Raw genomic sequence first — 57,671 nt, forward strand, 5'->3', positions numbered from 1 at the left:
CATATAGCACCCAGTAGTTCCAACCAGATGCAAAGCCCGCGAAATTACCCCAATATTTGTACGCAAAGTGGCTAAACGAACCGGCTACCGGCTCTTCGACCACCATTTCACCTAACTGGCGCATGATCAGAAACGCGATAAAACCGCCGATCGCATACCCCAGTAAAACTGAGGGTCCCGCCATTTTAATGGTTTGCGCGATACCCAGAAATAGCCCAGTACCAATTGCGCCACCTAAGGCGATTAGCTGAATGTGGCGGTTTTTAAGCCCCCGCTTTAGCTCCGCACCTTCCTGTTGAACACTCATCGTTGCATCCTCTGTCGTTGTGACTTCTAGCTGGCAACCCCGTGCCTTTTGCTATGCGTAAGTTTTTGATTACATTATTTGTATTATTTTGTTTACGGTTGCTTCATATGGGATTTGCTTATCTGGCTACCGTTAAACAGAGAATAGTGGTAGGCGAGAATTATTGCATCTGCTTTTTATTTTAACCGGCGAATATTTCGTCGAAATGCAAAGAAAAATGTTGATGCCTGATCAAGCGCTTGTTTTGCGGAGAAGCCAGTATGGGCAGTTTCAGTACAAAAAATAACCTAATAGCCATTTTTATCATGGTCATGCCAGTGCTCTGATAGGGGAGAAGGAGGGGCCAGATTTTTCTTGTTAGCGCGTGAATTAATATTCATAAATAATGAGTTAAAATTCATAAATAAAATCACTATATCGCTTCAGCTTGCCTAAATACCCGTTTCATAAAAGTTAAAACTCGCTTGTGTCAGGTAATGGTATTACCAACGGTACGTTATCACTTTGCATCACATTATTGATGAAGTTGTTAAAATGTGCTGGGTTTCATGATTTTGGTCAAGGTCCGTATGGACAGGTAGTGAATACTTTGTTACTTTATCGTCACGTTTTTTGAATTGGTATTACCAATTGACTCCGCGCTACTCGCAGAGACGATTCACTCAATACGGCTTACAGCGCGACTTACAGAAAATATGGCCTACAACAAAATCCGTCAGCCCAAATTATCAGATGTTATCGAGCAACAGCTCGAGCACCTGATCTTGGAAGGGACGCTACGACCGGGTGAGAAATTACCGCCCGAGCGTGAGTTGGCGAAGCAATTTGATGTTTCCCGACCCTCTCTGCGAGAAGCTATCCAGCGTTTAGAAGCGAAAGGTCTGCTGCTGCGTCGTCAGGGTGGTGGTACGTTTGTGCAAACCAATCTGTGGCAAAGTTTTAGCGATCCGCTGGCTGAACTGCTGGCCGACCATCCCGAAGCACAATTCGATCTGCTAGAAACCCGTCACGCCCTCGAAGGTGTTGCTGCCTATTATGCAGCCCTGCGCGGGACTGATGAAGACCTTCAACGTATCCGTGAGTGCCATACTGTTATTCAGCAAGCCCAAGACAGCGGCGATTTAGATGCTGAGGCCGATGCGGTTATGCAGTATCAAGTGGCGGTCACAGAGGCCGCGCATAATGTGGTTTTACTGCATTTACTGCGCTGCATGGGGCCAATGCTCGAACAAAACGTGAAACAAAACTTTGAATTGCTTTACTCGCGCCGCGAAATGCTGGCAACGGTGAGCAGTCACCGCGCCGGGATTTTTGAGGCGATTGTGGCACGCGAGCCAGAGAAGGCCCGCGAAGCTTCACACCGTCACTTGGCGTTTATTGAGGAAATCCTGTTGGATCTCAGTCGGGAGCACAGTCGCCGTGAGCGATCTTTGCGTCGGCTCCAACAGCGCAAGGATTAGAAACGAATCATTCGGGTTGCGCCTTAGCAAGACCCCAATAATTTTTTCTGAATTCTCATTTGAGAATCATTAGCGGCAACTATAACCCAAAATAATTCGAGTTGTAGGTAGGCGGCAAGGGAATGCATCCCCAGGAGCTTACTTGAGTAAGTGACTGGGGGGAGAGAGTGCAGCCAGCGCCCCTACAGCTTGAAGTATGACGGGGATAAACTGATGGGCCTATCTTCCGGTGTTTTCACCAGGGCACGTGCTTTAGCCTTGAGTTAAAGCACAGGAAGATAGGCTCCAAATAAACCATTAGAAACAGATAAGGAATACCACCATGTCAGAACGTTTAAATAATGACGTGGATCCGATCGAAACTCGCGACTGGTTACAGGCGATTGAATCGGTTATCCGTGAAGAGGGTGTTGAGCGTGCTCAGTATCTGATTGATCAGGTGTTGGGCGAAGCCCGTAAAGGTGGTGTGAGTGTTGCAGCTGGTTCCGCTAGCCGTGATTACATCAACACAATTCCAGTAGAAGAAGAACCGGCTTACCCTGGCAACCTGGAACTGGAGCGCAGTATTCGCTCTGCTATCCGTTGGAATGCCGTGATGACCGTGTTGCGCGCGTCGAAGAAAGATCTGGATTTAGGCGGCCACATGGCATCCTTCCAATCTTCCGCTACCTTCTACGAAGTGTGCTTCAACCACTTCTTCCGCGCTCGTACCCAAAAAGATGGCGGCGATCTGGTCTACTTCCAGGGCCACATCTCTCCAGGCGTTTACGCCCGTGCCTTCCTTGAAGGCCGCTTGACTCAAGAACAGATGGATAACTTCCGCCAGGAAGTTCACGGTAAAGGTCTCTCTTCTTACCCGCACCCGAAACTGATGCCTGAATTCTGGCAGTTCCCAACCGTTTCGATGGGTCTTGGCCCAATCAGTGCCATCTATCAAGCTAAATTCCTGAAATATCTCTCTCACCGTGGTCTGAAAGACACTTCAGCACAGACCGTGTACGCCTTCTTGGGCGACGGCGAGATGGATGAGCCAGAATCTAAAGGTGCGATTACCATCGCCACCCGTGAAAAACTGGATAATCTGGTCTTCGTTATCAACTGTAACTTGCAGCGCCTTGATGGCCCAGTTACCGGTAACGGCAAAATCATTAATGAGCTGGAAGGTATCTTCAGTGGTGCTGGCTGGCAAGTTCTGAAAGTGATTTGGGGTGGTCGTTGGGATGAGCTGCTGCGTAAAGATACCAGCGGTAAACTGATCCAACTGATGAACGAAACACTGGATGGTGACTACCAGACCTTCAAATCCAAAGATGGCGCTTATGTGCGCGAACACTTCTTTGGTCGCTTCCCAGAAACGGCTGCATTAGTGAAAGACATGAGCGACGAAGAGATCTGGTCTCTGAACCGTGGCGGTCATGATCCTAAGAAAGTCTTTGCTGCACTGAAAAAAGCACAAGAAACCACTGGCAAGCCGACTGTTATCCTAGCCCACACCATCAAAGGTTACGGCATGGGCGAGACAGCTGAAGGCAAAAACATTGCCCATCAGGTGAAGAAAATGAACATGGAAGGGGTTCACCACTTCCGCGATCGTTTCAATGTGCCGGTTGCTGATGCTGATATCGAAAAACTGCCATACATCACCTTCGATAAAGAGTCAGAAGAGTACAAATATCTGCACGAACGTCGTCAGGCGCTGGAAGGTTATGTACCAACCCGTATGCCTAAGTTCACCGAGAAGCTGGAAATCCCTGCCTTGTCAGATTTCAGCTCCTTGCTGGAAGAGCAGAACAAAGAGATCTCTACCACTATCGCCTTCGTGCGTGTGCTGAACGTGATGCTGAAGAACAAGTCGATCAAAGATCGCATTGTTCCAATCATCGCCGATGAAGCCCGTACCTTCGGTATGGAAGGTCTGTTCCGTCAGATTGGTATTTACAGCCCGAATGGTCAGCAGTACACCCCGCAAGACCGCGAACAGGTTGCTTACTACAAAGAAGACGAAAAAGGCCAGATCCTGCAAGAAGGGATCAACGAACTGGGTGCGGCTTCTTCATGGCTGGCGGCGGCGACTTCTTACAGCACCAACGATCTGCCAATGATCCCGTTCTACATCTACTACTCCATGTTCGGCTTCCAACGTATCGGCGATCTGTGCTGGGCGGCAGGTGACCAACAGGCGCGTGGCTTCTTGGTAGGCGGTACTTCAGGCCGTACCACCCTGAACGGCGAAGGTCTACAACATGAAGATGGTCACAGCCATATTCAGTCACTGACTATCCCGAACTGTATCTCTTACGATCCCGCTTACGCTTACGAAGTTGCTGTCATCATGCATGATGGTCTGGAACGTATGTACGGCGAAGCGCAGGAAAACGTCTATTACTACCTGACCACGCTGAACGAAAACTACCATATGCCAGCCATGCCGCAGGGCGCAGAAGAGGGTATCCGTAAAGGTATCTACAAACTGGAAACTGTTGTAGGTAGCAAAGGCAAAGTGCAGTTGATGAGTTCGGGTGCCATCTTGCGCCACGTTCGTGAAGCTGCTCAGATTCTGGCTAACGACTACGGCGTCGGTTCTGATGTTTATAGCGTCACCTCCTTCACTGAACTGGCCCGCGATGGTCAGGATTGTGAGCGTTGGAACATGCTGCACCCAACAGAAACCCCACGTGTTCCTTATGTGGCTCAGGTGATGAACGATGCACCAGCAGTGGCTTCTACTGACTACATGAAGCTGTTTGCTGAACAAATTCGTAACTTTATTCCTGCCAGCGAGTTCCGCGTTCTGGGTACCGATGGTTTCGGCCGCTCTGACAGCCGTGAGAACCTGCGTCACCACTTTGAAGTTGATGCTTCTTACGTTGTGGTTGCAGCACTGGGTGAATTGGCTAAACGCGGTGACATCGACACCAGCGTAGTTGCAGAAGCAATTACTAAATTTGGTATCGACGCCGATAAAGTTAACCCGCGTCTGGCATAAGAGGTAAAGAACACATGTCTATCGAAATCAATGTACCGGACATCGGTGCGGACGAAGTTGAAGTCACCGAAATCATGGTGAAAGTGGGCGATACCGTTGAAGCGGAACAGTCGCTGATCACCGTTGAAGGCGACAAAGCTTCTATGGAAGTCCCCTCACCGCAGGCGGGTGTGGTTAAAGAGATCAAAATTGCGGTGGGCGACACAGTAGCCACCGGCAAACTGATGATGATCTTTGAAGCAGCAGGTGCCTCAGCGGCACCGGCTAAAGCAGAAGAGTCAGCGGCAGCACCAGCACCGGCGGCAGCACCAGCACCGGCGGCAGCGCCTGCTGCGCCAGCGGCATCGGCGGCGAAGAATGTTGAAGTCCCAGACATCGGTGACGACGAAGTTGAAGTGACCGAAGTGATGGTGAAAGTCGGCGATAAAGTTGAAGCTGAACAATCACTGATCACCGTTGAAGGCGACAAGGCTTCCATGGAAGTGCCTGCGCCTTTCGCCGGTATCGTGAAAGAGATTAAAATCAACACCGGCGACAAAGTGAAAACCGGCTCTCTGATCATGGTCTTCGAAGTGGAAGGCGCAGCCCCTGCGGCAGCTTCGGCTCCAGCACCACAAGCAGCGGCTCCGACAGCACCAGCGGCGGCTCCAGCAGCAGCCCCTGCGGCGAAAGCAGAGAGCAAAGGCGAATTTACCGAGAACGATGCTTACGTGCATGCGACTCCGGTTATCCGTCGCTTGGCTCGTGAGTTCGGCGTTAACCTAGCGAAAGTCAAAGGCACCGGTCGTAAAGGCCGTATCCTGCGCGAAGACGTTCAGGCTTACGTGAAAGATGCGGTGAAACGCGCTGAATCTGCTCCGGCAGTCTCAGGCGGTGGCTTGCCGGGCATGTTGCCTTGGCCGAAAGTCGATTTCAGCAAATTTGGTGAAATCGAAGAGGTCGAGTTGGGCCGTATCCAGAAAATCTCTGGTGCGAACCTGAGCCGCAACTGGGTCATGATCCCTCATGTGACACACTTCGACAAAACCGATATCACCGATCTGGAAGCGTTCCGTAAGCTGCAGAATGACGAAGCTGCCAAGCGTAAGCTGGACGTGAAGTTCACCCCGGTGGTGTTCATCATGAAAGCTGTTGCTGCTGCTCTCGAGCAGATGCCACGTTTCAACAGCTCACTGTCAGAAGATGGTCAGAAGCTGACGCTGAAAAAGTACATCAACATCGGTGTCGCGGTAGATACGCCAAATGGTCTGGTAGTTCCGGTATTCAAGGATGTGAACAAGAAAAGCATCACTGAACTGTCCCGTGAACTGATGGCTATCTCCAAGAAAGCTCGTGATGGCAAGCTGACCGCTGGCGAAATGCAGGGCGGTTGCTTCACCATCTCCAGCTTGGGCGGTATCGGGACAACTCACTTCGCGCCGATTGTTAATGCGCCGGAAGTGGCTATCTTGGGTGTCTCCAAGTCTGCGATAGAGCCAGTCTGGAACGGTAAAGAGTTCCAGCCGCGTCTGATGATGCCGATGTCACTCTCCTTCGACCACCGTGTGATTGACGGTGCTGATGGTGCGCGATTTATCACCATCATCAATAACATGCTGGCCGATATTCGCCGTCTGGTGATGTAATCGCTAAGGCCGGCCTCGCGCCGGCCTTGTTTTTACATAAGTCGACAAGGTTGTTGAGACCCTCGTCACGTGATGCGGCTTTTCAGGTTATTAACAATTCTGTAAACTGCACGCGGTGCAAGCGTCACGGTGGATGCGGGCGTTATGCAATTAATTAGCCTAAAAAATGGTGTCTGATCCGCCGGACAAACAATTAAGAGGTCATGATGAGTACTGAAATTAAAACTCAGGTCGTGGTACTTGGGGCAGGTCCAGCAGGGTACTCTGCTGCTTTTCGTTGCGCGGATTTAGGTTTAGAAACCATTCTGGTTGAGCGTTACTCTACGCTCGGTGGCGTTTGCCTGAATGTGGGTTGTATCCCTTCCAAGGCGTTGTTGCACGTCGCTAAAGTGATTGAAGAAGCCAAAGCACTGGCTGAACACGGTATCGTTTTTGGCGAGCCTAAAACTGATATTGATAAAGTCCGTGTTTGGAAAGAGAAAGTGATCAATCAGTTAACTGGTGGTTTGGCAGGTATGGCTAAAGGCCGTAAAGTCAAAGTGGTTAACGGTTTTGGTAAATTTACCGGCGCGAACACCTTAGTGGTTGAAGGCGAAAATGGCCCAACCACGATCACCTTCGATAACGCGATTATTGCTGCTGGTTCTCGTCCAATCCAACTGCCATTCATTCCTCATGAAGACCCACGTGTTTGGGACTCAACTGACGCATTGGCACTGAAAACTGTTCCTGAGCGTCTGTTGGTGATGGGCGGCGGGATCATCGGTCTGGAAATGGGCACTGTTTATCACGCGCTCGGCTCTAAAATTGATGTCGTCGAAATGGCGGATCAGGTTATCCCAGCGGCTGATAAAGACGTGGTGAAAGTCTTCACCAAACGTATCAGCAAGCAGTTCAACCTGATGCTGGAAACCAAAGTGACTGCGGTAGAAGCCAAAGAAGATGGTATCTACGTCACGATGGAAGGCAAAAAAGCCCCGGCAGAACCACAACGCTATGATGCGGTTCTGGTGGCTATCGGCCGCGTACCGAATGGTAAGTTGCTGGATGCGGGCCAAGCGGGCGTTGAAGTTGACGAACGTGGCTTTATCCACGTGGATAAGCAACTGCGCAGTAACGTGCCACACATCTTTGCTATCGGTGACATCGTGGGTCAGCCAATGCTGGCACACAAAGGTGTTCACGAAGGCCATGTTGCCGCTGAAGTTATCGCGGGCATGAAACATTACTTCGATCCGAAAGTGATTCCATCCATTGCGTACACTGAACCTGAAGTCGCATGGGTAGGCTTGACTGAGAAAGAAGCGAAAGAGAAAGGCATCAGCTACGAAACCTCCACCTTCCCGTGGGCGGCATCGGGCCGTGCTATCGCCTCTGATTGTGCAGATGGTATGACTAAACTGATCTTCGACAAAGAGACTCACCGTATCATCGGTGGTGCTATTGTCGGGACTAACGGCGGCGAGCTGTTAGGTGAAATCGGTCTGGCAATCGAGATGGGTTGTGATGCGGAAGATATCGCGTTGACCATCCATGCTCACCCAACACTGCATGAATCTGTGGGTCTGGCGGCGGAAATCTACGAAGGTAGCATTACCGACTTGCCGAATCCGAAAGCGAAAAAGAAATAAGCTCTTTTTGCTGAAGCAGAGTTTTTAAGTGTAAAAATTGAAGCGGCTCCTTTGCAGGGGCCGTTTTTTTGGCTTAAAAGCGAGTGTTCAGGCGGTTTTACAGATCAAGGTAGTGCCCCGTTCGTAACTGGCTGGGGGAGATATTAAAGGTGCGACGTAGCGCTGTGGCGAAATTAGCCGGGCTGGTATATCCCGCAATGGTCGCCGCTTGATCAATACTGACCCCCTCTTTTTTCAACGCCAGCATGGCGCGCTTCAATCGGCAATGGCGTAAATACTCAAATACCGTGATGTGATAACTCTCACGAAAACGCCGCTGCAAGGTGCTTGGGCTCATATTGATGGATTGAGCCAACTGACTCATGGATAGATGGTCAGCCTCACCACTCTCCAGCCAGTCACGGACTTGTTGAATCCGATTTAGCCCCCGCAAGACCACTCTATTCCGTTGCTGGACTTGTTGCTCCAGTGAACTAAAAGCTTCAATAATCAAGCCGATGCATTGCGTTTCACAGCGCAAACGCGCCAGCGGGGTGTTGTAAGGGGGGGCGCTGGCAATTTGCTGGGCGATAGCCCGCGCCTGCACCGAGGGCTGCCATAAATGGATCGCCAGATGCTGCTGAGTAAAGTTGTAGAGTGTGTCCCACGCGCCATCCTGTGGCAGCAAATCGCCATACAGCCACTCGCGGTCAAAAGTCAGTGTTAGGGTGCGCTCGTGACTGTTATTTTTGCCGTGGCGGGTAAAGAGGGTGCTTTCGGTGAGTGATACCAGCGAGGCATCGCCTTTTTCCTGCAAATGCAGTTGCTTACCCCCAAAGGAGATATGTGCGCTGCCATTGACTACAATCGCCAGTTTTAGCGCCGGATTGAGCTGATTTTGTGTCTTGATGTCATAGAGATTGGTGACATTAGCGGTATGTAAAATGAGATGTGGATTGAGGCGCAATACCTGAAAATCGCCAAATAACACCGGGTCAGTGGGCAATGACTTCGCCCCGCTCAACTGATAGTCGCTGGCGACCAAATTCGATTGCTGCATAATTTGGTCACGATAAATCGGTTTGGATGAGGGGGAGACATTGCGTAACTTATTTTTCTTCACTGCCGGCATGATGGCTCTCCACTGACATTGACATGATGACTCGATTGACCTGATGGCAACATTGACTTTACAACAAACAGCTTTGCCGTTTAAACAAACCTTTTCTTTGATTGCAAATGTAACAATTGGCAGCATGAATTGATAATGAAAATAATTATCAATCTTGTTCGTTTTTGCTGCCCCATGAATAGATTGGTAGAGATTTTCCTCTGCTGACATTTGCTGTGGGCTTTTGCATCGGGGAAAGTTTAATGAACGTAAAATGGCAAGGGCGCTCGCTAACGACCTTAGCGAGTCTGATCAGCATTTGTCTCTCAACACCACTCTGGGCGCAAACTCAAGTCACCAGCCAAACGGCATCTGACACCGCGCCAGCTCAATCGTCACCCACGGCAGCGCCGCAGGAAACCGACTCTGCGACAACAACGACGGCCGCTGATAATAAGGCCACCACGGGCGATACGCTAGTGGTGACCGCTCAGCAGCAAGTCCGTCAAGCACTGGGTGCCTCGACGATCACCGCAGAAGATATTCGCAAACGCCCTCCGGCGAATGATCTGTCGGAAATTATCCGCACCATGCCCGGCGTGAATCTCTCAGGTAACTCTGCCAGCGGCCAGCGCGGCAATAATCGCCAAATTGATATTCGTGGCATGGGGCCGGAAAACACCCTGATTATGGTCGATGGGATGCCGATTTCGAGCCGAAATGCGGTGCGCTATGGCTGGCGTGGCGAACGTGATACCCGTGGTGATACCAACTGGGTTCCGGCGAATATGGTTGAAAAAATCGAAGTGCTACGTGGGCCGGCAGCCGCGCGTTACGGCAACGGGGCGGCGGGTGGCGTGGTGAACATTATCACTAAACAGCCGGACAAAGAGCTGCACGGTAGCTGGAATGCTTACATGAATAAGCCACAGCACAGCGAAGAGGGGGCGACTCGTCGTACCGACTTCAGCTTGATGGGACCGCTAAGTGATTCCGTCAGTTTCCGCTTATACGGCGGCTACAATAAAACGGATGCCGATGACTGGGATATCAACTTAGGCCATGAATCAGCCCGAACCGGTAATCAGGTGGGCACCTTGCCAGCGGGCCGTGAAGGGGTACGCAATAAAGATATCAATGGCTTATTGCGTTGGGACTTCGCCAAGGGCCAATCACTGGAGTTTGAGGCGGGTTATAGCCGTCAGGGCAACATTTATGCCGGTGATACACAAAACACCAACAGTAACGCCATTGTTCGCAGCCTATACGGCGCTGAAACTAACCGCATGTACCGCGAAAACTTCTCGGTAACCCACCGTGGTTTTTGGGATAACGGCGTGAGTTCAACCTCTTATATCCAGTATGAAGAGACCCGCAACTCGCGGATCAATGAAGGACTGGCGGGCGGGACGGAGGGCATATTCTCCAATAACAATTTCAGCACCATCACACTGGATAATTATCTGGCTCACTCCGAAGTTAACGTGCCATTTGAATGGGGCGTCAATCAGGTACTGACGGTGGGCGCGGAGTGGAATGATCAGAAAATGAATGATCCCACCTCCAACACCCAAACCACCACCGAGGGCGGCAATGTGAGCGGCCTGACCGGAACCGGGCGCGATACCCGCACTTCGGCGCAAATCGCCTCGCTGTTTGTCGAAGATAACATCGAGCTGACTGATACCACGATGCTCACCCCAGCACTGCGTTTTGATCATCACAGTACCGCAGGCAGCAACTGGAGCCCTGGGCTGAACTTGTCGCAGGAACTGGGTGATTACTTCACCATGAAAATGGGGATTGCCCGCTCCTATAAAGCGCCCAACCTCTACCAAACTAACCCTAACTACTTGTTATATAGCCGTGGTCAGGGCTGCTATGGCGGTGGCGGTAGCTGCTACCTGATGGGGAATGACTCACTGTCAACGGAAACCAGTGTCAACAAAGAGATTGGTTTTGAGTTCCATAACAATGACGGCATTATTGCCGGTGTCACTTATTTCCGTAATGACTACCGCAATAAAATTGAGCCGGGTCTGGTCTCTTTGGGCACCGCCAGCGGTGGGAGCGGCGCGTATGCTAACTCCGATATTTTCCAGTGGGAAAACGTGCCTAAGGCGTTGGTTGAAGGGCTAGAAGGTAACCTGACTGTGCCTGTGACCGAAACGGTACAGTGGAGCAGCAATCTGACCTATATGCTTGAATCGAAGAATAAAACCACTGGCGATTACTTATCGATCACCCCAGAGTTTACCTTGAACAGCTCAGTGAGCTGGCAGGCCACGGAAGATTTCTCACTGCTCTCAACCGTGACGTGGTATGGCCGCCAGAAACCGAAGAAATATGACTATCAGGGGCTGCCAGTCACAGGCACGGCGCTTAATGAAGTCAGCCCGTATGCCATCTTTGGCTTGAGTGGCAGCTACACCGTGACCAAGAATGTCAGCGTGACCACTGGGATTGAAAACCTGTTCGACAAACGCCAGTTCCGTGCGGGGAATGCCCAGAGTGTCGCGGGTATCGCCGGCGCTGGGGCGGCAACCTACAATGAGCCGGGGCGGACATTCTTTGTGAGCTTGAATACCCAATTCTAAATCCCCTGCATACTTGGGGCCGCAGGGGGGTTAGTGCCTACCTGCAACCCCAATTATTTTGGGCATTGGGTTTTCGTCAAAACAGAAACAGTCATTATCGGCTGTTTCTGTTTCATTTATCGCCATAATATCTTCTATTCGTCACTCCTCGCCCTAAAAGTCCAACCGAAAGCACGAGATACTGAGAGAGAGATGGTATCCATTCATTAGCTATGGTTATTATGTGGATCCGTTTTGCTGATAAAACACTGTTGCGACGGGCGAGTTGAGAGCGGTTATCAATAGTTCAGGTGAATGCTCTGCGCACAACGATTCAGCAAAAATTTAATGTTGCTTTTATGTGAACGAATTAACACTGAGTTCAAATACTGGTATGCTGGCTGAGCGAAACTGGGCGTCTTACCCTACACTTACTGCCTCAGTGATGATGGCTGGTGGCAACAGATAGCCTGGCAAAATATATGATAATTAAAGCGAGGAGAGAGTCGTGCTAGAAGAATACCGTAAGCACGTAGCCGAGCGTGCTGCTGAGGGTATCGTCCCCAAGCCATTAGATGCATCACAAATGGCCGCGCTGGTTGAATCATTAAAAAATCCGCCTGCGGGCGAAGAAGAATTTCTACTCGATCTGCTGATCAACCGTGTACCACCCGGTGTTGATGAAGCAGCCTACGTAAAAGCCGGTTTTCTAGCGGCCATCGCCAAGGGCGAAGCCCACTCACCACTGATTAATGCTGAAAAAGCGATTGAACTGCTTGGCACCATGCAGGGCGGCTATAATATTCATCCGCTGATTGATGCATTGGATAATGAAAAGCTGGCTCCGATTGCGGGCAAAGCGCTGTCTCACACTTTGCTGATGTTTGATAACTTCTACGACGTGGAGGAGAAAGCCAAAGCAGGTAACCCCCATGCCAAGAAAGTGATGCAATCTTGGGCCGATGCCGAATGGTATCTCTCCCGCCCTGCACTGGCAGAGAAAATCACGGTTACCGTCTTTAAAGTGACCGGTGAGACCAACACCGATGACTTGTCTCCGGCTCCTGATGCTTGGTCGCGCCCTGATATCCCACTGCATGCGCTGGCGATGCTGAAAAATGCCCGTGAAGGCATTCACCCTGATAAGCCGGGCAGTGTTGGTCCAATCAAACAGATTGAAGAGCTGAACAAAATTGGCTTCCCGCTGGCTTATGTCGGTGACGTGGTCGGCACCGGCTCCTCCCGTAAGTCTGCCACCAACTCCGTGCTGTGGTTTATGGGCGACGACATCCCTTACGTGCCGAATAAGCGCGGCGGCGGTGTGGTACTGGGCAGCAAAATTGCGCCTATCTTCTTTAACACCATGGAAGATGCGGGTGCACTGCCGATCGAAGTGGATGTTGCTAACCTGAATATGGGCGACGTGATTGATATCTTCCCGTATCTGGGGGAAGTTCGCCGCCATGATACCGGGGAGATTTTAGCCACCTTCGAGCTGAAAACTGACGTGCTGCTGGATGAAGTCCGTGCCGGTGGTCGTATTCCGCTGATCGTGGGTCGTGGCTTGACCACCAAAGCCCGCGAATCACTGGGTCTGCCCGTGAGCGAAGTGTTCCGCGTGGCGAAGCCGGTTGCCAAAAGCAACAAAGGCTTCTCATTGGCACAGAAAATGGTCGGTCGCGCTTGCGGCGTCACTGGCGTGCGTCCGGGTGAGTATTGCGAACCTAAAATGACCTCGGTCGGTTCACAAGATACCACTGGCCCGATGACCCGTGATGAGCTGAAAGACTTGGCGTGTCTGGGCTTCTCGGCTGATTTGGTGATGCAGTCATTCTGTCATACGGCGGCCTATCCTAAGCCAGTTGACGTGACCACCCATCACACACTGCCTGACTTCATTATGAACCGTGGCGGTGTATCGCTGCGTCCGGGCGATGGCATCATCCACTCATGGCTGAACCGTATGCTGTTGCCGGATACTGTTGGTACTGGCGGTGACTCCCATACCCGCTTCCCGATTGGTATCTCCTTCCCGGCGGGTTCTGGCTTGGTGGCCTTTGCGGCCGCAACAGGTGTGATGCCTCTAGACATGCCTGAGTCCGTGCTGGTGCGCTTTAAAGGTGAAATGCAACCGGGTATCACCCTGCGTGATCTGGTTCATGCCATCCCTTACTACGCCATTCAGGAAGGTTTGCTGACGGTTGAGAAGCAGGGCAAGAAGAATATCTTCTCTGGCCGAATTCTGGAGATCGAAGGTCTGCCAGAGCTGAAAGTTGAGCAAGCATTCGAGCTGGCGGATGCCTCCGCAGAACGTTCTGCGGCCGGTTGTACCATCAAACTGGATAAAGCGCCGATTACCGAATACCTGCAATCCAACGTGGTGCTGCTGAAGTGGATGATTGCTGAAGGCTACGGCGATCGCCGGACACTGGAGCGCCGCATCAATGGCATGGAGAGCTGGCTGGCGAACCCGAATCTGCTGGAAGGTGATGCCGACGCCGAGTACGCCGCCGTGATCGAAATCGATCTGGCTGATATCACTCAACCGATCCTGTGTGCGCCAAACGATCCTGATGATGCTCGCCTGTTATCTGATGTTGCCAACAGCAAAATTGATGAAGTCTTTATCGGCTCTTGCATGACCAACATTGGTCACTTCCGTGCGGCAGGTAAGCTGCTGAATCAGCATAAAGGTCAGTTGCCAACCCGCTTGTGGGTGGCACCGCCGACTAAAATGGATGCCGCGCAACTGACCGAAGAGGGCTACTACAGCATCTTTGGCAACAGTGGTGCGCGCATTGAGATCCCCGGCTGTTCACTCTGCATGGGTAACCAAGCGCGAGTGGCTGACGGTGCGACGGTGGTTTCTACCTCCACCCGTAACTTCCCGAACCGCTTGGGAACGGGGGCAAATGTTTATCTCGCTTCGGCTGAACTGGCCGCGATAGCCTCGCTGCTTGGGCGTCTGCCGACACCTGATGAATACCAAACTTATATGGCTCAGGTTGATAAGACCGCTGAGGATACTTATCGCTACCTGAACTTTGATCAGTTGAGCCAATATACTGAAAAAGCTGACGGCGTTATCTTCCAAACCGCCGTGTAAAAATATATATTCCGCACCAGCTAAACAAACGGGAGGCCAGTGGCCTCCCGTTTCTATTTTAAAACCACGATCGATTGAAATTTTGCAGCTATTTACCGGCTTTGCGAGTTTGCGCCAAGTGAGGCTGCTAATAACGTTTAAACTAATAATATGCCCTTCTGACTTGAGGCCGCTGCGGTGTTAGCGCCCCAATGACTTTGGGTATATTGATATCAGGAGGGCGTGCTATGGACTATGAATTCTTGCGTGATTTGACCGGGCAAGTGCTCGTCAGATTCTCGATGGGGCATGAAGTGATCGGCCATTGGCTCAATGAAGAGATCAAAGGCGATCTGGCAAAACTGGATCAAATTGAAGCTGCCGCCACTGAAGTGAAAGGCAGTGAGCGCCAGTGGCAACTGACGGGTCATGAATACACACTGTGGTTGGATGGTGAAGAGGTGATGGTGCGGGCCAACCAACTGGATCTTGACGGCGATGAGATGGAAGAGGGCATGAATTACTACGATGAAGAGAGCCTTTGCCTGTGCGGCCTAGAGGATTTTCTGCTGGTACTCAAAGGCTACCGAGCTTTCATCTTGCACTCATAGACGATGATTTAAGGTTGATTGCGGCTGGCAGACCAGCATAACAGTGAACCGACCACCACCATGGCAACCCCCGGCCAGAACGCGGCTGACGGTAGGGTATTGAGCCACAAACTGGCGATCAGTATCGATAATAGCGGTGTGAAGTAAGAGAGGGCAGCAACCAGAGTGGCGTTGCCTTTTTTCATGGCAATATCCCAGCACACATAGGCCAACGCGGTATTGGCTCCCATCAGCAGCAGCTCAAAAATGGCGCGCTGAGTAAAATGCAACTTGCCGGGTGTCAGCATAAAGAACATCAACCACAAACAGAGGGCGCTGGCGAGTAAAAACAGTGGCAGCGCTCCCGGCCCTCGGCTGTACAAACGCACTAAATTGGAATAGGCCGCCCAAGTCAATGCGGCGATCAGTGCCAAACTATAGGCCAGTGGGTTACTGCGGACATTGGTGCTCAATGTGTTGATATCCAGCCCATTTCCGCCACTCACCACCCAGATGACGCCGAAGAGCGCAAGAGCCGCCCCCAACCAGAGCCACCAACGCGCGCGCAGTTTGAGCAACGGAACCGCTAAGAGCAGTGTCAAGCTGGGCCATAAATAGTTAATCAGGCCAATCTCAAGGGTCTGCTGACGATCATTGGCCATGCCAATCGCCAGTGCGAAGGCCACCATATAGACCATAAACAGCGCCCCACAACCATACAGATAAGCGGGATGTTGCCCGCGCAAAGTTGGCTTACCCGCCACCAGCCACACCAACACCCCGCTGACCGTATAAATGGCCGCTCCCGCGCCAAATGGCCCCAGAGTTTCAGCTAGCCCGCGCGTCAAGGCAACGCTCATGCTCCAGAGCAAAATCGCAATAATGCCATACAGAGTAGGGAGGCGGTTCATGGGCAGGCATCATCCTTGTGCAGTGTCAGGCAGAAAAATTGGATCTCCTTATACCTCGTCAATCAGGATGATGGGAATAGCCAGAGATCAATTATTAGCACGTTAACCCTGTGACCTCGGTCTTTCTACAGGGAGATTGATATTTTTTAGTTGGGCGCTAATCATAAATAGTCGAAATAATAAGCGTTTGAGATAACTAATCAGCCAATCCACGATAAAAAATCCACCTTGAATTGCGTAGGCTCGTCAGTGAGTTGTTCTCTCTGGCTAATGTGTTATTTGCCTGTCAGATAACACATTAGCCGATACCCCGGCGCAGCACCAGGAAGGTGATTTTATGGAAGGATTTGCTTATCGAACCCGACGTATAGCCAGTTGGCTACTGATTTATCTTACCGCACTGCAACCCCTACATCCGGCTATCGCCGCTAGCCCAACATCAGCGTCTCCGCCAGTGATTTCTATCTACGCGCCTAATGCGAATGGCGTTTCCTATACTCCCTATAGCGAACTGAATATCGGCGCTGACGGTTTAGTACTCAATAATGCCACCCAGGCGGGGCAGTCAGTGTTAGCAGGTCAGTTACCCGCCAATCCCCATTTTAATGGCAAAAGTGCCACATTAATTATCAATGAGGTTATCAGCAACAAGCCCACGACGCTGGCAGGCAAGTTGGAGATCTTTGGTCAGAAAGCCGATGTGATTATCGCCAACCCCAACGGTTTGAATTGCAATGGCTGTCGTTTTATCAACGCCAGTGGCATCACCTTAACCACTGGCACCCCGGTATTGAACTCACAGGGTGATTTAGAACGGTTCAATGTGATGGGTGGAATCATCACCGTGGGGGATAAAGGGTTCGATGGTCAGTCACAAGATTACAGTCAATTGATCAGTCGCTCTCTGGCGCTGGAGGGGGAAGTTCGAGCTAATCAGCTTGATGTTATTTTGGGGGTGAATCAGGTCGATTATCAACATGGCCGTATTCAACCACAAACCGCCACGGGGGTAGCCCCAGTACTGGCAGTGGACACCAAAAATCTGGGCGGCATGTATGCCAACCGCATCCGACTGGTCATCACGGAAAAAGAGGTTGCAGCCAATCTCAATAATATCGTCAGCCAGCAAGGGGATATTTCGATTGATGCGGCGGGTGATCTCACCTTAGGCCATATCACGGCGAAAAAAGATCTTAATGTGATTGGCAAAAATACCGTCGTTACTGTGGGCAGCAAATTACGCAGTGGCCGCGACATTACCTTGGCAAATACCAAACTTTATAATTATGGTGAGGTGAAAGCCGAACGCGATATGCGCCTGTTCAGTGATCAGGTTCGTAATACCGGACCCTCGGCTAAACTGCACGCTAATAACCAGATGTGGATACAGAAAGATGCCGAAGGGAATAAAAACTCGTTAGTTTTCAATAGCTCTGGCAGTATTAGAACTGGTGTCGGTGATTTAATTATTCGCACTGATAAATTGGAGAATACTCGCCAGTTCTTTAATGCAGATTGGGAGGAATTAACGCCAGACTCGACCAGTGCTAACGTTTATGACAATGAGGATTATCGTTATCACCCAGTCATAAAAACAGTCAACTTGTCTGAAGATCAACTCCCCTATGACTTCCCGAGAAAATGGTTTGGTACGACAGACTTTAGAGTTATTCATAAATTAGCACAATGGAGCTTGTATAAAGTTAATACCGAGAAAAGCCTGTATCAAGTCACTGCCGATGCACCCGCTGCCACCCTCTATTCAGGAGGGAACCTGTATATTAATGCCAACCAGCTAACCAATAAAGTAAGCAATATCGGTGCAGACAAAGATATCTTCCTTACTGGAGATAACTTCTTAAATAGCAGCCACAGCAGTTGGATAAAGGATGAGTTTATTGATTATGAGGTGCAAGGAGGCATGCATAATCGAGATAGGGCCATGGAGCATGAATGGTATACCGTATGGACTGAAGCTGAGAAATACCCTGCAGCTATCACTGCTCAGGGGAATGTCGTGCTGGATTTTAATAACCAGATCCATTTAGATGCGGGTTGGCCGAAAAACGAAGAAGACTCTGATATCAGCTTTTGGTTAAAACAACAGACACAACCTATCTTGCACGGTAATAATATCCTGCTACATGGTAATCGTATCATCAGTAATGACCTGATACATGCACGGGGTGATCTCACCTTTATTGCTGAGGATACGATTGATTTAAATAGCAGTACGCTGCGAGGTAGAGATATCTCTCTTACCGCACTTAATGATATTAATGCGATAAACAGTGAGGTTGCCGGGCGAGATATTTTGGTATCTAGTCGACAAGGTCATATTGAGTTCAAGCCGATAGATGATATCCCGCACTATTTTCAACCTGATTACCAGCGGGTCATTAGCCAGATTAATGCCCGCGGTGATTTTACCGCGATTGCCGGTAAAAATATTAATCTAACAGATACCTTACTGCATCCCGCCCGTAATATTAGCCTGTTGGCCAATCAGGATATCAATATAGCTCACACTGATAGCCTGATAACATTAGCTCTTTTAAGTAAGATTTTTACCCGAGCAGAAAATATAGAGCTGTTTAATCAATTATTCTCTTTGCCCGGCCAGTTAAAAAGTCACGGAAATATGACTTTTAATGCCGGCAATAACCTGTCGCTGCGAGGCGTCACTCTGGATGCGGGGCAAGATGTTAATCTTCATGCTGCCCGCGACATTAATCTGTCACCACGCAATATCCCGTGGATGGCTACATTACTATCAGAGAAACACAAGACAATAGATAGTATATTCTACCCACATGATGATATTTCCTTGGCTTTCTCCGTTTCACATATACCTGAACTGAATGCTCAGATTAATGCCAACGGCAATATCTTAATCAATGCGGGCCGCGATATTTTGGCTCAAGCCAGCACTATCACGGCGGATAACAATATCACTTTGCTGGCCGGTCAGAACATCCAACTGCCCGCCTTACCTTATCCGGCGGTGACGCCACGTCAGGATCGCCAGATGGTCACCCGCGTACAGGCAGGGGAAAACCTTAGCGCAGCAGCCAATAGCCAGCTCCTTGGCTACGGCGCAGAACTCTTCTCTGGCGGTGACATGACGCTCACGTCGGGCGGCAATATGCGCTTTGAGTCACTGCTCAACGAAGAGCATCATGGCGGCGGCGATAATTTCAGCTATCGAAAGCTCCAGCAACCGACGCAACTGAACAGCGGCGGTGTGCTGACACTGATTTCAAACGGCAGTATTCTGTTTCAGGCCACCCAACTGGCCGCTAAAAGCCTGATGGATATCGCCGCTGAAGGGGGCTACTTATTTGCTCAGGCAATGGAAGAGACCAGCCATGCCGAAGAGCGCTGGACCACCCGTAAATGGTATGGGCGGAAAAAGTCGCATCATAATGTCAGCCACTCCAGCATCAATAAAGTCACCGAATTCACTGCTGACGGAGATATCAGCCTGCTAAGCCGTGATGACAGCACCTATCAAGCCAGTAAAATCGCGGCAGGGCAGAATGCCAAACTCACCAGCACTCACGGCAAAGTGATTTTCGAAGCGGTTAAAGATAGCGCGTTTGAACAAAAAACCACGCTGGCAAAGGGTTTTTACATCAAGCAGACCGACAGCGGCTATCAGCAGGGCAAGTGGGTGCTGCCCACGATTCATACCGGCGGTGAATTAACGGTCAATGCCACGCAGGGTATCAGTGCCGACGTCAAGGCAAAAAATAGCCAATCTATTCAGGCGGCGATTAGCGCACTGGCAGTGATCCCCGGTAATGAATGGTTGAAAGACCTGCATCTGCGGGATGATGTGCAGTGGCAAAAAGTGATGGATGCCTATCACGCTTGGGATCACCAAAGTGAGCGGCTGAATCCGGTGGTGGCCGCAGTGATAGGCATTGGCGTGGCCGTCGCCACTGCGGGATCGGGGCTGGTTGCCACCGCCAACAGTGCGGTGGGCGGCGGTGTCGCGGGCGGCGCAGTGACCGGGGGGATCTCCGCACTGGCATCGCAGGCGGCGGTCTCTCTGGTGGATAATCAGGGGGATATCTCCAAAACCTTCAAAGATTTGGGCAGCAAATCCTCAGTGAAATCATTGGTCACCTCAATGGCCATTGGGGGCGCATTGAGCGGGTTTGATGTGTTGATGGGCTGGGAGAGCGCCGCCGAGGGGGCGAGTGCGGCTAAATTGCCGCGCCTGAGTCATGGCGACTGGAGCAAGGTCGCACAGCGGGTCGCGGGTCAATCTCTCCTCAGTTCCAGCCTCAATACCGGTATTAATGGCGGCAGTTTTAAAGATAATCTGACCCTCGCGCTCCTTGCCAACCTTGGCGGCCAGTTACATGCTGAAGGGGCCAATCTGATTGGTAATAATGGCGCAGTTTTGGGCGCACCCGGCAAAGCGATCAGCCACGCCATTATAGCGGGTATTGCCGCTGAAATCGGCGGCGGCAGTGCCAAAGGTGCTGCGGCAGGCGCACTGGCCGCGGAGCTGGCCGGGGTGGTTATGGGGGATAACTTTATTGGTGCGCAGGAGTGGCAGGCGAAATCTGAGCGGCAGGCTCAGCTAGCCCGCTTCTTCGGTGGTGTCGCAGGGGCGGTATTTACAGGCAAATCTGAAGGTGCCTACAGTGGTGCCCATGCGGCCGAAACCACATTTCGTTATAACTACCTCAGTCACCACCAACAAAAACTGATGAAAGCCGAGATGGATGCTGCCAGCACATTGGCAGAGAAGGGCAAAGTTTTCATTGATTGGGGGCTGACCAGTGCGACACAAGATGGCGCTTTTGCGGCAGGGATTGTCGCCAGTGTGCCGGAGGGACTCTACGACAGTGCCGTGGAATTGTTGGGGATGCTAAAAGAGCCTCAGCAAGCAATCACCGCATTGAGGGAACTGGCTAACAGTGGTGATATCATTGGTACTGTGGCGTAAAGTGTCAAACAGGAGTGGCTGGCCCGGATTAATCGAATGGAGGCGCACTATCAGCGGGCTGGCGCCAGTGCTGCCTATGAATCAGGTGTTGAAGCCGGTAAGCTGCTGTTTGAATTTGGCGGCTACGCTGTTGGTGTTGGCGGGCTAGCGAAAGGCGGCGTACGCTTTGCCAGCAAGCAGGTTGATAAGTTTAGAGTTAAAGGGACGACCGTTGTTATTGCTGAATATGGCCCATTGAATAAAGGGCCTCTGACAGAACAAATTGCAGGAACATTCAGAAGTGGTAGTTACAAAGAAAATATTACTACTGAGCCTACAACATTATATCGAGTGTATGGTGGAAACTCTGGGGAATTGGGAGCCTATTGGACTAGAGTTAAGCCTACAGGACCAGTCCAATCAGTTATTGATAGTGCTTTAGATCCGAAGTGGGGAAATACAGCAACTAAAGTTGTTGAAATAAAAATGCCTGCTGGAGTTAAATTTTATGAGGGAACGGCTGCACAACAATCAGGTCTGGTTGGTGGAGGTAATCAAGTTTATATTTCTGGAAAGGTGGATCCATCATGGATAGTAAAATAATGTCTTCCTATATATGGGAAGAAATTAATTCGTTCCAGTCTATCGGTGAATTTAATCGATTCCAAGATTGGCTCAACCTCCAACTCAATGACGGGGTTATAACAGAAATTCCAGTAACAGCATATTATGCTAGTGAGAATTTTCATGAGCGTTGGTTTAAAAAACACTCTGGTGAAATTTGGCGTTTAGTTGACCCCGATTTTCCTTTTCTTGGCTATTGGGGGCCAGTTAGATAAAAGGATACTTCACCTATTATCCAGTAATGCCTGGCTTTGCCGGGCATTATCTTAACGGTGAGGAACTAAGTTCTGGGGGATCTACAGCCGGAGTAGCGAAAGGTATTTGGTCGCTGGGACGGTAAAAAATCATTCTGACCTTATCTCTACATTCAGCTCTTCTAGCTTGGTGTTAAACAAAAAACGCCTTAAGCTCAAAACCTTCAAAGATTTGGGCAGCAAATCCTCAGTGAAATCATTGGTCACCTCAATGGCCATTGGGGGCGCATTGAGCGGGTTTGATGTGTTGATGGGCTGGGAGAGCGCCGCCGAAGGGGCGAGCGCGGCTAAATTGCCGCGCCTGAGTCACGGCGACTGGAGCAAAGTTGCCCAGCGAGTCGCGGGCCAATCTCTGCTCAGTTCCAGCCTCAATACCGGTATTAATGGCGGCAGTTTTAAAGATAATCTGACCCTCGCGCTCCTCGCCAACCTCGGCGGCCAGTTACATGCCGAAGGGGCCAATTTGATTGGTAATAATGGCGCAGTTTTGGGCGCACCCGGCAAAGCGGTTAGCCATGCCATTATAGCGGGTATTGCCGCTGAAATCGGCGGTGGCAGTGCCAAAGGTGCCGCGGCAGGCGCACTGGCAGCAGAGCTGGCCGGGGTGGTTATGGGGGATAACTTTATTGGTGCGCAGGAGTGGCAGGCGAAATCTGAGCGGCAGGCTCAGCTATCCCGCTTCTTCGGTGGTGTAGCAGGGGCGGTATTTACAGGCAAATCTGAAGGTGCCTACAGTGGTGCCCATGCGGCCGAAACCACTTTTCGTTATAACTACCTCAGTCACCACCAACAAAACCTGATGAAAGCCGAGATGGATGCTGCCAGCACATTGGCAGAGAAGGGCAAAGTTTTCATTGGTTGGGGGCTGACCAGCGCGACACAAGATGGCGCTTTTGCGGCAGGGATTGTCGCCAGTGTGCCGGAGGGACTCTACGACAGTGCCGTGGAATTGTTGGGGATGCTAAAAGAGCCTCAGCAAGCAATCACCGCATTGAGGGAACTGGCTAACAGTGGTGATATCATTGGTACTGTGGCGCAAAGTGTTAAGCAGGAGTGGCTGGCACGAATTAATAGAATGGAGGCGCACTATCAGCAGGCTGGTGCCAGTGGTGCCTATGATTCAGGTGTTGAAGCCGGTAAGCTGCTGTTTGAGTTTGGTGGTTATGCTGTTGGTGTTGGCGGGTTAGCGAAAGGGGGCGTGCGCTTTGCCAGCGGGCGGGCTGAGAAGTTTAGAGTTAAAGGCTCATCCTCTTCTATCCTTGATGATGTTTCTGCAAAAACACCAACAGGAGCAAAAGGTAATCCATTGGTTGTTCCCGATGGGCTTAATAAGCCAACGACTATTGGTGGTCGATATTTCTCAGGGCACGCGCTTGATCGTATGCAAAAGCAAGGAATTACACCGAGCGTTGTAGAGAATGCCATTAGCCCACAAAATGCAGTAAAAGGGAAAATACCGGGAACAACTGCATATCACGATAAAAAAAACAATGTCACAGTTATCACTAATACTGAGACTGGACGAGTAGTGACAGTAGACTTTGGGATAATAAAGCAATGAGTAAGAATATAAAAAATACGTTATCTGATTATGACATAAGGCAATTATCTTTGATGAAAAATATTATTGTTAGCTATGAGTCAAATAAAATATCTTTAGCGGACCTCATAGACAAGCTCAGAGGACTGCTCGATTGCTTGCAGTCTGTAGATGCATCATGGGTGCAATCTTTTCATGATAGTTGGTTCACCTTGGAGCAAGTATATGCTGTGGCTTTAGATCAAGGTGACACACTAGATAATTATTCTGAGTATATTGATGAGTCTATATTAAATTTAAAGATATTATTAAATATGTAAACATATTCCGAGCCTCTTTACCCGCACCCTAAAAGTTGAACCCAACTGATTAAGGTGCGGTTTTTTATGGTTATGGGGTTGAAAGATAATCTACGGCTCCTTCTCTCCTCAGTTCCAGCCTCAACGGTGGCAGTTTTAAAGATAATCTGACCCTCGCGCTCCTTGCCAACCTTGGCGGCCAGTTACATGCTGAAGGGGCCAATCTGATTGGTAATAATGGCGCAGTTTTGGGCGCACCCGGCAAAGCGATCAGCCACGCCATTATAGCGGGTATTGCCGCTGAAATCGGCGGCGGCAGTGCCAACGGTGCCGCAGCAGGGGCACTGGCAGCGGAGCTGGCCGGGGTGGTGATGGGGGATAACTTTATTGGTGCGCAGGAGTGGCAGGCGAAATCTGAGCGGCAGGCTCAGCTAGCCCGCTTCTTCGGTGGTGTAGCAGGGGCGGTATTTACAGGCAAATCTGAAGGTGCCTACAGTGGTGCCAATGCTGCCGAAACCACTTTTCGTTATAACTACCTCAGCCACCACCAACAAAAACTGATGAAAGCCGAGATGGATGCTGCCAGCACATTGGCAGAGAAGGGCAAAGTTTTCATTGGTTGGGGGCTGACCAGCGCGACACAAGATGGCGCTTTTGCGGCAGGGATTGTCGCCAGTGTGCCGGAAGGACTCTACGACAGCACCGTCGAATTGTTGGGGATGCTAGAAGAGCCTCAACAAGCGATCAGCGCATTGAGAGAACTGGCTAACAGTGATGATATCATTGGCACCGTGGCGCAAAGTGTTAAGCAGGAGTGGCTGGCACGAATTAATAGAATGGAGGCGTGGTGCCAGTGGTGCCTATGAATCAGGTGTTGAAGCCGGTAAGCTGCTGTTTGAGTTTGGGGGTTATGCTGTTGGTGTTGGCGGGCTAGCGAAAGGCGGCGTACGCTTTGCCAGCGGGCAGGCGAAGTGGTTTGAGACTAAAGGGACCACAGGTGGTAAATCTATAGCATTTGATGGTGAGTTCTATTCAGTTGATGGGCTGAAATTCAGCAAAAATTATTATGATCGTTTGTGGAGTCAGGGGCGCCCAGCTCCATTTTTACAAGCTAAAGAGGTTTTAAATAGCAATCCAAAGATAATACCAGACCCTAAGGGGGCACCAGGGTATTTCAAATATGAAGGAGCTGGGTTAGAAATGATCTACAATCCAACAACTGGGCAAGTCGGCCATATTCAACCCATAAAAATTAAGTGAGGATTCTATGGACCTTTGGCCTATTCTCGAAGATGAGCTTGAGCGTTATAGGACATGTATGTCATCTATTCGTCAATGCTTAATAAAATATGAAAATTTATGTGCCGAATTAATAGTGCGAATTGCTAGCAAAGAGTTTGATAGTTGCCAAAGTGATTTTGATGAGTTGTTTGATATTCAAGGTAAGTTAGCAACGGCAAAGTATAAATATGAATTCCAGCTCAGCACGAAACTCCAGGATTTTGTTTATTATATGGATCGTGATGACTTATATTCACGTAGGTTTTGGCACAAAAAATTTCAAGAGGGCCAAACATGGCCTAAAGAATAAACTCGTAGTCCCTGCTTTATCTGAGTACCTCGATTGGACATAATCTGTGCATCAAACGGCCCAAGTGGGCCGTTTATATCGTGATTCTAATAAATCGCTTAGCCAAACCACATCACATTTCTGGCACGTTACGGCCATAGTAGATTTCCTGCATCTCTTTGTATAACAGGCGGGTAATGCGCTCTCGCTCTTCTGTGCTCAGCTCTTCTGGCTTGGCATTAAACAGATAATGCTTCAAATCGAAATCTTTCAGCATCATCTTGGTATGGAAGATATTTTCCTGATAAACATTCACATCCATCATGTGATACAGCGACTTCATATCGTCAGACATAAAGTTCTGAATCGAGTTTATTTTATGATCGATAAAGTGCTTAACCCCATTGATATCACGCGTAAAACCGCGCACTCGGTAATCCATGGTAACGATGTCGGACTCTAGCTGATGAATAAGGTAATTCAGAGCTTTCAGCGGTGAAATCACCCCGCAGGTAGAGACTTCGATATCTGCACGGAAAGTGCATAGCCCTGCTTCAGGGTGGCTTTCTGGATAGGTGTGGACACAGATATGGCTCTTGTCCAGATGGGCGACCACCGCATTGGGCAGCGGGCCGGGGTGTTCGGAGGTATCAACGTCGCGCGGATCGACAGGTTCTTCGCTGACCAGAATAGTGACACTGGCCCCCTGTGGATCGTAATCCTGCCGCGCAATATTCAATATATTGGCACCAATGATCGAGCAGGTTTCGCTCAAGATCTCGGTCAAGCGGTTGGCGTTGTACTGTTCGTCAATGTAGGCGATATAGCCATCGCGATCGTCTGCGGTCTTGGCATAACAAATATCGTAAATACAAAAACTCAGGCTTTTCGTCAGGTTGTTGAAGCCGTGTAGTTTAAGCTTGGACAATTTAGTTCACCCCCTTATGGATTATCAACGTTTGATCGCCAAGGCGTCCAACAGATACTGCGGCAATGCAAAGCTGCCAACATGAATGGCTGGATTATAGTAGCGGCAGGTGAGGTCCGCGTCGGCAAAACGCTGTTGCAGTGTGGTCAGATCTAACTGACGTAGCGATGGATTCTGAGTCGCCCAAGCGAAAGTCATAATGCCACCGTAATAGGTGGGAATGGCGGCCTGATAAAAACTGACATCGCTGAAATAGTGACTAAGCTTATTGTGGCTGTCGACCGCTTCATCTTGTTGCAGGAAGCAAACGCCGTTTTGTGCCACAAAAATACCGCCGTCGTTTAGACTACGGGCGCACCCTTGGTAGAAAGCCGAGGTAAACAAACTTTCGCCGGGGCCGATGGGGTCGGTACAGTCAGAGATGATGACATCGAATTTTTCCGTGGTCTGGTTAACGAAGTTAACACCATCATCGATCACTAACTTGAAGCGGGGATCGTCATAAGCACCGGCACTGTGGTTTGGCAAGTACTGGCGGCAGAACTCGACGACACCGGCGTCAATTTCCACCATGGTAATTTGGTCGATATCTTTATGGCGGCTGACTTCACGTAGCATCGCGCCATCACCGCCGCCGATGATCAATACCTTCTTCGCCTGACCGTGGGCCAGCAAAGGGACGTGAGTCATCATTTCGTGATAGATAAACTCATCACGCTCGGTGGTTTGCACCACGCCATCTAACGCCATGACTCGGCCCAGCACTGGGTTCTCAAAAATCACCAGATCCTGATGCTCGGTTTTCTCGCGGTACAGCACATTTTCGACTGAAAAGTACTGACCGAAATTGGCATGTAATGTCTCATACCATAGTTCTTTCTGTGACATGTTCGGGGCTTCTCCTTCGCAGTAACAGCCATGAAAAATGGGGGGCAACATCATAGCCAACTCTGCCTGAGGTTGCACGGCGGAATTCCAGACTGAAAGGATAAAGGTGGGATCGCTAGTTAGCGTAGGCCAATAAACTTAAAGAGTCACGGGCCAGAGATTTGCATTTAATCGGAACTGGAATAGAGATGCCGCGCAGATCGCGATAGCTATCTTCACCTAAGGCTTTCATATTAAAGCTATTGTAGTTCCGTAAATCCCAGCGATTTTGTTGGGCAAAATAGACGATGGCGCGTTTGATTTCATTATTGGGCAGTTCGTTGTACCCGCAATCATTTTTCAGATAGACGAATACCGCAGTCAGATCGGCAAGATCTTCTGCTTCAGATTCACTTAATGCAGAACTGGCAGATGAGAATCCGCACAGAGTAAGCAGCAGCATAACTAACGTTGTTCTTTTCATCGCGGAAATAGGCTTGTTCATTGTTAACAGACGTTATCACACTGTGATGCGACAACGTAAACAATATTACATCGGGGATGATTCACCGGCTGATTGATTACACCTTGACCTTCCCGTTAGGGGAGGGTTTATGCTCGCCCATAATGCTGTTTTTGTGCCACTTAGGCACTCACCCGCGATAAATACTGACTTTTCATCAGCATTTATCGGCTATCACGAATGGAGACGACCATGCATCGCCGTGATTTTATTAAGTTAACGGCAGCTCTCGGAGCCGCCACTTCACTGCCTTTATGGAGCCGCGCGGCCTTGGCCGCAGATTTTTCACCCCTCCCTATCCCGCCACTGCTCCAACCGGACGCTGCGGGCAATATTGATCTGAATATCCAGACTGGCACTATGACTTGGCTACCTTCTGCCACCACCCAAACGTGGGGCTACAACGGCAATTTGCTGGGACCCGCCATTCGTTTGCAACGAGGTAAGCCGGTCACCATCAATATCACCAACTCCCTGCCGGAAGCGACGACGGTGCATTGGCACGGTCTGGAGATCCCCGGTGAAGTCGATGGTGGCCCGCAAGCACTGATTCCGCCCGGCACCAAACGTCAGATCGCCTTTACCGTCGAACAACCGGCCGCCACCTGTTGGTTCCACCCGCATACTCACGGTAAAACCGGCCATCAGGTGGCGATGGGGCTAGGCGGCTTGGTGCTGATTGATGACAGTGAAAGCGGAAAATTGCCCCTGCCAAAACAGTGGGGCGTGGATGATATTCCGGTGATTTTGCAGGATAAATTGCTGAGTAAAGCGGGGCAGATTGACTATCAGTTGGATGTCATGACTGCTGCCGTGGGTTGGTTTGGTGACCGGATGTTCACCAATGGCGCACGTTATCCGCAGCAAATTACCCCACGCGGTTGGGTGCGATTAAGGTTACTCAATGGCTGCAACGCCCGCTCACTGAATCTGGCGCTCAGCGATGGCCGCCCAATGTATGTGATTGGCAGTGATGGCGGATTACTGGCAGAGCCCGTCGCGGTACGGGAATTACCTATTTTGATGGGTGAGCGCTTCGAAGTGTTGGTGGATACCTCAGATGGCAAATCCCTCGATCTGGTCACGTTACCCGTGAAACAGATGGGCATGACATTAGCGCCGTTTGATCAACCACTCCCCGTGTTACGCATTCAACCCTCACTGGCGGCAGGGAGCAAAGTGCTGCCGGATGCGCTGGTCGTCATCCCTGCGCTAGCCGATGTTGCCGGTTTGCAGGAGCGCTGGTTCCAACTGATGATGGACCCGAAACTGGATATGCTGGGAATGCAGGCGCTGATGAGCCGCTATGGCATGCAAGCGATGGCGGGCATGAGCATGGATCACGGTGCCATGACGGACAGTGGCAGCATGGCGGGTATGGATCACGGCAATATGAAAGGCATGGATCATGGCGCGATGAAAGCCGCCCCCGCGTTTGATTTCAGCCACGCCAATATGATTAACGGCAAAGCATTTTCAATGAGCGAAGCGGCGTTTGATGCTAAACAGGGCAAATACGAGAAGTGGACGATTTCGGGTGAAGGCGACATGATGCTGCATCCATTCCATGTTCATGGTACGCAGTTCCGTATTTTGACAGAAAATGGCAAGCCGCCAGCGGAGCATCGCCGTGGCTGGAAAGATACTGTCCGAGTGGATGGAGCGCGCAGTGAAATATTAGTGCGCTTTAATCACTTGGCACCCGCCAGTACACCTTATATGGCGCACTGCCACCTGCTAGAACATGAAGATACCGGCATGATGCTGGGCTTTACTGTCAGTGCTTGAGTCAATCCCCGGTAAGGTTGCCGGGGATATTTATTGGTCAGTTGCGCCTCTTTTATAGCGCGAGGAGTTCAGCTAATGCGGGCTGAAGAATCTGATTTCCGCTCTTTTTATCTTGCTTGATGATGTAAGCCTGATAGTAGCTAAAGCCCTCTCTTGGAACCTCTTCAAACAACCATTCTGAACGTCGCAGCGCAAGCAACACCTTCACCGTCAACCATACTTTGTGGGTGAAAATGCAGATAATCACCACGCCTATGACCCTGAGTGCCAATAACCAATCAGGATCAACCTCGGATGTAAGATGGAGGGTTTGCTGTAGCGCTAAATAGATGAGTGCCGCCTGCATCACTATCTTGATGATCAGAAAACGCAAGAAGAAGGACGTTAAACGCGCCACACTGATAAAACAAGGATTCTTTAGCGATGAGCGGGTTTCCTGCACCGGTATACCCTGTACGTAAACCATCCATTGTGTTTTTTCAGCAATCAGATAGGCAGAGCCGGTTTCTGCTAAACGATGCAAAGATAAAGAGACCCATACACTCAAAACCAACCCCACGATCAGCAGGTAAAAAATGGGGGCGTTGAGGCCAAAAAATGCAATACACAGGCTTATACCCACTATGATTGTAAGGCTTACAGAGTAAAGCAGCAGATTGGTCGATTGATAGTTCATGAAACATTCCTTGTAAAAACGTGAGTCCGTTGAGGAGTGGGCTTCAGTTGCTTCGCCCTTAATAAGAGAGTGCAACAGTCATCGGCGTGAAAGCAATATTCTTGATTGAAAATAGTTAATTGAGTCGCCGCCAGTAGCACAAATCAATTTTATAAGGCCGCTATTAATACATCCGTCAGCGCATTTTTGCTATACTCTGCGCCCCCTGCCGCTGCGGGATATTTCCTGATTTGTGTTAAGCTATGGGCATTACTCTGTATCCATGGGGCGATTTTTTTAAGCTCATCATAGATATAAAATCAATTAATTCAAATAGGTATGTTGGCTGTGAAACATATTGTAGAAGTCATGATTTCCGAACAGGAAGTAAAAACCCGAATTGCCGAATTAGGCCGCCAAATTTCTGAACACTATCGCGATAGCGGCAGTGAAATGGTGTTGGTGGGGTTACTCCGTGGTTCATTTATGTTTATGGCAGATTTATGTCGTGCCATCGATGTTTCTCATGAAGTCGATTTTATGACCGCCTCTAGCTATGGCAACGGCATGAGCACCACTCGCGATGTGAAAATCCTGAAAGATCTGGATGAAGATATTCGTGGCAAAGACGTGCTGATTGTCGAAGACATTATCGACTCCGGCAATACGCTGAGTAAAGTCCGCGAGATTCTGCAACTGCGTGGCCCAAAATCATTGGCTATCTGCACCCTGCTGGACAAACCACAGCGCCGCGAAGTCCAAGTTCCGGTTGAGTGGGTCGGTTTCACCATTCCTGATGAGTTTGTGGTGGGTTACGGTATCGATTATGCGCAACGATACAGACACCTGCCGTATGTCGGCAAAGTTGTGATGTTAGACGAGTAATCGGCTACGACGAACTTAGGCCACAGATTTAGCAGGATTTATTGATGGGAGAGGGCGCGTATGAACGTACCCTCCCATAGACTAACTGATTAGTCTTCTTTGTTATTTTGCTGTAACAACTCGGCCATGGCTTTACGGTACACCATTTCAAGACTGCCCAGGCTGGTGGCGGATACTTCTAAATCACGCAGCAGGCCATCTTCAATACCATATACCCAGCCGTGAATCATGGCTTTTTGCCCACGTTTCCACGCCGAACGGACAATGGTCGAATGACCCAGGTTATACACTTGCTCTACCACGTTAATTTGGCACAACACATTGCTGCGCTCTTCTTGGGGCAGTTCACCCAGCAGTGAGCTGTGCTTATACCAAAGGTCGCGGATGTGCAGTAACCAGTTGTCAATCAGCCCCATCTCTTCGCCTTTGATTGCGGCTTCAACACCACCACAGCCAAGGTGACCACAAATAATAATGTGTTCCACTTGCAGTACATCGATGGCGTATTGAACCACAGACAGACAGTTAAGATCGGTATGGATAACCAGATTGGCAACATTTCGGTGAACGAATAACTCGCCAGATTTCAAGCCGGTAAGCTGCTCGGCTGGAACACGACTGTCTGAACAGCCAATCCACAGAAAACGGGGTTTTTGGGCTTGTGCCAGGTGCTCAAAAAAATCAGGATTGTCTTTACTGATGGTGTTTGACCATGTCCGATTATTCGCGATGAGCTTTTCTATTTCTTTCATGAATGTAAATAGCCTGTAATGAACGGATTGCGATAGGATAATATACGGCAAGGATTAGGATTTTGAAATCGGAACTGTGGTTCCTTTGATTGCGCAATGTTATCAGCGTAACATCTTCTCGGTGTCTGTTTGGCTCCCTTCTGCCACCTGTGACCTACCTCAACCAAGGTGGGTTAAGCAAGCCATGGATGTGCGGCGACACCCGAGATACCCATTGAATAAGGCTCTTTTTTACTTATGACATATGCACTGGAAATATCGCAACTGACCAAAACCTATGCAGGTGGCGTTCAGGCACTGCGTGGCATTGATCTGAGCGTAGAAGCTGGCGATTTTTATGCGCTGCTTGGGCCTAATGGTGCGGGTAAATCCACCACCATCGGCATTATCAGTTCATTAGTGAACAAAACATCGGGCAAAGTGACGGTCTTTGGCTACGACATCGATCAAGATATCGTGAATGCCAAACGCCAGCTCGGATTAGTGCCGCAGGAGTTCAACTTCAACCCGTTCGAAACGGTATTGCAGATTGTGATTACCCAAGCGGGCTATTACGGTGTGACGCGACGTGAAGCTCTGCAACGCGCTGAAAAGTATCTCAGCCAGTTAGATTTGTGGGGCAAACGTAATGAGCGTGCTATCCGTTTGTCTGGCGGGATGAAGCGCCGCTTGATGATAGCGCGCGCCTTGATGCATGAACCTAAATTGCTAATCCTCGATGAGCCGACGGCGGGGGTGGATATAGAGTTACGCCGCTCGATGTGGGGCTTCCTGAAAGAGTTGAATGCGCAGGGGACCACCATCATTCTGACCACGCACTATCTGGAAGAAGCTGAAATGCTGTGCCGCAATATCGGCATCATTCAGAATGGTGAGCTGGTCGAAAATACCACGATGAAACAGTTGCTTGGCAAGCTCGAATCCGAAACCTTTATTTTTGATCTGGCGATTAAAAGCCCGCTACCTAAGCTGGAAGGCTATGGCTATCGTCTGACGGATACCTCGACGCTGGAAGTGGATGTCAAGCGTGAGCAGGGGCTAAATGGGTTATTCAGCCAACTGAACGCGCAGGGAATTCAGGTACAAAGTATGCGCAACAAGGCTAACCGTCTGGAAGAGCTATTTGTCACCTTGGTTAATGGCAACGGGGGAGAGAAAGCATGACCCGCCTGTATTGGGTAGCATTACAGAGTATTTGGATCAAAGAGATCACGCGTTTTGCCCGTATCTGGATTCAAACATTGGTGCCGCCAGTGATTACCATGTCGCTCTATTTCGTTATTTTCGGCAACCTGATTGGTTCCCGAATTGGTGATATGGGGGGCTTTGATTATATGCAGTTTATCGTGCCCGGCCTGATTATGATGGCGGTAATCACCAACTCTTATGCCAACGTGGCGGCCTCCTTCTTTGGTGCCAAATTCCAACGCAGCATTGAAGAGCTGCTGGTGGCTCCGGTGCCAACCCATATTGTGATTATCGGTTATGTCGGTGGCGGGGTGGCGCGTGGGATCTGTGTGGGCATTCTGGTTACGATCATCTCACTGTTCTTTGTGCCACTGCATGTTCACTCTTGGTCAATGATTGCGCTGACCTTAATGCTGACGGCTATCGTCTTCTCCCTTGGCGGATTGTTAAATGCAGTATTTGCCAAAACATTTGATGATATCAGTCTGGTACCGACCTTTGTGCTGACGCCATTGACCTATTTAGGCGGGGTATTTTACTCGCTATCGCTCCTGCCACCTTTCTGGCTGGCGGTATCGAAGCTTAACCCTATCGTCTATATGATCAGCGGGTTCCGTTATGGCTTCCTCGGCATTACCGATGTGCCACTGACATTGACCATTGGTGTGCTGGTGGTGTTTATTGCGGTATTTTATGCATGGGCTTGGTATTTGATTGAGCGGGGTCGCGGTCTGCGGACCTAAATACCCTTCGTCCTTGGCGCTACAGCGGTGTTGGCTGCGTTCACTTACCCGAATCACTGACTGATGTCGGTGATTCGGGATACATTTATTTGCCGCCTTGCTGTAACGTCAAATATAGTTTGGATGTTGTTCGTGAATTAATCGTGAGCTAATTGTTGTGAATGCTGGAATTTAATCGTAATAAATAATGTCCCCGTCTAATATCGCCTTTCTCAACTCTAAGTGTCTCGTGCTATGCTGGCGCACCAGATTTTTCCCTTTTCAATTCAGCGCCGAATGCGCATAAGTAGAACGATAATGTGGCATAAAAACAGAATAGCTATTGGGATGCTACTCGGTGTTGTCATGTCGGTAATGATACCGGCAACCCATGCAGATCTCTTGCCTGATGAATCGGCACTTGTCCCTAAATATATGGTTGCGCAACGTGATAGCGAAATATATTCGCTGGTCGGTGAGCGTGTCATTCCCGTCGGCGAGATAAAAGAAGATCAGCTTATTCAGGTTTCCCCTGCGGCGGCAGAATACTACGAATTTAAATTTGGTAACGGCATTGGCTTTATTGATAAAGACGACTTACACGATATCACTAAGGCACGAAAAACCAACGATATTTTGGGTGACTTGAATAAGCCGTTACCGAATCAAAATATCCTGATCAAGCGGGAAACTGCGGTTTATCTCGCGCCAGATGTCGACAGCGAACAATTTGCGACGCTGGTCGATAACCTGCGCTACCCGATTGTCGGTAAATTGAAAGACCGTTTAGGTAATACTTGGTATCAGGTCAATATTGGCGATCGCTTGGGATATGTCAGCAGTGTTGATGCTGAAATAGATAACGGTATTCCTATCCTGACCTATCACCACATGTTGAAAAATGAAGAAAATAAACGTTTTCTGAATACCTCAACCACCACCTCTGATGCTGCCTTCAGTAATCAGATGACCTATCTCAAACAGACAGGTTACGACACCATTTCGCTCTATCAACTTGAAGGTTATATTAATAACAAGATTAACCTACCGGCAAAAGTGGTGGTGCTGACCTTTGATGATGGCCTTAAATCAGTCCATCGCTATGCTTATCCGATTTTGAAAGAGAATGGTTTCCGCGCCACGGCGTTTATTATTTCATCGCGTATTAAGCGCCACCCGCAGAAATGGAATCCCGACTCACTACAGTTTATGAGTATTGCTGAACTGAAAGAGACTCAGGATGTATTTGATATTCAGTCTCATACCCACTTTTTGCACCGGACAGACAATAAACGTAACCCTATTTTATTGAGCCGCTCTTACCACAATATTGTTTTTGATTTTGAACACTCACGCCGTGCATTATCGCAATTTAATCCGCATGTGATTTTTCTCTCATATCCCTTTGGCGGTTTTAACCAAACGGCAATTGATGCAGCGAAAAATGCCGGTTTCCATTTAGCGGTCACCACCATGCAGGGCAAGGTCAAACCGGGCGATAACCCGTTTACATTGAAACGGCTCTATATTTTGCGTACTGACTCAATCCCGACCATGGCGGAACGCATTGCCAATGAACCCAGTCAGCCGCCCACCCCCGCACCCGCAGTGATGGAGTCGGATTAGTCGCTCGAGAGTGAGATGGTGAAATGAAAAATGGCGCTCGAATGAGACGCCATTTTTTTATCTTATAAAATCAGTGAGTCAGGTGGGTGAACGTCGCTCACCCCCCTGCGACTTCAAGTAAGAAGGGGGGTTACGCAACCTGAACGGGCACGGCCTTCGCCTTGCGCTGTAACTGATTCTCACCTTCAAAATAGGCCACTTTTGGGTGATGCAGACGGGCATTGGCATCAGACATCTGCACATAAGAGCAGATAATCAGTTTGTCACCGACACAAGCACAGCGTGCAGCAGCCCCATTCACGGAGATAATTCGTGAGCCGCGCTCGGCGGCAATCGCATAAGTAGAGAAACGCTGACCATTATCAACGTTATAAATATCAATGGCTTCATATTCCAGAATGCCAGCAGCTTCCAGAAAATCCTGATCAATAGCGCAGGAACCTTCATAGTGCAAATCAGCTTGAGTGACTTTGACCCGATGCAGTTTGCCTTGCAACATAGTGCGTATCATAACTCTTACCTTTGACCCCGATTAGCCTGGTACCAGATTCCATCGTCAACTGATCCCGAGAGAAGCGCCCAGTTTTGCTGATTTTATATCACTTGTCTATGATGATGCGATAGAGATGGTGGGGTTATTTATTTGAAAAATAATCGGCAAATAATTAACCTATAAACTAGCCTTATGTAAGATGATTATCTGGCGTAATAATAGCAATACAATGTTTAAGCATTGTTGGTGAAATGTTTATTTATTGTATTGATATTAATGACTGCAATTCAGGAAAAATCACTTAAGGACTGCCGAAGGGCTATTTTCATGAAAAGACCGTACTTACCCTGCTGGGGTCGGGCTTCTATTCTTGCATTCAGCTGCCTGATATTACTCAGTGGTTGCACTCTATCTCCCTCTCTCAACGTACTTGGCGCTTATTTCCCTGACTGGATGTTCTGCATTGTTGCGGGCGTTATTTTGACGCTAATTGTTCGTGGTGTGTTGATTCACTATAAGCATGAGTCGTGGCTCAGCCCGTTAATGATCAGTTGGCCGACGTTAACCATACTGTTTTCAGTTTTGGCGTGGATTATGTTCTTTAACCACTAATGCCAGGAGGAAACCATGGCAAATAAGCCGGAAAAAACATCTCACCGGCGTGGGATAGTGATCATTTTAGTCTTGCTAACGTTGATATTAGGCATCTACGTCATTTTGCGTATGGATACCTCCCCCACCACTGATGATGCTTACGCCTATACCGATACCATTTCTGTCACGCCAGAAGTCAGCGGACGCATTGTTGCGATGAATGTGCGAGATAATCAGGCAGTAAAACAGGGGGATATTTTGTTCCGCATTGATGAGCGCAGCTATCAGGATAATCTGGCCAAAGCAGAAGGGGCGTTGGCCGCATTGGAAGAGGAGATCGTCCTGAAGCAGCGCGGTGTGACCGAACAGAGCTACGATGCGCAAGCGGCGGAAGATACCGTGCGCAAGGCGGAAGCGGCGCAAAGATTAGCGGCGCAAACCTTAAACCGCCAACAGGCACTTTTTGCTCGCGGCTTTATTTCGGCACAAGCCGTTGATAATGCACGGGACAATTTGCAAAGTGCCAATGATGCCTTGGCATCGGCTCGCGCCCAGGCGAAAGGGGAGTCCGTCGGTGTTGGCAGTATTGCTGCGCTGGTGGCGAAGAAAAAGGTGATGGCTGCTGATCTGGCCCTAGCCAAATTAGATGTGGAGCACACCTTGGTTCGTGCGCCCTTTGATGGCCGGGTGATTGGGCTATCCACCACCGTGGGGCAATTTGTCTCGGCGGGCCAACAGGTCTTTACACTGGCGGATAATAAAAACTGGTTTGTGGTGGCTAACTTCCGCGAATCACAGCTCGAACAACTGCAACCGGGCCAGAAAGCCAAAGTCTATTTGATGGCAAATACCCGGCGTGTCTTTGATGCACAAGTTGAATCAGTTGGCTATGGCGTGGTGCCAACCGAAGGGGGGATCTCATCAGATGGCGGATTGCCGCAGGTTGAGCGCTCACTGAACTGGGTTCGGGTCGCGCAACGTTTTCCTGTGCGCATCAAAGTGACGGATCCTGATGGGGAGCTGTTCCGTATTGGGGCGTCGGCGGTTGCCGTGGTGCTGCCAGAGAGTCAAACGGAGCAGTCAACTGATGGAGTCAAACCGTGAATACGTCGGCCACTCGAGGCCATTCACTCCAGCGATTATGGGCCTTCTGGCGGGCTGAGCTGGCTCCTTACCCTTATCGCAGCAATTTAGTGCTGCGCTTGCTGCTCACCAGCTCATTGGTGCTGGTCACGACCATGAGTCTGCGCATTCCCATGGCGGATATCGCGCTGTTTTCAGTGTTTATTGCCACCAAAGAGAACTCGGTACTCAGCCGTCAGACCAGCTTGGGCGCATTGGTGGCGCTGGTGTTAATGGCAGTGCTGGCCTTACTGCTGATGAAGTTCACTATCGATATGCCATTGGTGCGGATCGTCTGCGCTTCATTGCTCTGTTTTGGTGGCTTATGGCTAATGCGCGTATTTCGCTTTGGGGCGCTATTTAACCTGATCGCCATGCTGATTCTCTTTATCCAGAGCTGGGCCGATAGCAACGTCAGCCCGGAGTACCTGACCCACACGATTTTGTGGATCTGGGCAGTAATGAGCTATGGCGTGGTGGTTTCTCTGACGGTGAATACGCTGCTGTTGCCGCGTGAACCCGAGCAGGCACTGCTAGAGCAGGTTGATGTGTTACTGACATCAACCCGCGAGCAGCTTGCGGCGCTACTCGATAGCCACCACAAAGTCCCGAGGTTGGAGAACGAAGCGGTTGAGCGAGCGATTCTGGTGCTCTATGAAATGCTGCGTTTTGCCTCGTTCAAAGATAACTCATTTCAACAAAAAGAGATTAACCATCAGCAGCGCTTAAGTGCGGTTGGCCGCCTGTTTGCGGCAGCGAGTCAGTTGAGCCGAGTCTCACATTTGCCCCTTAGCGCGGCAGGGCGGGAGCTAGTCGCGAAGCTAGACATTGAAATCGCCTCATTTGCGCAGGCAATGCAACAGCATCAGCCGTACAAATTATCCGATGCTCCTTTCGACTTCAGTGTCATTCCCTTAGCGGAGCGCAGTGCATTGTTGGATATGCACCATGCGCTGGTGACGCTGAGCTGGGATCGGGAGTTACTGCCCGCAGAAGCCGTGGAGCCGGAGCCGCCGCTATTCGCCCCTGATACTTTCACCAATCCGGTTTATGTCCGTTTTGCGCTGAAAACCGTGTTGGCCTCGCTCATCTGTTATATCACTCTGACCACGTTACAGTGGTCGAGCATCCACACCGCCATGCTGACGACCATGTTAATTGCCCTGCCCAGTCTGGGGGCATCGACCCACAAAGGGTTGCTGCGGGTGTTGGGAGCACTGGTGGGCAGTTTGCTGGCGCTGCTGGCGATGGTTTTTGTGATGCCTCATATCACTGGCATCATTGGGCTACTGATGATGACCCTGCCAGTGATCGCGGTCGGGGCCTGGATCATGGCGGGATCGGAGCGGACCAGCTATGCCGGAATGCAGTTGATCTTCACCTATGCAATCGCGCTGTTGGCGGATTTCGGCCCCACCACTGATCTGATGGAGATCCGCAACCGACTGATCGGTATCCTATTTGGGGTGATCGTCACCACCTTGATCCATACCCTGATTTGGCCGGAGCGGGCGGGCAATAGCTTGCGCCAGAGCAGTGTAGGCGTGTTAAGAGGCATGGCGGACCTGTTTAGTGTGCCGCGCGATATCCCGGTACAGCAGCAGTTGAGCCAGTTGGAAGTCAGGCAATTGAAGGTCTGGCTGGCGATCAGTCAGAGCCAGAATATCCTGTCTGACTTGCTACTGGAGCCGGGTTGGCATCGCGGGAAACGTGAGTTACTCGGCTTCCATGCTCAGATGATGCTCGATCAACTGCGTGAACTCTTTATTGCCATCAATCACTTGCAAGCAGTCTTCCTGCATAAGCAGCACACTCTCACCCCTGAGCAGGCTCAGGCTGTTGACCATTATGGTCAGCAGATTGCGGCGATACTGAATCAACGGGCGCAGCGGCTGACCTCTAGCGAGTCAATTGAGGAGCCACCACTGGCGCTACCCAATATTGCACCGCTACTGGCGCTCTATTCACAAGGTGGCAAAACCCAGCATGATGTATTGGTTATGGCTATACAACAGGTACAAAGCAGCTTACAGGCGCTCGCGCAGTGGGAGGGAGATATCGACAGTGTCGCGAATAGCCCTGTGGCAATACAGCTTGAGAAAGGGATATCGGAGGGATAAAGCGGGCTGCGGTGAAGACGGTACACTACCGGCATTCACCGCAATTAAGGTTAGTTGCGCAGGTCAACCTGTTGGTTATCGATCAAGCGGGCTTTACCCAGCCAAGCCGCCATCAGAATTACCGCTTGCTTGCTGTCCACCGTCAGGGGTTGCAAGGTGTCGGCATCGCGGATAAACAGCTCATCCGGCGTAAAACCGGCGCTGCGTAACTGCTCTGCGGCGTCGGCCAGCAAATCATCAATCTGCCGTTCACCTAAGGTCAACTTCTCGGCCAGTGCCTGCATGATCTTATGGAGCTGCGGCGCAATCTTGCGCTCTTCCGCCGTCAGATAACCATTGCGGGAACTCAGTGCTAGCCCATCTTTAGCACGGACAATCGGCACGCCAACAATATTGATGTCATAGCCCATATCCGCCACCATTTTGCGGATCAACGCCAACTGCTGATAATCTTTTTCGCCAAAACAGGCCACATCCGGCTGAACCAAATTGAACAATTTGCTCACGATGGTGGAGACGCCACGGAAATGACCGGGGCGGCTGGCACCTTCCAAAATGGTCGACAGCGCAGGAACCTCAACATAGGTCTGGCTTTCCAACCCAGCGGGATAGATATCATTCGCTGCGGGGGCGAACACCAAATCAACGCCGTGGCGGGTCAACTTCTCGCAATCTTCCTGCAAAGTGCGCGGGTAGTGGGCCAAATCATCTGGGCGTTCAAATTGCAGTGGATTGACAAAAATAGTCACTACCACGACATCTGCGCGGGTTTTGGCATCTTCCACCAAGGTCATATGCCCTTCGTGCAGATTGCCCATGGTCGGCACCAATGCAACGCGCTTACCTTCTTGACGCCAGCGGCGAATTTGCTGGCGTAATAGGGGCAGAGTTTCAATAATTAGCATTCTTTCCTCCAGTATACCCGTCATCTTTCAAGTTGCAGGTGTGTTGGCTGCACTCGCTAACCCGAATCACTTACTCATGTAAGCTCATCGGGATTAATGAGCCTCATCCTTGAGGCTCACCCTGTGGGCTAGCATAAATGCTGTTCAAATCGGTTCCCGACCGATTTGTTTCTTGCTTGCCGCCTTCCTGCACCTCGAAATCTATAGGGTATAAATAGGGTGTAATAGCAATATTTAATCAGTAAAAGTTTATTGGAATGTATGTTCTTCAGCGGGGTAAGCAGCGCTCTCAACTTCTTGAATATAGAGCTTAATAGCGGCGCGGATATCACCTGCGCTTTGTGCCAGAAAGTTTTTGCTGAATTTAGGGGTATGGCCGCCCGTAATGCCGAGCGCATCATGCATCACCAGAATCTGGCCGTCGGTGACATTTCCTGCACCAATACCAATGACTGGAATCGCTAACTCCTCGGTCACTCGCTGCGCCAGTGCGACGGGTACACACTCCAGTACCAACAGTTGTGCTCCGGCATTTTCAAGCGCCAACGCATCTTTAATTAGCTGATTCGCCGCGACTTCTTCACGACCCTGCACTTTGTAACCGCCAAAAATATTGACGGATTGCGGCGTTAGCCCCAAGTGCCCGCAAACCGGAACGGCGCGCTCTGCCAACATGCGAACGGTATCACACAACCAGCTACCGCCTTCCAGTTTGACCATATTGGCCCCAGCGCGCATCAGCTCTGCGGCGTTAGTGAATGTTTGCTCCGGCGTGGCATAACTCATAAACGGCATATCAGCTAATAACAGACAATGAGGTGCACCACGGCGCACCGCGCGGGTATGGTAAGCCACATCCGCGACGGTGACTGGCAGGGTTGAGTCGAATCCCTGTAACGTCATACCGAGCGAATCCCCCACCAGCAGCACTTCGATACCCTGCTCGGCGAATAACTGGGCAAAACTGGCATCATAGGCAGTCAGTGTGGCGAACTTACGCTTATCTTGTTTCCATTGGCGTAAGTGGCTCATGGTGGTGGCTTTCATCGCGCTTTCTCCTGAAATAGGGGGTTAAAATGGAAAGGAGAGATCAGATAGGAATGTGACGTGTTGTTGTTCGATATTACTCGTGTTCAGCGCCAGTTACCAAGGCACCAAACCATTTTTATCCACTAATTTCAGGCGCGCTGATAAGGTTTCGCCATCAGGGAAAATCAGGTCAGGTGCGATGTCAGCCAGCGGATAGAGCATAAACTCGCGCTCTTTCAGGCCATAATGCGGCACTGTCAGGCGGTCAGTTGTGATCACTTGATCGCCATACAGCATGATATCCAGATCCAGAGTTCGTGGCCCCCAGCGCTGCTCTTTCCTCACCCGCCCCTGATTGCGCTCAATGGCTTGGGTGTGATCCAGCAGTTGCTCAGGGGGCAGGGAGGTATCCAGTGCCACCACGGCATTAAGGAAATCCGGTTGATCCTGTGGGCCTAAAGGTTTGGTGCGATAAAAAGGCGAACAGGCCACTAACCGGGTGCGCGGCAGATGCTCCAGCGCTTCCAGTGCAGTCTTAACCTGTTGCAGTGGCATGGCCTGATTACTTCCCAGCGCGATATAGACCCGGATCATGGTGCGAATTATGCCCCTTCTTTACGTGGTAAAGGCTTACGCGGACGGCGAGGACGAGAGCGGCGCGGTGCCGGATCAGCTCCTAACGTATTCAACATATTTTTCTGCTGTAGCGGTGTCGCTTCCTGGAATTCGCTCCACCACTGTGTCAAACGCTGCAACTCATGGTTATTTTCCACTTCCGCACGCAGTGCCAGCAGATCATAAGCGGCGCGGAACTTCGGATGCTCCATCAGCTTGTGCGCACGTTTACCCTGACGGCGTGACAGACGCAATTGCAGCAGCCAGATATCCCGAACCAGCGAGGTGATGCGCTTTGGAATCGCCAACGAACGGCACTCTTCATCTAGCACATCATTCATCGCCAGCGCGAAAGCATCGTAATACGCCAACCCACTTTCTTGCGTCAATTTCTGCGCATGTTCGATCAGCGGATACCAAAGCATAGCTGCAAATAAGAACGCGGGATTGACCCGTTGGTCATTATGTAAGCGATGGTCAGTATTTTTCAGCACTTGAACCAGAATGCGCTCCATCGGCGAGTCATGCTGTTCAGTAAAGTGACGTGCAATTAGCGGGAATAGTGGCTGGAACAGCTGGTATTCACACAGTTTTAAATAGGTTTTATAGCCGTAACCCGATTGCAGCAGTTTGAGCGACTCTTCAAACAGGCGGGCAGGGGGGATCTCGCGCAGCAATGAGGCCAGACGCGGGATCGGCTCTGCGGTTTCCGGGCAGATAGTCATATCCAGCTTCGCGGCAAAACGCACGGCGCGCAGCATCCGGACCGGATCTTCACGGTAGCGTGTTTCAGGATCACCAATCAGGCGGATAATTCCCTCTTTCAGATCACGTAAGCCGCCAGTGTAATCACGCAGCGCAAAATCTGAAATGCCATAGTAGAGGCTGTTAATGGTGAAATCGCGGCGTTGGGCGTCATCTTCGATGGTGCCGAAAATGTTGTCACGCAACAGCATGCCATTCTGCGCCTGCTGGGAAGAGTTTTTATCACTGTCTTCCGCTTGCTGTTGTTCGTGGTGACCACGGAAGGTGGCGACTTCAATAATTTCCGGGCCAAACATCACATGGGCCAAGCGGAAGCGGCGACCCACCAGACGGCAGTTACGGAATAATTTCCTCACTTGCTCAGGGGTGGCGCTAGTCGTGATATCAAAATCTTTTGGTTTTTTGCCCCAGCAGCAAGTCGCGAACACCGCCGCCAACCAGATAGGCTTCATAGCCTGATTTATTCAGGCGATAGAGCACCTTCAGCGCATTATCGCTGATCTCTCTGCGGGAAATATTGTGCTGATCTCGCGGGATAATTGTCATCGGACTCTGTTCCGAATCCGGCACCGCATGATTCTTGCGGCCAGTATGTGTTCTGGCGGGCCTTCTCTCTTTGCGGGCCACGTTATCTTCACCGGGCACTTTATCTTTACGGGTACTGCTATCACGGACCGTTTCGTCACGGGCAGCTTGGCTATCGCGAGCTGATTTATCATCGCGGATCAGTACCTTACGGCAGAAATTGGCTACTCGGGTAAAAATGGTACACCTCGATAGTGGCTAATAAATAACAGAACTACAGAAAAACAGCGGCTAATCATAGCTCACCGTGCTTCCTTTGAGAATGCCGTTGTGTTTTCAGTGGCCATTATCGCCCCCTGAAGCAGGATTGTTGGCCCCTGAAGCTGGAATCGTGGCCAACGTCCAGTTGTCGATTGCAAAACGTAATAATAACGTTAAATCAAGATCTTGCCAGCATTCCGGCAGCGGTTGACGCAAAAACTTCAGTGCATCAACCAAAACTGGGCGCGGATCACCGCTCGGCAGTGGCGGGGCATGGTTTTGTTTGGATAGCTTATTACCCTCCTGATTCAGCGCCAGTGGCAGATGTAAATAGCCGGGAAGCGGCTGTTGCAACTGCTGGTAGAGAGCTATCTGGCGCACGGTTGGCTCAATTAAATCGGCCCCGCGCACAATTTCAGTGACGCCCTGGAACGCATCATCCACCACCACAGCCAGATTATAGGCGAACAGGCCATCTCGGCGGCGAATAATAAAATCTTCTTTCGCCAGCGCCGGCTCAGCATGCAGCTCACCGAGTAACTTATCATAAAAGGAATAAACTGGCTGAGTCTGTCGTAAACGAATGGCTGCGCCTTTGGCGGGCAAGTGGCGATCGCGGCAATAGCCGTCGTAGAAACCGCCGATATGTTGAATTCGGCTGCGCGTGCAGTTGCAGTAATAACTCAGCCCCTGTTGTTCCAGCCACGCTAAGGTGGCGCGATAGGCTTCATGGCGCTGTGACTGGTAGATAACGGGGCCGTCCCAATGGAGGCCATAATGGTCCAATGTGGCTAAAATGCGCGCCGCAGCACCGGGAATTTCACGCGGGGGATCAATATCTTCAATGCGAACCAGCCAGCTTCCGCCTTGAGCACGGGCTTGCAGGTAGCTGCCGAGTGCGGCAATGAGCGAACCGAAATGTAAATCGCCGGAGGGAGACGGCGCAAAGCGGCCGACATATTGATTCTGCTGACGAACAGATTTAAGGGTATCTTCGGGCATAAAAAGGGAAGGGGAGTCCAGCGTGATAAATACGGTGCCGGAGGTGACTCTGGCACCGTGTTACACGTTATTGCTGTGTTAGCCTGCCATCTGCTTTTCGCGGATTTCGGCTAGGGTTTTACAGTCAATGCACAAATCTGCAGTTGGCCGTGCTTCCAGACGGCGAATGCCGATCTCTACGCCACAAGACTCGCAGAAACCGAAATCGTCATCCTCGACTTTCTTCAGCGTTTTCTCGATCTTTTTAATCAGTTTACGCTCGCGGTCGCGGTTACGAAGTTCAAGACTAAACTCCTCTTCCTGCGCGGCACGGTCCACCGGATCTGGGAAGTTAGCAGCTTCGTCTTGCATGTGCGATACAGTACGATCTACTTCATCCCTGAGTTGGTTGCGCCATGCTTCAAGAATCAGCTTGAAGTGCAACAACTGGGCGGCATTCATATACTCTTCGCCGGGCTTCTCTTGGTAAGGCTCTACCCCAGCGATGGCGAGAATGCTCAAGGACGAGGTTTTACGTTTTTGCCCTTCTTGCATGATGCTTCTCCTACATTCATACGCACTATCGAAATCCCCAATACGGGGAAAAATCAGGCCGCTATAAATAACAGAAGGAAGGTAGGTTGGCAATTATTCCTGTCGCCTGCTTGACAATGGTGTGAAGGAAGGCGTATTCGGCGAGTCGCAATGTCCAATAATCGCTTCTTTATTCAGCGTTTTGGGTTACTGCGTTTCGTCCAGTAATAACGGTAAACGCACATCCAGCGCGATACCGTCAGGCGATAGTTGAAAACCGTAGCAAATAACCTCCACTCCTGCTTGCTGAGCCTGAGCCAGCAATTCTGCATAGCGACTGTCAATGTGTCGGGCCGCAGCGACTTGTCTGATACCCGTATGCAATACGGCAAAAAAAAGTACCGCCCGGTGACCCTCGGCAACCCTGCTTTGTAGCTCCCTGAGATGCTTCTGACCCCGCAGGGTGACAGCGTCCGGGAAATACCCACACTGTTGCTGTAATAAGGTGACCGACTTGACTTCAATATAGCAGTTAGACCTACTTTCTGCCTGCAATAACAAGTCTATACGGCTGTTCTCATCCCCATACTTAATCTCTCTTTTGACAGAAGTGTAACCAGATAATTCAACGAGCTGGTTATTTTCTATCGCGGCACTGACTAACTCATTGGCGCGCATGGTATTTACGCAGATCCAATCCCCTTTTTGGGTGTGAGTCAGCTCCCAACTGTGGGGATACTTACGCTTCGGATTATCCGAAGTTGAATACCAAATTGTATCTCCCGGTGTAGCACAGCCGGTCATCGCCCCAGTATTAGCGCAATGAATGGTTAATGATTCTCCGGCGGGCGTCACAATATCAGCTAAAAAACGTTTATACCGCTGGATAAGTGTGGCCGATTGTAACCGTGGGCTGAATGACAGTAGGGGGTTAGTCGGCATCAGAACTCCTTTCAGCGCTTGCCAGTGGCCAGCTACTGACGATGTTATAACGGGTACGCCCACGCGCGAAAATTGATTCGTACAATGAAAAGTGGCTCGCGCGAAAGCTCTCATTATTGGTTTTAGCCGGTAACGCGACCGGACGAACTGCGCCCCTCAGCAAGGTCACATGGGGGTGAAATGGCAGTGGCGTTTGATAACAGCCACTGCGTGCGGCCTGCGAGCGCAGCAATTGCGCCAACTGCAACAGGCCACGGGGCGGATTTTTGCAGCCGAGCCATATCACACCGGAACCCGGCCAGTGGCCGATATCATCCAAGGTCACGTTAAACCCCGACTGACTAATACGAGCCGCTTGTTGCTGCAATATTTGCGCTTTAGCAGCACTCACCTCACCGAGGAATGCCAGTGTCAGATGGAGATTAGCTGCCGCAATGGGGCGGCCTGCCTCTGGCGGGAAGTTATCTGCGCGCCACTGTACAATATTCTGTTGGAGCGGATCAGGCAGTGACAGCGCAAAGAACAGGCGTCGATGGGCGCTTGTTTTATGAACAACGGTTTTATCCACGGCATTAATCATCAGGTTGGCACAATCACTCGGCTAAATACGCTATACGGCCATGATGTTACAATGGCTGACAATAAAAGTAGAGAGCATGGGGAAGAATGTGGTGGTGAGTCAGAGAGAAAGTGATGCTGCAATGGCCGCTTTGCCGGTGGGCGAAGTGCTTAGCGAGATCATGTCCGCGTTGCAAAGCTCACCGCAAGTCTTGCTCCATGCCCCCACTGGTGCGGGAAAATCGACGTGGTTGCCGCTGCAAATCCTAAAATATGGTGAGCTGCCGGGCCGGATTATCATGCTGGAGCCTCGGCGGCTGGCGGCAAAAAATGTCGCTTACCGACTGGCGCAACAATTGGGTGAAGAGCCGGGGCAGACAGTCGGCTATCGGATGCGGGCCGAAAGTAAAAGCGGGCCGGATACGCGGCTGGAGGTGGTGACCGAGGGCATCCTGACGCGCATGTTGCAGCAAGACGCCGAGCTAACAGGTGTCTCCTTGGTGATCCTCGATGAGTTCCATGAGCGCAGCTTGCAGGCTGATTTGGCGCTGGCGCTGTTGCTGGATGTGCAGCAGGGGCTACGTGATGATCTGAAATTGCTGATTATGTCCGCCACACTGGACAACCAGCGCCTCTCCGCACTGCTGCCTTCCGCGCCAGCCATTGTCTCCGCTGGGCGCAGCTTCCCTGTCGAACGGAGTTATCAGCCGCTGTCGAGCCATGAGCGGCTGGAGGATGGGGTGGCTAATCGGGTGAAGCGCCTGCTAAATGAGCAATCTGGCTCTTTACTGCTATTTTTACCCGGTGTCGGTGAAATTCATCGGGTGCTGGAGCGGCTGCAGGGCGAGGTGGCTAGCGACACCGATCTCTGCCCGCTGTATGGCGCGCTGCCACTCAATGAGCAGCAGAAAGCAATTCAACCCGCGCCTGCGGGGAGGCGAAAGGTGGTACTGGCGACCAATATTGCTGAAACCAGCCTCACCATTGAAGGCATCCGTCTGGTGGTCGATAGTGGATTGGAGCGAGTGGCGCGCTTTGATGTCAAAAATGGCCTGACGCGACTGGTGACTCAGCGCATCAGCCAGGCCTCGATGGTGCAGCGTGCGGGGCGTGCCGGGCGATTGGCACCGGGTATCTGCTGGCATCTGTTTGCCAAAGAGCAGGCCGAGCGGGCGGCAGAATACAGCGATCCGGAGATCCTGAACAGTGATCTATGCAGTTTGTGGCTGGAGCTGCTGAATTGGGGGTGTCAGGACGCGGTGCAGCTCACTTGGTTGGATCAACCGCCCTCGGCGGCATTGGCGGCCGCGCGCGATTTATTACTGCGGCTAGGGGCTATCGATATCAGCGGTCATCTCACCGGCATGGGGCGCGCGATGGCTAATGTGGGCTGCGAGCCGCGTCTGGCGGCGATGCTCTGTTTTGCTGCCGAGCACAGCCCGGATGCGCTGGCCACGGCGGCACTGCTGGCGGCAATTTTGGAAGAGCCGCCCCGCAACGGCCAGATTGATATGCATGACTGGCTGAGCCGCCCGCAGCCCCACTGGCAGCGGCGAGCAAGGCAACTGACACAAAGAGTCAAGGCGCGCGTGGGGGGCGTTGACAGTGATCTCGCCGCTCAATTGTTGGCGCTGGCCTATCCTGATCGCATTGCACAGCAACGTGGGCAGGATGGTCGCTACCTGTTGGCGAACGGAATGGGGGTTGCCATGGCGCAAGACGAGGCGCTGTCACGTTCGCCTTGGTTGGTGGCGGCCAGCTTGTTACAAAGCAACAGCGGGCCGGATGCGCGCATTTTACTGGCATTGCCCATTGATATCGACACACTGGCGAAACAGCTCCCCCAACTGGTGGAAGAGCGGACGGTGGTGGAGTGGGATGAGGCAAAAGGCACGCTGCGGGCTTGGCGGCGCTGGCAAATCGGGCGACTGACCTTGCGGGCGCAGCCATTAGCGAAACCGAGTGACGAGGCACTACAATCGGCATTATTAAACTGGGTGCGCGAGCAAGGGTTGCATGTGCTGAATTGGGATGAAAATGCCGAGCAGCTCCGCACCCGCCTGCAATGCGCCAGCCACTGGTTACCGGAAGAGCCATGGCCCGCCATTGATGACGACACATTATTGGCTAAGCTAGAACTCTGGTTGCAGCCGTCGTTATCCGGCGTGCGCGATCTTCGTAAGCTGCGGCAAGTGAATATTGCGGAGGCATTAACCCGTCTGTTGAACTGGCAACAACGTCAACGGCTGGATACTGAGCTACCAACTCATTACACTGTGCCCACTGGTAGCCGCCTGCCAATCCGCTATTATGTTGACCGACCTCCGGTGCTGGCGGTGCGTTTGCAGGAAGTTTTTGGTGAGCAACACAGCCCGATGCTCGCCAGTGGGCGGGTAGCGGTGGTGCTTGAACTGCTCTCTCCGGCCCATCGACCACTACAGATTACTGGTGATTTAGCCGCTTTCTGGCAGGGTGCGTATGCTGAGGTACAAAAAGAGATGAAAGGGCGTTATCCCAAACATGTATGGCCGGATGACCCCGCCAATACTCGCCCGACCCGCAGGACCAAGAAGTATCAGGATAGATAATATCCCATGGCTAAGAGCCAATAATTTCAGATGTTTCCCCTTTCCAATCGCTGGATTGGGGAACACATTAAGCCGCAATAATCGCCAATGCGCGTGGAGAGAAAGACATGTCTGGGGATGATCGCGAGCCAATAGGGCGCAAGGGCAAGAAAGCCCTACCCAAAGCCGCACCGAAACGGCCACTACGCCGGCGGCGTGATGAAGATGAATATGAAGAAGACTATTTAGATGATGAAGAGCACGACGATGATGACTATGACGACGAGGAAGAACCGATGCCAAGAAAGGTAGCATCACGTCCACCCCGCAAAAAACGCCGCTGGCTTGGCCTATTGATCAAACTGTTCCTGATCGGTGCAGTGGTATTAGCCATTTACGGGGTCTACCTTGATTCGCAAATCCGCAGCCGTATTGATGGAAAAGTGTGGCAACTGCCCGCTGCCGTGTATGGTCGGATGGTTAACCTCGAACCGGGTATGTCCTACAGCAAAAAAGAGATGGTCGATTTGCTGGAGGGGATGCAATACCGTCAAGTCACCCGCATGACCCGGCCGGGCGAGTTCACCGTGCAGGGTGACAGCATTGATATCTTGCGCCGCCCGTTTGACTTCCCTGATGCGAAAGAGGGGCAGATTCGTGCGCGTTTAGTGTTCAAAGACGATCGTCTGGCGCAGATTCAAAACTTGGACAGTCAGCGTGATTTCGGCTTCTTACGCCTCGATCCCAAGCTGATCACCATGCTGCAATCGCCGAATGGGGAGCAGCGCCTGTTTGTGCCACGGGCCGGTTTCCCTGATTTGCTGGTGGATACCTTGCTGGCAACGGAAGACCGCCATTTTTATGAGCATGACGGCATCAGCCCTTACTCCATTGGCCGCGCCATGCTGGCTAACCTCACCGCGGGTAAGGCCGTGCAGGGCGGCAGTACCCTGACGCAACAACTGGTCAAAAACCTGTTTCTGACCAATGAGCGCTCACTGTGGCGTAAAGCCAACGAAGCCTATATGGCGCTGTTGGTGGACTACCGTTACAGCAAAGATCGGATTCTGGAACTCTATCTGAACGAAGTCTATCTCGGCCAGAGTGGCAGTGATCAGATTCGCGGCTTCCCGCTGGCGAGCCTCTATTACTTCGGGCGTCCGGTGAATGAACTGAGCCTCGATCAGCAGGCGATGCTGGTGGGGATGGTGAAAGGAGCCTCACTGTATAACCCGTGGCGTAACCCGACACTGGCACTTGAGCGACGTAATCTGGTGCTACGCCTGTTGCAGAATCAGGGCGTGATCGATGCCGAGCTTTACACCATGCTCAGTGCTCGCCCATTGGGTGTCCAGCCGAAAGGCGGGGTTATCACCCCTCAGCCTGCTTTTATGCAGATGGTGCGCCAAGAGCTGCAACAAAAGCTGGGTGACAAGATTAATGACCTGTCCGGCGTGAAGATTTTCACCACGCTAGATCCGGTTTCGCAGGATGCGGCAGAAAAAGCCATCGAAGACGGTATTCCGGCGCTGAAAGCGGCGCGTCATCTGGATGATTTGGAAGCGGCAATGGTGATTGTCGACCGCTTCAGTGGTGAAGTTCGTGCTATGGTCGGGGGCGCACAGCCGCAATTTGCCGGGTTTAACCGCGCGATGCAGGCTCGCCGTTTGGTGGGGTCACTTGCCAAGCCGCCGACCTATCTGACTGCCCTGAGTGAGCCGGATAAATACCGCCTCAATACTTGGCTTTCGGATCAGCCGCTCTCTATCAAGTTACCCAACGGCTCATCATGGCAGCCAAAAAACTATGACCGCCAGTTCCGGGGGCAGGTGATGTTAATTGATGGGTTGGCGAACTCGCTAAACGTCCCCACCGTGAATTTGGGGATGTCAGTGGGGCTGGATCAAATCAGTGCCATGCTGCAACGTCTGGGTATCCCAAAAACGGCGATTAATCCTGTTCCCGCGATGTTGCTGGGGGCGATTGATTTGACGCCAGTGGAAGTGGCACAGGAGTACCAGACGATCGCCAGTGGCGGGAATCGAGCGCCATTATCCGCAGTGCGCTCGGTGATTGCCGAAGATGGCACAGTGCTGTACCAGAGTTTCCCGCAGGCGGAACGTATGGTGCCCGCACAGGCCGCTTATCTGACTCTTTATGCCATGCAGCAAGGGGTCGCACGTGGAACTTCCCGCTCGCTGTCAGTGAAATTCTCTAAATACAATCTGGCGGCGAAAACCGGGACCACCAACGATCTGCGTGATAGCTGGTTTGCCGGTATTGATGGCAAGGAAGTGGCGATTGCTTGGGTCGGCCGCGACAATAACGGCCCGGCTAAACTGACCGGAGCTAACGGCGCACTGACCCTGTATCGCCGCTATCTGGAAAACCAAACGCCACTGCCGCTGGTATTGCAGCCACCGGAAGGGATCAGCCAGATGAACATTGATTCGGCGGGTAACTTTGTGTGTGGTGAAGGGGGCGGTATGCGCTCTATTCCGGTATGGACCGAGAACCCGCAGGGGCTGTGTCAGGCCGCTGCACCGACTGAACAGCCGAAAGCCGAGGGTGACGGTGTCGCCGGTTGGATCAAAGATATGTTCGGTCAGTAACCTATTATCCAGCTAACCCAGCCCCTTCGGCTTCACATTCGAAGGGGCTTTTTTTTGCCTATTGCCCAGTTGAATCGGCTGGCTTAGCGCTTGCAGTCCGCGGTGGGTTACGCATAAACTACCCGCTTTGATAATTATTTCACTTTGAAAACTATTATCGTTTAGATTTCTCTTCTCGCTTGATACTTAATCGCGCAAAGCAGGGCACTATCTTGGACCAACAGGCAAGCCAATCCAGCATCTTCACACTCCGCGAACTGAGTTTTTCGGTTCCGGGCCGAACCTTATTACAGCCCCTATCATTGACCTTTCCCGAAGGGAGAGTCTGCGGGCTGATTGGTCATAACGGCTCTGGAAAATCGACGCTATTAAAAATGCTGGGTCGCCATCAACCGCCCTCAAGTGGTGAAGCCTTGCTGAATGATGTGCCATTGGCCCTGTGGGAGAGCAAAGCTTTTGCCCGTGAAGTGGCTTATTTGCCGCAACAGTTACCCGCGGCAGAAGGGATGACGGTGCGCGAATTAGTCGCCATTGGCCGCTATCCGTGGCATGGCGCGTTAGGCCGTTTTCGTCAGGAGGACCGCCAACAAGTGGAAGAGGCGATTGCACTGGTGGACTTAAAACCGCTGGCTAATCGGTTAGTCGATAGCTTATCCGGTGGTGAGCGTCAGCGGGCCTGGTTGGCGATGATGGTGGCACAAAATAGCCGCTGCCTGCTGCTTGATGAACCCACCTCGGCACTGGATATTGCGCATCAGGTCGAGGTGCTGGGGCTGATTCAGCGTCTCAGCCGTGAACGTGGCCTGACGGTGATTGCGGTACTGCACGATATTAATATGGCGGCCCGCTACTGTGACCATTTAGTGGCTCTGCGTGGCGGGGAGATGATCGCACAAGGTCCGGCCGATAACCTGATGCAGGGCGCGGTACTGGAACAAATTTACGGTATCCCGATGGGAATATTGCCACATCCGGCCGGTGGCGCGCCGGTAAGTTTCGTCTATTAATGAAAACCTCTCTCTCTCTGAACCCGCCTCACTTAGCAGCACCGGATCTCACTCGGCGCAGACTACTTGCCGCGTTAGCCCTATCGCCGCTGCTTTACTCATTGCCCGGATGGGCGGTGAACGCCCCTAAAGCTGACAGCCAGCGGGTGGTTGCACTGGAGTGGCTGCCCACGGAGCTACTGCTCTCGTTGGGAGTTACGCCCTATGGTGTGGCAGACACCCATAATTACCGGCTATGGGTTGAGGAGCCAGAACTGCCCGCCAGTGTGATTGATGTTGGTCAGCGCACGGAACCCAATTTGGAATTGCTCCAGCAAATGGCCCCGTCGCTGATCCTGATGTCGAAAGGCTTTGGCCCCTCACCAGAGATGCTCGCGCCTATCGCCCCCTCAATGAGTTTTGCCTTCAACGAAGAGGGCAGCTCGCCACTGGTGGTTGGCAAGAACTCATTGCGTGCGCTGGGGCAGCGTTTGGGATTGGAGGCCGCAGCGGAGCAGCATATCGCCGATTTTACTCACTTTATGCAGGCTGCTCGTCAGCGCTTCACTGATCATGGCAAGGCATCATTACTGATGTTTACCCTGTTGGACACCCGCCATGCGCTGGTCATCGGTCAAGGCAGCCTGTTTCAGGATGTTTTGAACGAATTGAATATTAAAAATGCTTGGCAGGGGGAGACCAATCTCTGGGGCAGCACGGTGGTGGGTATTGAACGTTTAGCGGCGATAAAACCAGGGCAAGCCATCTGCTTTAGTCACGGAAATAGTCATATCTTACAGAAAGTTGCCCGCACCCCATTGTGGCAGTCGATCTCTTTTGTCCGTCAAAATCAATTACGCATCTTGCCGCCAGTGTGGTTCTACGGCTCAACACTGTCCGCCATGCGTTTTGTTCGTCTTTTGGCGCTGGCGTGGGGTAAAGCATCATGATGGCAAAAAAACAGCCTAAAAGCGGGCTGTTGCCTGCGGGATTGCTGGGTTTGCTGCTGCTTATTGCGGTGGGTTTGACACTGCATAATCTCAGCCAAATATTGCCAGTATCACTTTGGGGGGAGGCTCTATGGCAGACCAACAGTGATGACGTACGCCAAATGTTATTCTATTACAGCCAGTTACCTCGTTTGGCCGTGGCGCTGTTGACGGGGGCCGGATTAGGGTTGGTGGGGGTGCTGTTCCAGCAAGTATTACGCAACCCACTGGCTGAACCGGCCACATTAGGCGTGGCTGCGGGTGCGCAGCTTGGCCTGACTATCGCCACATTGTGGATGCTGCCCGGTGGCGAACTGACTCGCCAACTGGCCGCCATGATAGGGGGTATCACTGTGGGTGTGTTGGTCTTTGGTGTGGCATGGGGCAAACGCATGTCGCCAGTCACCCTGATTCTGGCAGGGTTGGTGCTTGGTCTTTATTGTAGTGCGGTCAGTAACTTACTGGCACTGTTTAATTATGATCAGCTGCAAGGGCTGTTTTTGTGGAGTAGTGGGGCCTTGAATCAGCAGGATTGGAACACGGTGCAGTTTCTCCTGCCGCGCTTGCTGATCACCTGTGTCTTCGCGGCGTTGCTGATCCGCCCATTAACTCTTCTTGGGCTAGATGATGGTGTTGCCCGTAATCTGGGATTAGGGTTATCGCTGGCACGTCTAAGCGCGCTGGGGCTGGCAATTCTATTCAGTGCAATGTTGGTTAATGCGGTAGGGGTGATTGGTTTTATAGGTCTATTTGCTCCTCTACTGGCAAAAATTCTGGGCGCTCGGCGGTTATCTCAACGCCTGATATTGGCACCGCTACTGGGTGCATTGCTGCTGTGGGTGACAGACCAAGGCATTGTCTGGTTAGCGCAAGTCTGGCGGGAGATCCCGACCGGTGCGGCGACGGCGCTGATTGGTGCACCGCTGCTATTGTGGCTACTGCCCCGCTTGCACAGCGCCACTGCACCCTCAATGGATTTTGGCGACAATGTTCCTGCTGAACGGCAGCGTTTGGGGTTATGGATCAGTGCGGGTTTATTGATGCTACTGGCGGGATTAACGGTGGCACTGATGTTCGGTCGAGACAGCCAAGGTTGGAATTGGATTTGCGGTGATGATCTTCAGGCTCTATTGCACTGGCGCTGGCCGCGCGTGTTGGCGGCACTGGCAGCCGGTATGATGCTGGCGGTGGCGGGGACGCTAATTCAAAAGCTAACGGGCAACCCGATGGCTAGCCCGGAAGTGCTGGGTATCAGCTCTGGTGCCTCTTTCGGCGTGGTGATTATGATGTTCATCGTCCCCGGTAATGCGCTGGCATGGCTGCTACCTGCTGGCAGCTTGGGGGCAGCGGCTACCTTACTGCTGATACTGGTGGTGGCCGGGAGGGGCGGGTTCTCACCGAGCAGAATGTTATTGGCGGGGATTGCGCTGAGCACCGCCTTTACCACAGTAATCACTATGTTGCTGGCCAGTGGTGACCCGCGAATGCGCGGCTTGCTGGCATGGATTTCAGGCTCCACCTATGCCGTTGGTGGTTCACAAGCATTGAGCACTGGCCTAATTGCTTTGGTGCTGATTGCATTAGCACCGCTGTGCCGCCGTTGGCTGATGATTTTACCTTTGGGCAGTGTGACGGCGAGAGCCTTGGGTATCGCACTGGCACCTAGCCGTTTAGCCATCTTGCTATTGGCTGCGACCATGACAGCGGCTGCCACATTGACAGTCGGGCCACTCAGTTTTGTCGGGCTGATGGCACCTCATATGGCTCGCATGTTGGGCTTCCGTCGCGCTATTCCGCAACTGTTTATTGCCGCTATCTTGGGCGGATTATTGATGGTATTTGCCGACTGGTGTGGCCGGATGCTGCTGTTCCCGAACCAGATCCCTGCTGGATTATTAGCAACCTTTATTGGCGCACCCTATTTTGTTTACTTATTACGTAAACAGGGGCGATAAAGATTGATTCGAACACTCATCAGCTTCAGTTAAGGATAATTGGAGCTGATGTTAGATATATTTATGGCATATAATAATACGCACTACAGAATAATATCTATGTGGCTAATATCACTAGCTGGTTTGTATATTTTAAGCGTAGAGGGCTACCTCTCTAACTGTAAAAATAGAATATCTGATTATTTCTCTATGCGATTTAATTTTAGCACTACATAAAGATATTGCGCATCAAGTTTTCTATGATAATGTCAAACTCCAGATGAAGCCCCGTAGGTTGTTGGTTAATTAATTCCTTGTTGATTGTTTAACTTCATAATAGATCTATTTTAATGTGAGTGGTTGTTATCTGGATATTTTACCCAATAGTAACAATTATATTAGAGGGAAATAATATGACTGAACTAAATTGTGAGGAAAACAAATCATCTTCATATCATATTGATAATAAAGGAGTGGGTAAAGTTGTACTCATTTATGGCTTATTGATTGTTAGCTTAGGTGCAATACTCAATTCCGATGTGTTATTCGGCTATTTGGATATGTTTAATGATGCCGTTAAGCCGGTAATTAATAATATGATAAGCCATTGCCCCGTTGAGGTTAAAATGCCAGCTATTCCGCTGGGACCCAGTTGGAGTAGTAGTGGTAATAATCTTTGAACGCATAAAACATTAGGATCAATTAATAGTCCTGTTCGTATTGTTCGTGATTCAATTAGGAATATCTTCCTGAAATTATCAATGTTAGTTTTCGTTAATATTGACTTGATTCGTCAACCCCCCCAATGCTTGAGGGGGGTTGACCTATGCACTGATATTAACGCTGGGCAAAGCTATTACAGCTGAGCAAAACTATTACAGCTGAGCAAAACAACGACGTGCAGCATCCACGGTCTTTTGGATATCTTCCTTACTGTGTGCCACTGACATAAAACCAGCTTCAAAGGCAGAAGGCGCTAGATAAACTCCCTCTTCCAGCATCAGATGGAAGAAGCGCTTGAAGCGCTCAACATCGCAATTCATAACATCCTGATAGCAGGTCACGGTTTGGGCATCAGTAAAGAAGATGCCAAACATGCCGCCGACATGGTTAACCACCAGCGGAATATTCTCTGCTTTAGCCGCATGTAACAGGCCCGTTGCCAGCGAATCGGTCAGTTCAGTCAGGGTTTCGTGGATACCCACCTGCGCAACTTCTGTCAGACAGGCAAAACCTGCTGCCATTGCGATGGGGTTACCGGACAGCGTACCGGCCTGATAAACCGGACCTGTCGGTGCCAGCGCATCCATCACATCGCGACGGCCACCAAAAGCACCGACGGGCATACCGCCACCGATGATTTTACCCAGACAGGTCAAGTCAGGGATGACATTGTAATAATCTTGCGCTCCGGCTAATGCCACCCGAAAACCGGTCATAACCTCATCAATGATCAGCAGCGCACCAAATTCGTCACACAGTGCTCGCAGGCCCGGCAGGAACTCTGGCAATGGTGGAACACAGTTCATGTTGCCAGCGACGGGTTCGACGATGATGCAGGCGACATCTTGTGGATATTGCTCGAAAGCTTCGCGCACTGTAGTCAGATCGTTATAAGTGCAGGTCAGCGTGTGTTTAGCGAAATCTGCGGGGACACCCGGTGAGTTGGGTTGACCCAGTGTTAGCGCGCCGGAACCGGCTTTGACCAGCAGACA

The 57,671-nt window shown here is 51.0% G+C and carries 46 protein-coding genes and 1 pseudogene (2 of these 47 running past the window's edge); 29 read left to right on the plus strand and 18 right to left on the minus strand.

Translation table 11 applies throughout. The features are described 5' to 3' along the window. A protein-coding gene (locus HRD69_RS09205) for an amino acid permease (protein ID WP_004875542.1) crosses the window boundary here: on the minus strand, positions 1–307 show its start. Its footprint begins 1,058 nt before the window's first position; the window shows 307 of its 1,365 coding nt (coding positions 1–307); the start codon lies at positions 305–307; the stop codon falls past the left edge of the window. A 695-nt stretch (positions 308–1,002) separates the two neighbouring features. Between HRD69_RS09205 and pdhR the strand changes: the two genes are divergently transcribed. The 4 genes from pdhR (at position 1,003) to lpdA (ending at position 8,009) form a co-directional block, all read left to right on the plus strand. Then, positions 1,003–1,767 (plus strand): pyruvate dehydrogenase complex transcriptional repressor PdhR, encoded by a 765-nt coding sequence (gene pdhR, locus HRD69_RS09210; protein ID WP_004875539.1) that lies wholly within the window; start codon positions 1,003–1,005, stop codon positions 1,765–1,767. Positions 1,768–2,089: 322 nt separating this feature from the next. After that, positions 2,090–4,753, plus strand: a complete 2,664-nt coding sequence (aceE, locus tag HRD69_RS09215; protein ID WP_004875538.1) for a pyruvate dehydrogenase (acetyl-transferring), homodimeric type — start codon at positions 2,090–2,092, stop codon at positions 4,751–4,753. A gap of 14 nt (positions 4,754–4,767) precedes the next feature. Continuing rightward, the gene (gene aceF, locus HRD69_RS09220) at positions 4,768–6,378 is read left to right on the plus strand and encodes a pyruvate dehydrogenase complex dihydrolipoyllysine-residue acetyltransferase (RefSeq protein ID WP_004875537.1); all 1,611 of its coding nucleotides are present in this window, start codon (positions 4,768–4,770) and stop codon (positions 6,376–6,378) included. A gap of 206 nt (positions 6,379–6,584) precedes the next feature. Then, positions 6,585–8,009, plus strand: a complete 1,425-nt coding sequence (lpdA, locus tag HRD69_RS09225; protein WP_161597836.1) for a dihydrolipoyl dehydrogenase — start codon at positions 6,585–6,587, stop codon at positions 8,007–8,009. Positions 8,010–8,106: 97 nt separating this feature from the next. Here lpdA and HRD69_RS09230 read toward each other — a convergent pair whose 3' ends face one another. Then, positions 8,107–9,120, minus strand: a complete 1,014-nt coding sequence (locus HRD69_RS09230) for a helix-turn-helix transcriptional regulator (protein WP_004875535.1) — start codon at positions 9,118–9,120, stop codon at positions 8,107–8,109. A 242-nt stretch (positions 9,121–9,362) separates the two neighbouring features. On the opposite strand from HRD69_RS09230, the gene HRD69_RS09235 reads away from it, so the two are divergent. From HRD69_RS09235 to yacL, 3 genes are all read left to right on the plus strand, one after another. Then, positions 9,363–11,696, plus strand: a complete 2,334-nt coding sequence (locus HRD69_RS09235) for a TonB-dependent siderophore receptor (protein ID WP_004875534.1) — start codon at positions 9,363–9,365, stop codon at positions 11,694–11,696. Positions 11,697–12,183: 487 nt separating this feature from the next. Then, positions 12,184–14,781: a bifunctional aconitate hydratase 2/2-methylisocitrate dehydratase gene (gene acnB, locus HRD69_RS09240; RefSeq protein ID WP_004875533.1), complete on the plus strand. Its 2,598-nt coding sequence runs from the start codon at positions 12,184–12,186 to the stop codon at positions 14,779–14,781. A gap of 227 nt (positions 14,782–15,008) precedes the next feature. Continuing rightward, a complete protein-coding gene (yacL, locus tag HRD69_RS09245) occupies positions 15,009–15,371 on the plus strand; it encodes a protein YacL (RefSeq protein ID WP_004875532.1) in 363 nt (120 codons plus the stop codon). Between the two features lie 8 nt (positions 15,372–15,379). Here the strand turns inward: yacL and yddG are convergent, their stop codons facing one another. Beyond that, positions 15,380–16,261 (minus strand): aromatic amino acid DMT transporter YddG, encoded by an 882-nt coding sequence (gene yddG, locus HRD69_RS09250; protein ID WP_004875531.1) that lies wholly within the window; start codon positions 16,259–16,261, stop codon positions 15,380–15,382. Between the two features lie 337 nt (positions 16,262–16,598). Here yddG and HRD69_RS09255 point away from each other — a divergent pair, with 337 nt between their 5' ends. The 8 genes from HRD69_RS09255 to HRD69_RS09290 all read left to right on the plus strand — a co-directional run bounded on the left by HRD69_RS09255 (position 16,599) and on the right by HRD69_RS09290 (position 25,511). Then, positions 16,599–21,224, plus strand: coding sequence for a DUF637 domain-containing protein (locus HRD69_RS09255; RefSeq protein WP_280525093.1), 4,626 nt, complete (start codon positions 16,599–16,601; stop codon positions 21,222–21,224). 36 nt (positions 21,225–21,260) lie between these two features. Then, positions 21,261–21,806, plus strand: coding sequence for a hypothetical protein (locus tag HRD69_RS09260; protein WP_004878251.1), 546 nt, complete (start codon positions 21,261–21,263; stop codon positions 21,804–21,806). Beyond that, on the plus strand, positions 21,791–22,042 hold the full coding sequence (locus tag HRD69_RS09265; protein WP_144416301.1) for a hypothetical protein: 252 nt from the start codon (positions 21,791–21,793) through the stop codon (positions 22,040–22,042). The genes HRD69_RS09260 and HRD69_RS09265 overlap by 16 nt, the downstream gene beginning before the upstream one ends. A gap of 169 nt (positions 22,043–22,211) precedes the next feature. Then, a complete protein-coding gene (locus HRD69_RS20835; RefSeq protein ID WP_425330489.1) occupies positions 22,212–23,642 on the plus strand; it encodes a DUF637 domain-containing protein in 1,431 nt (476 codons plus the stop codon). After that, positions 23,639–23,941: a hypothetical protein gene (locus HRD69_RS09275; RefSeq protein WP_032815690.1), complete on the plus strand. Its 303-nt coding sequence runs from the start codon at positions 23,639–23,641 to the stop codon at positions 23,939–23,941. The genes HRD69_RS20835 and HRD69_RS09275 overlap by 4 nt, the downstream gene beginning before the upstream one ends. A gap of 146 nt (positions 23,942–24,087) precedes the next feature. After that, positions 24,088–24,786, plus strand: coding sequence for a DUF637 domain-containing protein (locus HRD69_RS20730; protein ID WP_172984642.1), 699 nt, complete (start codon positions 24,088–24,090; stop codon positions 24,784–24,786). Next, positions 24,722–25,180 (plus strand): hypothetical protein, encoded by a 459-nt coding sequence (locus HRD69_RS20595; RefSeq protein ID WP_244262992.1) that lies wholly within the window; start codon positions 24,722–24,724, stop codon positions 25,178–25,180. Before HRD69_RS20730 ends, HRD69_RS20595 begins: the two co-directional genes overlap by 65 nt. A 7-nt stretch (positions 25,181–25,187) precedes the next feature. Continuing rightward, positions 25,188–25,511, plus strand: coding sequence for a hypothetical protein (locus HRD69_RS09290; protein ID WP_032814274.1), 324 nt, complete (start codon positions 25,188–25,190; stop codon positions 25,509–25,511). A gap of 112 nt (positions 25,512–25,623) precedes the next feature. On the opposite strand, the gene speD is transcribed toward HRD69_RS09290, so the two are convergent. From speD to HRD69_RS09305, 3 genes are all read right to left on the minus strand, one after another. Continuing rightward, positions 25,624–26,418 carry an adenosylmethionine decarboxylase gene (gene speD, locus HRD69_RS09295; RefSeq protein ID WP_004875082.1) on the minus strand — a complete coding sequence of 265 codons (795 nt, stop codon included), beginning with the start codon at positions 26,416–26,418 and terminating at the stop codon, positions 25,624–25,626. Between the two features lie 24 nt (positions 26,419–26,442). Beyond that, entirely contained in the window at positions 26,443–27,306 is an 864-nt protein-coding gene (gene speE / locus HRD69_RS09300; protein ID WP_004875080.1) for a polyamine aminopropyltransferase, read from the minus strand. A gap of 115 nt (positions 27,307–27,421) precedes the next feature. Continuing rightward, the gene (locus tag HRD69_RS09305) at positions 27,422–27,769 is read right to left on the minus strand and encodes a YacC family pilotin-like protein (RefSeq protein ID WP_032814272.1); all 348 of its coding nucleotides are present in this window, start codon (positions 27,767–27,769) and stop codon (positions 27,422–27,424) included. Between the two features lie 231 nt (positions 27,770–28,000). Between HRD69_RS09305 and cueO the strand changes: the two genes are divergently transcribed. Next, positions 28,001–29,596, plus strand: a complete 1,596-nt coding sequence (cueO, locus tag HRD69_RS09310; protein ID WP_032814270.1) for a multicopper oxidase CueO — start codon at positions 28,001–28,003, stop codon at positions 29,594–29,596. A gap of 52 nt (positions 29,597–29,648) precedes the next feature. On the opposite strand, the gene HRD69_RS09315 is transcribed toward cueO, so the two are convergent. Continuing rightward, positions 29,649–30,272: a hypothetical protein gene (locus HRD69_RS09315; RefSeq protein ID WP_032814268.1), complete on the minus strand. Its 624-nt coding sequence runs from the start codon at positions 30,270–30,272 to the stop codon at positions 29,649–29,651. Positions 30,273–30,590: 318 nt separating this feature from the next. Here HRD69_RS09315 and hpt point away from each other — a divergent pair, with 318 nt between their 5' ends. Next, positions 30,591–31,136, plus strand: coding sequence for a hypoxanthine phosphoribosyltransferase (gene hpt, locus HRD69_RS09320; protein WP_004875074.1), 546 nt, complete (start codon positions 30,591–30,593; stop codon positions 31,134–31,136). 89 nt (positions 31,137–31,225) lie between these two features. On the opposite strand, the gene can is transcribed toward hpt, so the two are convergent. Then, on the minus strand, positions 31,226–31,888 hold the full coding sequence (gene can, locus HRD69_RS09325) for a carbonate dehydratase (RefSeq protein ID WP_004875073.1): 663 nt from the start codon (positions 31,886–31,888) through the stop codon (positions 31,226–31,228). Positions 31,889–32,125: 237 nt separating this feature from the next. Between can and HRD69_RS09330 the strand changes: the two genes are divergently transcribed. The 3 genes from HRD69_RS09330 to HRD69_RS09340 all read left to right on the plus strand — a co-directional run bounded on the left by HRD69_RS09330 (position 32,126) and on the right by HRD69_RS09340 (position 35,424). Continuing rightward, entirely contained in the window at positions 32,126–33,052 is a 927-nt protein-coding gene (locus tag HRD69_RS09330; protein WP_004875072.1) for an ABC transporter ATP-binding protein, read from the plus strand. After that, positions 33,049–33,819, plus strand: coding sequence for an ABC transporter permease (locus HRD69_RS09335; RefSeq protein WP_032814266.1), 771 nt, complete (start codon positions 33,049–33,051; stop codon positions 33,817–33,819). Before HRD69_RS09330 ends, HRD69_RS09335 begins: the two co-directional genes overlap by 4 nt. A gap of 297 nt (positions 33,820–34,116) precedes the next feature. After that, entirely contained in the window at positions 34,117–35,424 is a 1,308-nt protein-coding gene (locus tag HRD69_RS09340; protein WP_004875070.1) for a polysaccharide deacetylase family protein, read from the plus strand. A gap of 130 nt (positions 35,425–35,554) precedes the next feature. On the opposite strand, the gene panD is transcribed toward HRD69_RS09340, so the two are convergent. Beyond that, positions 35,555–35,935 carry an aspartate 1-decarboxylase gene (gene panD / locus HRD69_RS09345; protein ID WP_032814263.1) on the minus strand — a complete coding sequence of 127 codons (381 nt, stop codon included), beginning with the start codon at positions 35,933–35,935 and terminating at the stop codon, positions 35,555–35,557. Positions 35,936–36,244: 309 nt separating this feature from the next. Between panD and HRD69_RS09350 the strand changes: the two genes are divergently transcribed. From HRD69_RS09350 to HRD69_RS09360, 3 genes are read left to right on the plus strand one after another with little or no spacing between them, the layout of a single operon-like run. After that, entirely contained in the window at positions 36,245–36,529 is a 285-nt protein-coding gene (locus HRD69_RS09350; protein WP_071984842.1) for a YtcA family lipoprotein, read from the plus strand. A gap of 15 nt (positions 36,530–36,544) precedes the next feature. After that, the gene (gene mdtN / locus HRD69_RS09355; RefSeq protein WP_004875067.1) at positions 36,545–37,615 is read left to right on the plus strand and encodes a multidrug transporter subunit MdtN; all 1,071 of its coding nucleotides are present in this window, start codon (positions 36,545–36,547) and stop codon (positions 37,613–37,615) included. Further along, complete coding sequence (locus HRD69_RS09360; protein WP_050413199.1) at positions 37,612–39,753, plus strand: FUSC family protein; 2,142 nt, start codon at positions 37,612–37,614, stop codon at positions 39,751–39,753. Before mdtN ends, HRD69_RS09360 begins: the two co-directional genes overlap by 4 nt. A 50-nt stretch (positions 39,754–39,803) precedes the next feature. Here the strand turns inward: HRD69_RS09360 and panC are convergent, their stop codons facing one another. From panC to thpR, 8 genes and pseudogenes are all read right to left on the minus strand, one after another. Then, entirely contained in the window at positions 39,804–40,658 is an 855-nt protein-coding gene (gene panC / locus HRD69_RS09365; protein WP_004875065.1) for a pantoate--beta-alanine ligase, read from the minus strand. Between the two features lie 249 nt (positions 40,659–40,907). Next, positions 40,908–41,705, minus strand: coding sequence for a 3-methyl-2-oxobutanoate hydroxymethyltransferase (gene panB / locus HRD69_RS09370; RefSeq protein WP_004875064.1), 798 nt, complete (start codon positions 41,703–41,705; stop codon positions 40,908–40,910). 96 nt (positions 41,706–41,801) lie between these two features. After that, complete coding sequence (folK, locus tag HRD69_RS09375; RefSeq protein ID WP_004875063.1) at positions 41,802–42,281, minus strand: 2-amino-4-hydroxy-6-hydroxymethyldihydropteridine diphosphokinase; 480 nt, start codon at positions 42,279–42,281, stop codon at positions 41,802–41,804. Between the two features lie 8 nt (positions 42,282–42,289). Continuing rightward, a pseudogene (pcnB, locus tag HRD69_RS09380) lies at positions 42,290–43,832 on the minus strand (polynucleotide adenylyltransferase PcnB). Between the two features lie 96 nt (positions 43,833–43,928). Then, positions 43,929–44,855 carry a tRNA glutamyl-Q(34) synthetase GluQRS gene (gluQRS, locus tag HRD69_RS09385; protein WP_004875060.1) on the minus strand — a complete coding sequence of 309 codons (927 nt, stop codon included), beginning with the start codon at positions 44,853–44,855 and terminating at the stop codon, positions 43,929–43,931. A 78-nt stretch (positions 44,856–44,933) separates the two neighbouring features. Then, complete coding sequence (gene dksA / locus HRD69_RS09390; protein ID WP_004875059.1) at positions 44,934–45,389, minus strand: RNA polymerase-binding protein DksA; 456 nt, start codon at positions 45,387–45,389, stop codon at positions 44,934–44,936. 186 nt (positions 45,390–45,575) lie between these two features. After that, a complete protein-coding gene (gene sfsA, locus HRD69_RS09395; protein ID WP_032814260.1) occupies positions 45,576–46,310 on the minus strand; it encodes a DNA/RNA nuclease SfsA in 735 nt (244 codons plus the stop codon). Beyond that, on the minus strand, positions 46,300–46,890 hold the full coding sequence (gene thpR / locus HRD69_RS09400; RefSeq protein ID WP_004875057.1) for an RNA 2',3'-cyclic phosphodiesterase: 591 nt from the start codon (positions 46,888–46,890) through the stop codon (positions 46,300–46,302). The genes sfsA and thpR overlap by 11 nt, the downstream gene beginning before the upstream one ends. Before the next feature lie 43 nt (positions 46,891–46,933). On the opposite strand from thpR, the gene hrpB reads away from it, so the two are divergent. From hrpB to HRD69_RS09430, 6 genes are all read left to right on the plus strand, one after another. Beyond that, positions 46,934–49,456 (plus strand): ATP-dependent helicase HrpB, encoded by a 2,523-nt coding sequence (gene hrpB / locus HRD69_RS09405; protein ID WP_004875056.1) that lies wholly within the window; start codon positions 46,934–46,936, stop codon positions 49,454–49,456. Positions 49,457–49,563: 107 nt separating this feature from the next. Next, positions 49,564–52,047: a bifunctional glycosyl transferase/transpeptidase gene (gene mrcB / locus HRD69_RS09410; protein ID WP_004875055.1), complete on the plus strand. Its 2,484-nt coding sequence runs from the start codon at positions 49,564–49,566 to the stop codon at positions 52,045–52,047. A 212-nt stretch (positions 52,048–52,259) separates the two neighbouring features. Continuing rightward, positions 52,260–53,054, plus strand: a complete 795-nt coding sequence (gene fhuC / locus HRD69_RS09415; RefSeq protein WP_032814258.1) for a Fe3+-hydroxamate ABC transporter ATP-binding protein FhuC — start codon at positions 52,260–52,262, stop codon at positions 53,052–53,054. Then, positions 53,054–53,983, plus strand: a complete 930-nt coding sequence (fhuD, locus tag HRD69_RS09420; protein ID WP_032814257.1) for a Fe(3+)-hydroxamate ABC transporter substrate-binding protein FhuD — start codon at positions 53,054–53,056, stop codon at positions 53,981–53,983. Before fhuC ends, fhuD begins: the two co-directional genes overlap by 1 nt. Continuing rightward, positions 53,980–55,977 carry a Fe(3+)-hydroxamate ABC transporter permease FhuB gene (gene fhuB / locus HRD69_RS09425; protein ID WP_032814256.1) on the plus strand — a complete coding sequence of 666 codons (1,998 nt, stop codon included), beginning with the start codon at positions 53,980–53,982 and terminating at the stop codon, positions 55,975–55,977. Before fhuD ends, fhuB begins: the two co-directional genes overlap by 4 nt. Before the next feature lie 392 nt (positions 55,978–56,369). Continuing rightward, positions 56,370–56,636, plus strand: coding sequence for an E492 group microcin (locus HRD69_RS09430; protein ID WP_050413198.1), 267 nt, complete (start codon positions 56,370–56,372; stop codon positions 56,634–56,636). Positions 56,637–56,831: 195 nt separating this feature from the next. Here HRD69_RS09430 and hemL read toward each other — a convergent pair whose 3' ends face one another. After that, a protein-coding gene (gene hemL / locus HRD69_RS09435; RefSeq protein ID WP_004875052.1) for a glutamate-1-semialdehyde 2,1-aminomutase crosses the window boundary here: on the minus strand, positions 56,832–57,671 show its 3' portion. Its footprint extends 441 nt past the window's final position; the window shows 840 of its 1,281 coding nt (coding positions 442–1,281); the start codon falls outside the window, past its right edge; the stop codon is at positions 56,832–56,834.

The sequence above is a fragment of the Yersinia mollaretii ATCC 43969 genome (genome assembly GCF_013282725.1).
GTDB classification, from domain to species: Bacteria; Pseudomonadota; Gammaproteobacteria; order Enterobacterales; family Enterobacteriaceae; genus Yersinia; species Yersinia mollaretii.

Excerpts from the sequence above, each read along its gene's own strand:
- pdhR (WP_004875539.1), top strand. The coding sequence starts at position 1,003 with ATGGCCTACAACAAAATCCGTCAGCCCAAATTATCAGATGTTATCGAG.
- aceE (WP_004875538.1), top strand. The coding sequence starts at position 2,090 with ATGTCAGAACGTTTAAATAATGACGTGGATCCGATCGAAACTCGCGAC.
- aceF (WP_004875537.1), top strand. The coding sequence starts at position 4,768 with ATGTCTATCGAAATCAATGTACCGGACATCGGTGCGGACGAAGTTGAA.
- lpdA (WP_161597836.1), top strand. The coding sequence starts at position 6,585 with ATGAGTACTGAAATTAAAACTCAGGTCGTGGTACTTGGGGCAGGTCCA.
- HRD69_RS09230 (WP_004875535.1), bottom strand. The coding sequence starts at position 9,120 with ATGCCGGCAGTGAAGAAAAATAAGTTACGCAATGTCTCCCCCTCATCC.
- HRD69_RS09235 (WP_004875534.1), top strand. The coding sequence starts at position 9,363 with ATGAACGTAAAATGGCAAGGGCGCTCGCTAACGACCTTAGCGAGTCTG.
- yacL (WP_004875532.1), top strand. The coding sequence starts at position 15,009 with ATGGACTATGAATTCTTGCGTGATTTGACCGGGCAAGTGCTCGTCAGA.
- yddG (WP_004875531.1), bottom strand. The coding sequence starts at position 16,261 with ATGAACCGCCTCCCTACTCTGTATGGCATTATTGCGATTTTGCTCTGG.
- HRD69_RS09255 (WP_280525093.1), top strand. The coding sequence starts at position 16,599 with ATGGAAGGATTTGCTTATCGAACCCGACGTATAGCCAGTTGGCTACTG.
- HRD69_RS09260 (WP_004878251.1), top strand. The coding sequence starts at position 21,261 with ATGGAGGCGCACTATCAGCGGGCTGGCGCCAGTGCTGCCTATGAATCA.
- HRD69_RS09265 (WP_144416301.1), top strand. The coding sequence starts at position 21,791 with ATGGATAGTAAAATAATGTCTTCCTATATATGGGAAGAAATTAATTCG.
- HRD69_RS09275 (WP_032815690.1), top strand. The coding sequence starts at position 23,639 with ATGAGTAAGAATATAAAAAATACGTTATCTGATTATGACATAAGGCAA.
- HRD69_RS09290 (WP_032814274.1), top strand. The coding sequence starts at position 25,188 with ATGGACCTTTGGCCTATTCTCGAAGATGAGCTTGAGCGTTATAGGACA.
- speE (WP_004875080.1), bottom strand. The coding sequence starts at position 27,306 with ATGTCACAGAAAGAACTATGGTATGAGACATTACATGCCAATTTCGGT.
- HRD69_RS09305 (WP_032814272.1), bottom strand. The coding sequence starts at position 27,769 with ATGAAAAGAACAACGTTAGTTATGCTGCTGCTTACTCTGTGCGGATTC.
- cueO (WP_032814270.1), top strand. The coding sequence starts at position 28,001 with ATGCATCGCCGTGATTTTATTAAGTTAACGGCAGCTCTCGGAGCCGCC.
- HRD69_RS09315 (WP_032814268.1), bottom strand. The coding sequence starts at position 30,272 with ATGAACTATCAATCGACCAATCTGCTGCTTTACTCTGTAAGCCTTACA.
- hpt (WP_004875074.1), top strand. The coding sequence starts at position 30,591 with ATGTTGGCTGTGAAACATATTGTAGAAGTCATGATTTCCGAACAGGAA.
- can (WP_004875073.1), bottom strand. The coding sequence starts at position 31,888 with ATGAAAGAAATAGAAAAGCTCATCGCGAATAATCGGACATGGTCAAAC.
- HRD69_RS09330 (WP_004875072.1), top strand. The coding sequence starts at position 32,126 with ATGACATATGCACTGGAAATATCGCAACTGACCAAAACCTATGCAGGT.
- HRD69_RS09335 (WP_032814266.1), top strand. The coding sequence starts at position 33,049 with ATGACCCGCCTGTATTGGGTAGCATTACAGAGTATTTGGATCAAAGAG.
- HRD69_RS09340 (WP_004875070.1), top strand. The coding sequence starts at position 34,117 with ATGTGGCATAAAAACAGAATAGCTATTGGGATGCTACTCGGTGTTGTC.
- panD (WP_032814263.1), bottom strand. The coding sequence starts at position 35,935 with ATGATACGCACTATGTTGCAAGGCAAACTGCATCGGGTCAAAGTCACT.
- HRD69_RS09350 (WP_071984842.1), top strand. The coding sequence starts at position 36,245 with ATGAAAAGACCGTACTTACCCTGCTGGGGTCGGGCTTCTATTCTTGCA.
- mdtN (WP_004875067.1), top strand. The coding sequence starts at position 36,545 with ATGGCAAATAAGCCGGAAAAAACATCTCACCGGCGTGGGATAGTGATC.
- panC (WP_004875065.1), bottom strand. The coding sequence starts at position 40,658 with ATGCTAATTATTGAAACTCTGCCCCTATTACGCCAGCAAATTCGCCGC.
- panB (WP_004875064.1), bottom strand. The coding sequence starts at position 41,705 with ATGAAAGCCACCACCATGAGCCACTTACGCCAATGGAAACAAGATAAG.
- folK (WP_004875063.1), bottom strand. The coding sequence starts at position 42,281 with ATGATCCGGGTCTATATCGCGCTGGGAAGTAATCAGGCCATGCCACTG.
- gluQRS (WP_004875060.1), bottom strand. The coding sequence starts at position 44,855 with ATGCCCGAAGATACCCTTAAATCTGTTCGTCAGCAGAATCAATATGTC.
- dksA (WP_004875059.1), bottom strand. The coding sequence starts at position 45,389 with ATGCAAGAAGGGCAAAAACGTAAAACCTCGTCCTTGAGCATTCTCGCC.
- sfsA (WP_032814260.1), bottom strand. The coding sequence starts at position 46,310 with ATGCCGACTAACCCCCTACTGTCATTCAGCCCACGGTTACAATCGGCC.
- thpR (WP_004875057.1), bottom strand. The coding sequence starts at position 46,890 with ATGATTAATGCCGTGGATAAAACCGTTGTTCATAAAACAAGCGCCCAT.
- hrpB (WP_004875056.1), top strand. The coding sequence starts at position 46,934 with ATGTTACAATGGCTGACAATAAAAGTAGAGAGCATGGGGAAGAATGTG.
- mrcB (WP_004875055.1), top strand. The coding sequence starts at position 49,564 with ATGTCTGGGGATGATCGCGAGCCAATAGGGCGCAAGGGCAAGAAAGCC.
- fhuD (WP_032814257.1), top strand. The coding sequence starts at position 53,054 with ATGAAAACCTCTCTCTCTCTGAACCCGCCTCACTTAGCAGCACCGGAT.
- fhuB (WP_032814256.1), top strand. The coding sequence starts at position 53,980 with ATGATGGCAAAAAAACAGCCTAAAAGCGGGCTGTTGCCTGCGGGATTG.
- HRD69_RS09430 (WP_050413198.1), top strand. The coding sequence starts at position 56,370 with ATGACTGAACTAAATTGTGAGGAAAACAAATCATCTTCATATCATATT.